Here is a 57,671-nt window from a genome sequence, read left to right as displayed (position 1 = left end):
GTCTATCACGCAGTTATAGACGCTGCAGATGCCTGGGCAGAGCGCCTCAACGCCAAGGAAGAAGATGCCGGTCCGCTCGCGCCCGTCCACGACGAATATATCGCCCACCTCAATTGGATTGGGGAGCACGTTATCGCCCGTTCCCCTGCCGGCGACGAGCTGGCACGCGGCATCTTTAAAACCGTCGATGGCTTTGGTCGCGCGTGTATCGAAACGGAAGGCGGTTTGCGATCCTTCCATTTTGAGGAGGCATCGCTGCGTCCCGCGAGCGAATAGGGCGCCACAGCCAGCCGCTCGGCAGCCTTATCCGGCGGTCCAATCCCATCATGCTAAACAAAAGGGCCCCGCTACCGTAACGGCAGCGGGGCCCTTTAAGCTATGAGCGATATCGCTTAGAGCTTGATGTCGATGTCGACGCCAGCGGGGAGGTCGAGACGCATGAGCGAATCAACGGTGCCCGAGGTGGGGTCGAGGATGTCGATGAGGCGCTTGTGAGTGCGCATCTCGAACTGCTCACGGGAGTCCTTGTTCACGTGCGGCGAGCGGATAACCGTGTACAGGTTGCGCTCGGTGGGCAGGGGGACAGGACCGGAAACGCGAGCGCCGGTCTTCTGAGCGGTCTCGACGATGAGCTTCGCGGACTGATCGACGACCTCGTGATCATAGCCCTTGAGGCGAATGCGGATCTTCTGGGTAGCCAACTTAAACCTCCAAAGAGTGCGAGAGATGTTCTCGCGGATTACGTAACAGGGAGCTCGAACTTAGGCGTTCTTGCTCATGACCTCGTCCACGATGGACTTGGGCGCGGGCTCATAAGAGTCGAACTGCATCGTGTAGGATGCACGGCCCTGGGTCTGGGAGCGAAGGTCGGTAGCGTAACCGAACATCTCGCCCAGCGGCACCTTGGCACGGATGAGCTTGGTGTTCTTGCGATCCTCCATGCCCTCGATCTTGCCGCGGCGACCGGAGAGGTTGCCCATAACGTCGCCCATGTACTGCTCGGGGGTCTCGACCTCGACAGCCATGATCGGCTCGAGCAGCTGCGGATCGGACTTCTTGAGGGCGTCCTTGATAGCCATGGAACCGGCGATCTTGAAGGCGGCCTCGGAGGAGTCGACCTCGTGGTAAGAACCGTCGAACAGGGTGACCTTAACGTCGAGGACCGGGAAGCCGGCGATAACACCGGTGTTCAGGGCCTCCTGGATGCCCTTGTCGATGGACGGGATGTACTCCTTGGGCACGACGCCGCCGACGATAGCGTTGACGAACTCGTAGCCGAAGCCCTCCTCCATCTTCTCGAGCTTGATGACGGCATGGCCGTACTGACCGCGACCGCCGGACTGACGGACGAACTTGCCCTCAGCCTTCTCGACGTCGTGACCAGCGGTCTCGCGGTAGGCAACCTGGGGCTTACCAACGTTAGCGTCAACCTTGAACTCACGGAGCAGACGGTCGACGATGATCTCGAGGTGCAGCTCGCCCATGCCGGCGATGATGGTCTGGCCGGTCTCGTGGTTGGTGGACACCTGGAAGGTCGGGTCCTCCTCGGCGAGCTTGGTCAGAGCCAGGGACATCTTGTCCTGCTCGGCCTTGGTCTTGGGCTCGATGGCAACGTCGATAACGGGCTTAGCGAACTCGATCTTCTCGAGGACGATCTCCTTGCCCTCGGCGCACAGGGTGTCGCCGGTGGTGGAGTTCTTGAAGCCGACGCAAGCGACGATGTCGCCGGCGGCAGCGTCGTCACGGTCGATACGCTCGGCGGCGTTCATCTCGAGGATGCGGCCGAGGCGCTCGCGCTGACCGTTGGAAGCGTTGACAACGTAGGAGCCGGACTCGGCGCGGCCGGAGTAAACGCGGACGTAGGTGAGCTTACCGACGAACGGGTCGGTCATGATCTTGAAGACCAGGCCGGAGAAGGGCTCGTCGAAGGAAGGATGACGCTGGATCTCCTCGCCGGTGTCCGGATCGGTACCGGTGACGGCCTCAACGTCGAGCGGGCTGGGCAGGTAGTCGACGACAGCGTCGAGCAGCTCCTGAACGCCCTTGTTCTTGTAGGCGGAGCCCACGAAGACGAGGTTGAGCTCGTTGGCCAGAACGCCCTTGCGCAGAGCGGCCTTAAGCTCCTCGACGGTGAAGTCCTCCTCCATGAGGATCTTCTCCATGAGCTCGTCGTCAAAGCTGGCAGCAGCGTCAAGGAGCTCCTCGCGCTTGGTGGCAGCGATGTCGGCGAACTCAGCCGGGATCTCGTCCATCGGCTCGGGGTAGGTCATACCCTTCTCGTCGGCCTTGAAGTCCCATGCATTCATGGTGACCAGGTCGATGACGCCCCAGAAGTTGTCCTCGGCGCCCATCGGGACCTGAGCGGCCACGGCGTTAGCGTCGAGACGATCCTTCATGGTCTCGATAGCGTTGAAGAAGTCAGCGCCCACGCGGTCATACTTATTGATGAAGGCGATGCGAGGGACGTTGAAGGTAGAAGCCTGACGCCAAACGGTCTCAGACTGGGGCTGAACGCCGGCAACGGCGTCGAAGACGGCGACAGCGCCATCGAGGACGCGCAGGCAGCGCTCGACCTCGGCGGTGAAGTCAACGTGGCCCGGGGTGTCGATGATCTGGATGCGGTAGTCCTTACCGTCCTTGTTCCAGAAGCACGTGGTAGCAGCGGAGGTAATGGTTACGCCGCGCTCCTGCTCCTGAACCATCCAGTCCATGGTGGCAGCGCCCTCATGGACCTCACCGATCTTGTGGGTCTTACCGGTGTAGTAAAGAATACGCTCGGTCGTGGTGGTCTTACCGGCATCGATGTGGGCCATGATGCCGATGTTACGGGTATCGGAAAGCTTGTACTTAGGCTTAGCCATGTTAGTTCCTTACCTTAACTTACCAACGATAGTGAGAGAACGCGCGGTTGGCCTCGGCCATCTTGAAGACGTCCTCACGCTTCTTGACGGAAGCGCCCAGGCCGTTGGAAGCGTCGAGGATCTCGTTGGCGAGACGCTCGGCCATGGTCTTCTCCTTGCGAGCGCGGGAGAAGTTGACGATCCAGCGGATACCCAGAGCGGTGGAACGACGGGAGTTGACCTCCATCGGGACCTGATAGGTAGCGCCACCGACACGCTTGGGCTTAACCTCGAGCGTGGGCTTGACGTTGTCCATAGCCTTCTTGAAGGTAGCGAGAGCGTCGCCACCCTCAGACTTCTCGGCAACGATCTCGAAAGCGGTGTAAACGATGCGCTCAGCGGTGGCCTTCTTGCCGTCAAGAAGGACCTTGTTGATGAGCTGAGTCACCAGGCGGTTGTTGTAAACGGCGTCAGGCTGAACCTCACGACGATTAGCTGCTGCACGACGCGGCATGTGAAATCTCCTTAAGTGTCTACCGTGCGGCGCTTAGGCGGCACACGGCGAAAGTATCAAAACGTTATCTGGCTTATTTGGCCTTGGGGCGCTTAGCACCGTACTTGGAACGGGCCTGCATACGGTTCTGGACCGGAGCAGCGTCGTAGGCGCCACGGATGACGTGATAACGGACACCAGGGAGGTCACGGACACGACCGCCGCGGACGAGCACGATGGAGTGCTCCTGCAGGTTGTGGCCCTCACCCGGGATGTAAGCAGTAACTTCGATGCCGTTGACAAGGCGAACACGGGCAACCTTACGAAGAGCCGAGTTCGGCTTCTTGGGGCTCGTGGTGAAGACGCGGGTGCACACGCCGCGCTTCTGGGAGTTGTGCTGCAGAGCAGCGTTCTTGGACTTCTTGGGCACGGAACGACGGCCCTGGCGAACCAGCTGGTTAATAGTAGGCAAAGCGTACTCCTTCTCGAATGATTCCAGCTTTCTGTAAAGTGCAACGGCTTGAATCGAGGGGTCAGCATCCCCCTACGAAACACGCAGTTCGATAGGATACGTGGCGTTAGCTGTGCCGTCAACAGACCACGCCGCCGGGCGTATCCCAAAATTGGCACATTTCCGCAAAGCCTACACAAAAGGAATCCCTTTCTGTGCGCGGGGGTGGATTCCCGGACCGGGCGGCGCGGGGGTTAAGTTTGCTGCTCTACAGTCCTGACTCGCACGGAGAGCACATTAAGTGCTCTCCGGCTCGTGCGGAACTCGCGACAAACTTAAGCCGCCGGCCGCCCGGGCCGGGAATCCGACGTGCTCGGCGGGGCAACGCTACCCGCCAAAAAGGGACAGGTTTATTTTGTTCGGTTTTATCTGGTGAAACGTCGCGCTCCAGCGGTAATCTGCTCTCATCTGACGCATGGAAATCGGCGGCGTTTCCATTTAACGCAAAAGAGGCCGCTTCCCCTAGTAGGAAGCGGCCTCAGACCTTACGAATAGACGATGGTAAAGGGTACTTTTGTTTCGGTCTCCCCTGTTGACGTGCACCTCGTGCCCTCAAGCGTTACTGAGACCACTTGTTCGACATCAATCAACTTCGTTGGCACCCAGATGTTCTCTCCGCTATTGCGCCCATAAGAAAAATATAAGTTGAACACCCCTGCGTCGTCATCTTCGATAATCTGCTCCGATCCATCCTTGTAGCTGACGGTCAGCTTATTATCAACTGCTTCATAGCCCAAATCATCGATGTGCGTCTGGATGGAAAACGGGCTAATCTCAAGAGGCGAGTCACCGGAGCGGAGTTCCTTTGTATCGACGTACGCTCCAATATTGAACTCGGGTGTCGACGCCTCAAACCGCCTCGCACTCTCACCTTCACCCTCGGTCCAGTGGATATTCCAGGTGACCGCATGTTGCAAATCTCGCTCGCGATCCATAGCGGCAAAGTACATCGTGCCATTAATGACAGTATCGCTTGATGTGTCCTTATCAATTGTGCTGCGTGTGTCAGGCCATTCCTCGCCGAACTTCATATCGGGCGTGCCGATGCCCTGTTCTTCTTCACCATAGAGAACAAGTTCGCCAATCTCTGCTGCTGGCTTGTAGTAGTTAACTCCATTTGGATTGGACAACGTAAACGTCACGGCTCCGCAGCCGTTTTGGTCGATTGCCATCTCATGGATATCAAGCGTATAGCCGTTACCCTCGACGGACAGATTAACCTTCTGGACTGTGCCCTCCAGGCTTTGGGGCGCGATGCCATCGCCAAACTCTCTGGTGTAGGTATATTTAGTTCCCGATGAGCCGCCGTTGGTCCAGGTAATGGAATCCCCGTTGCCGTGGTTTCCCCAGGCTGAGGCAAAATAGCTGGAATTGACAACGGCGTAGGCGACCCCTCCGGTCGCCAACACTCCGGCAAGACATCCGATAACCGCAACATAGAGGGGCTTAGCATGACCCCTTTTGCGAAGCGGCTCGCCTTCAGCTGCATTAAGAACGCGATCTGCAAGATTGCTATCGGCTTGGATGGACTCGAAGGCCTGCTTGATTTGATTGGATTTCACGGTCGCCCTCCTCTAGGATGAATTTGAGCTTCGATCGACCGCGAGCTAAACGCGTTCGAACGGTCGCGGCTGGTACATGCAACAACTCGGCAATCTCTGAGGTCGAAAAGCCTAGATAGTAATAGAGCACGATGGGAACACGGAATCGTTCCGGAAGTCGCATAACGTCTGACAGGACCACCTTGGTCTCATCCTGCGCTGCCGAGAGTGAATCGGCCAAGTTCTCAATATCCTCTATGCGCCTCCATGGCTTTCGAAAGAGCGATTTGCATTCATTGATCGTGACCCGAATAAGCCAGCGACGAAGATGCTCCCAACTTTCAAAGTGTCCATCGCTTTTGAGCAACTTAAGAAAGACATCTTGGGCAACATCGTCGGCATCGGCACGATCGCGTAGGTACGTCAATGCGATCCGAAACACGACATCCCGGTAATCTTCGACCGCCTGTCTAAATGCTTGTTCTTCCATAATCACCTCCCGGTGATGCTGATGTTTCTTGCTGAGGCCCTCACCATAGATACGCTTTGACCGAACGAAATGTTTCAAATTCAAGCAGGAATAACCTACCAAAATAAACCTGTCCCTTTTTGGTAGGTTTTCTTCAACAAAAAAGACCCGCTCCCCTGTTGGGAAGCGGGTCTTTGGAAGGACGGTTAACGTACTAGGAAATTACTCCTCGTCGTTGTCCTTGGCCTCTTCGGCGTCGTCGGTGTCCACGAGCTGGTTGAGCAGCTCGTCGAGGGAAGCCATGTCCTCGTTGATCGCGCCGTTGGCGGGAGCCTTCTTGTCGTCGATCGGGGCGCCCAGGAGCTCCTCGTCGGCGTCGGCGTGATGCGTCGGAGCGGAGGTACCCAGCAGGATATCGTCCGGACCGTCGGGGCTAAAGACCATCTGCAACAGCTGCGAGAGGTCTTCCTCGTCGGCAACGTCGTCGTTGTTCTCGAGGATGTAGAGCAGGTCGTGGGCCTCCAGGCCGTCACGGAGCTCCTCGATCGCCTTGGCACCGATGCCATCGATGCGCAGCAGATCCTCCTCGGACTTGCCGACCAGGTCGCCGACCGTCTCGATGCCGACCTCGCTGAACTTGTTGGTCCAGCGCTGCGACACGCCCAGGTCGTCGAACAGGTACAGGCGAGCCTTCTCGGCGGAGATGGTGTGGCCGTTGCGGGTGAACGAACCGTCAGCACCACCGAACTCATCGTAGCCGGCCCAGTCGAGCTGCTGCGGGAGCTGCTCGTCCAGGTCCTTGAGCTCCACAGGAGCCCACTCAGGCAGCGACTTGGCGTTGGGCGAAGCCGGACCGTCGATGTCGACATAGCCGTCGGCCGTGCGATACGTCAGCTTGGCGTTGGCGTACGGCTTGAGGCCGGTACCAGCCGGGATCTTCTTACCGACGATGACGTTGGACTTAAGGTCGAGCAGGTGGTCGACCTTGCCCTCAATGGCAGCCTCGGTAAGGACGCCGGCAGTACGGATGAACGAAGCGCTCGACAGCCAGGAGTCGATGTTGGACGCGACCTTGAGCGTACCCAGGATGACGGGCTCGGCCACGGGAGCCTGACCGCCCAGACGGGCAACGCGCTCGACCTCGTCGGCGAACTCGTAGCGGTCGACGTACTGACCAAGCAGGTACTTGGAGTCGCCGGGGTTGGTGATCTGAACGCGACGCAGCATCTGACGTGCGAGCACCTCGATGTGCTTGTCGTTCAGGTCGACGCCCTGGCTGGTGTAGACGTCCTTGACGCTCTCGACGAAGGTGTGCATCGTCGACTCGATGTCGGTCAGCTTGCGCAGGTTGCGGAAGTTGACGAAGCCCTTGGTGATCTGGTCGCCGGCGCGAACCTCGCAGCCGTCCTCGATCTCGGGCATGAAGCGCACCGAAGCGGGAACGCGACGCTCGTCGAGGACACGGGTGTGATCCTCGGAGTCGGTGAGCGTCAGCACGTACTCGGACTTCTCGGGCTTAATCGAGAGGTGGCCGGAGTACGGGGCCAGCTCGGCCTCGCGACCCAGAATCTTCTCGTTGACGTTGCCGACGATATCGAACATACGGCTGACCGTAGGCAGACCCTGCGTAATATCGTCGACGCCAGCGACGCCGCCGGAGTGAATGGTACGCATCGTAAGCTGCGTACCGGGCTCGCCGATGGACTGGGCGGCAATAATGCCGACCGCGGTACCGATGGCGACCGGACGACGGGTGGAAAGATCCCAGCCGTAGCACTTCTGGCACACGCCGTACTTGGAGCGGCAGGTGAGCAGCGCGCGAAGCTTGACCTTCTTAAGGCCCGCATCGACCATCTTCTGGATGTCGGCGACCTTCTCGATGTAGCCGTCCTGCTCAAAGAGCACGGTGCCATCGGGAGCCACGACGTCCTCAATGAAGCAACGGCCGACGAGGTCGGTGTTGAGGTCGGTGGTGCCGGGGATGATGAGGTTGTAGGTGACGCCCTCGTGCGTACCGCAGTCCTCCTCGCGGACGATGACGTCCTGGGCCACGTCGACCAGACGACGGGTCAGGTAACCAGAGTCCGAGGTGTGGGATGCGGTATCGACCAGGCCCTTACGGGCGCCGTAGGTCGAAATGAAGTACTCGAGCGGCAGCAGGCCCTCGCGGAAGTTCGCCTTAATGGGAAGGTCGATCGTCTCGCCGGACATGTCTGCCATCAGGCCACGCATACCGCCGAGCTGACGCAGCTGGGTCTTAGAACCACGGGCGCCGGAGTCGGCCATCATGTACAGCGGGTTCTCCTCGTCGAACATGTCGAGCATGAGCGCTGCAACCTTATCGGTACAAGCGGTCCACTCGTTAACGACTTCGATGTGGCGCTCCGTCTCGTTGATGAAGCCCTCCTCGAAGTACTCGTTGATCTGGTCGACGTTGGCCTGGGCGCGGTCGAGCAGCTCCTGCTTCTCGGCAGGGATGAGAGCGTCCCACACCGAGATGGTGAGGCCGGCGCGGGTAGCGTAGTGGAAGCCGGAGTACTTGATGGCGTCGAGGATCGGGCCGACCTTGGCCTCGGGATAGCGATCGCAGCAGTCCGCAACCAGCTTGGCCACGTCGCCCTTGACCATCTTGTAGTTCATGAACTCGTAATCTTCGGGCAGGCACTGGCGGTTGAAGATGATGCGGCCGATAGAGGTCTCGAAGCGCGCGGTCTTGTTGCCGGTGACGTCGTAGTCGACAAACTCGTTCTTGCCGTTCTTGACGCGGAAGATACGGGTGCCGTCCTCGTTGATGACGTTGGCATCGGCAGCGGACACGCGGACCTGGATCTTGGCCTGCATGTCGACCTCGGAGCGGCAGTCATAGGCGTGCAGCGCGTCGTCGAAGCTCGAGAACACGTGGTTCTCGCCCGGCAGACCCTCGCGAACCTGGGTGAGGTAGTACACACCGATGATCATGTCCTGCGAAGGGATGTTGACCGGCTTGCCGGATGCCGGCGAGCGCAGGTTGTTCGCAGAGAGCATGAGCACGCGGGCCTCGGCCTGAGCCTGGCTGGACAGCGGCACGTGGACAGACATCTGGTCGCCGTCGAAGTCGGCGTTGAAGGGCGAGCAGACCAGCGGGTGCAGGTGGATAGCCTTGCCCTCGACCAGCACCGGCTCAAAGGCCTGGATGGACAGACGGTGCAGGGTCGGTGCACGGTTGAGCAGCACGACGCGGCCGTCGATGACCTCTTCGAGGATATCCCACACAAAGGTGGCACCGCGGTCGATAGCGCGCTTGGCGCCCTTGATGTTCTCGACCTTGCCAAGCTCGACCAGGCGCTTCATGACGAAGGGCTTGAAGAGCTCCAGCGCCATGGTCTTGGGCAGACCGCACTGGTGCAGCAGCAGCTTGGGGTCGGTAACGATTACCGAACGGCCGGAGTAGTCGACACGCTTGCCCAGCAGGTTCTGACGGAAACGACCCTGCTTGCCCTTGAGGGCCTCGGCGAGCGACTTGAGCGGGCGACCGCCACGGCCAGAGACCGGGCGACCACGACGGCCGTTGTCGAACAGGGCGTCCACGGACTCCTGGAGCATGCGCTTCTCGTTATTCACGATGATCGCAGGGGCGTCCAGGTCGAGCAGGCGCTTGAGTCGGTTGTTACGGTTGATCACGCGACGGTACAGGTCGTTGAGGTCGGACGCGGCGAAACGGCCACCGTCAAGCTGGACCATCGGGCGCAAATCGGGCGGAATGACCGGAATGACGTCCAGGATCATGTTCGCGGGGCTGTTGCCGCCCTTCAGGAAGGCGTCAACGACCTCGAGGCGCTTAACGGCCTTCTCGCGCTTCTGCTTCTGGGAGTCCTCGTCGGCGATGATGGCCTTGAGCTTCTCGGCCTCGGAGGGGAGGTCGATGGCAGCGAGCAGGTCGCGGACGGCCTCGGCACCCATGCCGCCCTTGAAGTACATCGAGTAGTAGCGGGTCATCTCGCGGAACAGCGGCTCATCGGAAATGAGGTCGCGCTCGCTGAGCTTCATGAAGGCGTTGAAGGCGTCCGTGCGGAGCTGCTTCTCGTCCTTGCACTCTTCCTCGATGTCGACGATGCCAGAGGCGATCTCCTCGGGGGTCAGCGGCTCCTCGTCGGAGAACTCGTCAAAGTTCTCGGGGTTGCCCTGCTCCTTGAGGGACTCGATCTGGCGGGCGCACTCGGCATCGATCTCTTCCAGATCGGCGGCGAGCTCCTCGCGCAGGTCGTCGGCGTCGGCCTCGCGGGCCTCATAGTCAACCTCGGTGATGATGTAGCTGGCGAAGTACAGAACCTTCTCGAGGTCCTTGGACTTGATGTCGAGCATACGGCTCATCGGGAAGCTCGTGGGGCTCTTGAAGTACCAGATGTGGGACACGGGAGCGGCGAGCTCGATGTGACCCATGCGGTCGCGACGCACCTTGGCCGAGGTGACCTCGACGCCGCAGCGCTCGCAGACGATGCCCTTAAAGCGGATGCCCTTGTACTTGCCGCAGGAGCACTCCCAGTCCTTGGCGGGACCGAAGATCTTCTCGCAGAACAGGCCGTCCTTCTCGGGCTTGAGGGTACGGTAATTGATGGTCTCCGGCTTCTTGACCTCACCGTGCGACCAGGAACGGATCTGGTCGGCGGAGGCAAGGGAGATCTTTACCGAGTCAAAATCAGTAGCTTCGAAATCTGCCACAGTCAACTACTCCTTATCAGTGGTCGTGGCGGCGACAGCCTCGGGTGCCTCGGCGGTCTCGGCATCCTCGGCCTCGACGTCGGCGTCAACGCCGGCGAGCGCAGCCAGGTCGTCGAGAGCAGAGGTCTCCTCGGCGGTCACAGGGGCGGAGGCGTCCTCGTCGGCATCGTGCATGGGCTCGATGTCCAGTGCGAGGGAGCGAATCTCCTTGACGAGAACCTTGAAGGACTCGGGGATACCCGGGACAGGAACGTTCTCGCCCTTGACGATGGACTCGTAGGTCTTGACACGGCCCACGGTATCGTCGGACTTGACGGTCAGGATCTCCTGCAGGACGTTGGAAGCACCGTAAGCGTACAGTGCCCAAACTTCCATCTCGCCGAAGCGCTGGCCGCCGAACTGAGCCTTGCCGCCCAGAGGCTGCTGGGTAACCAGGCTGTAAGGGCCGGTCGAACGGGCGTGGATCTTGTCGTCGACCATGTGGCCGAGCTTGAGGATGTAGGACGTACCCACGGTAATGGGCTCGCGGAACTCCTCGCCGGTGCGGCCGTCGAACAGGCGGGTCTTGCCGCGCTCGTCAAGCTGGGTGACGAACTCGGGGCGCATGTGATCGCCAAAGGCAGCGGTAGCCTTGTTGAGCATGTTCTTGTTGGCACGACGGATGACCTCGGCGATCTCGTCCTCCTTGGCGCCGTCGAAGACGGGCGTGGCGGTGAAGAACGGACCGGGGACGTACTTGTCGGAGTCGGCCTGCTCGGTATCCCAACCGCACGCAGCAGCCCAGCCAAGGTGGCACTCGAGCAGCTGGCCGACGTTCATACGCGAAGGAACGCCCAGCGGGTTGAGGATAACGTCGATCGGGGTACCGTCAGCCATGTAGGGCATGTCCTCGACCGGCAGAACGTTGCAGATAACACCCTTGTTGCCGTGGCGGCCGGCGATCTTATCGCCCTGCTGGATCTTACGACGCTGGGCGACGTAGACGCGCACCTGCTCGTTGACGCCGGGGGCTAGGTCGTCGCCGTTCTCGCGGCTAAAGCGGACGACGTCGATGACGCGGCCGTAAGCGCCGTGAGGCATCTTAAGGGAGGTGTCGCGGACGTCGTGGGCCTTGGCACCGAAGATGGCGCGCAGCAGGCGCTCCTCGGCGGTCAGAGCGCTCTCGCCCTTAGGCGTGACCTTGCCGACCAAGATGTCGCCAGGGCCGACCTCGGCGCCGATGCGGATGATGCCGTCCTCGTCGAGGTTGGCAAGCATGTCCTCGGAGAGGTTCGGGATCTCGCGGGTGATCTCCTCGGGGCCGAGCTTGGTGTCGCGGGCGTCGATCTCGTGACGGGTGATGTTGATGGTCGTCAGCAGGTCCTCGGCCACCAGGCGCTCGGACACGACGATACCGTCCTCGTAGTTAAAGCCTTCCCACGGCATGTAGGCCACGGTGAGGTTCTGACCCAGTGCGAGCTCGCCGTGATCGGTCGAAGGACCGTCGGCCAGAGGCTCGCCCTGCTCAACGGTGTCACCAACGCGAACGAGCGGACGGTGGTTGATGCAGGTGGACTGGTTGGAGCGCTGGTACTTGGCCAGGTGGTACTCGTCCATGCCGCCGGCATGCTTGACGATGATCTTGGCGGCGTCGGCAAAGATGACCTCGCCGGCGTTCTTGGCCAGGGTGACCTCGCCGGAGTCCAGAGCGGCGCGACGCTCCATGCCGGTACCGACATAGGGAGCGGCGGGGTGAACCAGCGGCACGGCCTGACGCTGCATGTTGGCGCCCATCAGCGTACGCTTGGCGTCATCGTGCTCAAGGAACGGGATCAGCGTGGCTGCGACGGAGAGCATCTGACGCGGCGAGACGTCCATGTAGTCGACGTCCTCGACGGGCACGTCGGCGGGAGCGCCGAAGGAGCCGTCGAAGTCGCGGGTACGGGCGATCACGGTGTGCGGACGGACGATCTTACCCTCGGCATCGGTCGTGATGAACTCGTTGGTCTTGGGATCGAGCGGCGTGTTGGCCGGCGCGATGACGTGCTTCTCTTCCTCGTCAGCGGTCATCCAGTCGATCTGATCGGTGGCAACGCCGTTCTCGACGCGACGGAACGGGGCCTCGATGAAGCCATACTCGTTGACGCGGGCGTAGAGGGCGAGCGAGCCGATCAGGCCGATGTTGGGGCCTTCGGGGGTCTCGATCGGGCACATGCGGCTGTAGTGCGAATTGTGAACGTCGCGGACGGCCGTCGGCACGTTGGTGCGGCGGCTGGAGCCGGACTTGTGGCCGGCAAGACCACCAGGGCCGAGTGCGGACAGACGGCGCTTGTGGGTCAGACCGGTCAGGGGGTTCGCCTGGTCCATGAACTGCGAGAGCTGCGAGGAACCGAAGAACTCCTTGATGGAAGCCACGATCGGACGGATGTTGATGAGCGACTGCGGGGTGATCTCGTCGATGTCCTGGGAGCTCATGCGCTCACGGACGACGCGCTCCATACGGCTCATGCCGATACGGAACTGGTTGGCGACGAGCTCGCCGACGGTGCGGATACGGCGGTTGCCGAAGTGGTCGATGTCGTCGACCTTGAAGCCCTGCTCGCCGGCAGCGAGGGACAGCAGGTAGCGCAGCGTCGCGACGATATCCTCGTCGGTGAGCACCGTGACCTCTTCCTCGGTGGTGAGGTTGAGCTTCTTGTTGACCTTGTAACGACCGACGCGGGCCAGATCGTAGCGCTGCGGGTTAAAGAGCAGGCCCTCGAGCAGACTGCGGGAAGCGTCCACGGTGGGAGGCTCGCCCGGGCGCAGGCGACGGTAGATCTCGATGAGGGCGTCCTCGCGAGTGAGGGCGGTGTCGCGCTCCAGGGTGCGCTTGATCACATCGGAGTTGCCGAGCAGCTCGATGATGTCGTCGTTGGTGACGGCGATGCCAAGGGCGCGCAGGAACATCGTGGCGCTCTGCTTGCGCTTACGGTCGATGGAGACCATGAGCTGGTCGCGCTTGTCGACCTCAAACTCGAGCCAGGCACCGCGGGACGGGATGATCTGGGCCTTGTAGATCTGCTTGCCCGAATCCATCTCGGAGCTGTAGTACACACCCGGGGAACGGACGAGCTGCGAGACGACGATACGCTCGGTACCGTTGATGATGAAGGTGCCCTGATCGGTCATCATGGGGAAGTCGCCCATAAAGACGAGCTGCTCCTTGATCTCGCCGGTCTCCTTGTTGGTGAGACGGACGTCGGTCAGAAGCGGGGCCTGATAGGTCATGTCCTTCTCGCGGCACTCCTCGACGGTGTGCGCGGGGTCGCCGAACTGATGCTCGCCGAAGGTAACCTCGAGAACATGGTTCTGGCTCTGGATGGGGCTGGATTCCTTGAACGCCTCACGAAGGCCCTCGTCCTTAAAACGCTCAAAGGATTCCCTTTGAACAGAGATAAGGTTGGGGAGCTCCATGGCCTCCGGGATTTTCCCGAAGCTGACGCGCTTGCGCTCAGTGGCAGTGTATGCGTAGGTCACCAGGTTTTTCCTCCTTCACGGAAATGCTCGGTGGGTTGGCGAGGCATAGCTTCGCCAGTTATCGCAACCTAATAGTTTATCAGGTACCGACCGTTGGGCAAGAAAAGCCTTGACGCGATTGAGTTTTTGGAGTAGCAAAGTTTTTCGACAGAAAACACGCAGGTAGATGTATGTGTATCGAACATCTGTTCATATATTTTCTGTGAACAGAGAGCCGGCAATCGCAGCTCTTATAAAAAACGGGCGCGAACCGAGGTCCGCGCCCGTAAATGTCGATGCCCGAAGGCTTACTTGCGCATCAATCCGCCGCGCTCGTCGATGGCATCCCAGAAGGCATCGGCAAAGCGGGGGTCGCTTGCGGCCATGAGGGCGTTGGTGGCCATCCAGCCAGAGGGAGTGCCGGTGTCGTAGCCCGACAGCGGGTCAATGACGACGGCATACATGGCCTCGCGGTCGAGCGAACGGGCCATGGCGTCGGTGAGCTGGATCTCGCCGCCCTTGCCGGCCTGCTGATCTGCCAGCAGGTCCATGACCAGCGGGCTCAGCAGGTAGCGACCGACGATGTACAGATTGGACGGAGCCGCCTCGGGAGCGGGCTTCTCGACCAGACCGCCGATGCGCCAGACAGCGCCCGGCTCTGCATCGGCAACGTCCTCGGCACCCTCGAGCGAACCGACGCGCTCACCGGCGATAACGCCGTAGCGGCTGACTTCCTCGGGCGAGCAAGCAGCGACGGCGATAACCGAAGCGCCACCGTGCTCCTTGGAAACGGCGAGCATCTTGTCGCAGATGTCGCGGTTAGGCACAACGTAGTCGCCCAGAAGAACCAGGAAGTTCTCCCCTGCCACGGCGTCGGCAGCAGAGCGAATAGCATGGCCGAGGCCCTTGGGCTCGTACTGATAGCGGAAGTCGACCGGCATACCGCCAGCGTGGGCGACGGCATCGGCATAGGCGTTCTTGCCGCGCTCGCGCAGCAGGTTCTCGAGCGAGCGATCGGGCTGGAAGTAGTTCAGTAGCTCGGGCTTACCGGGAGAAGTAACGATGATGGCGTCGTCGACTTCCTCGGGGTCGAGCGCCTCCTCGACGACGTACTGAATGACGGGCTTGTCGAGCACCGGCAGCATCTCTTTGGGCGTGCACTTGGTGCCAGGCAGAAAACGCGTGCCAAGACCGGCGGCGGGGATGATTGCCTTCATGTTATTCAAAGATCCTTTCGCAGGCGCAAAAGCGCCCCATGCGTGCGGCACACAGCCGCAGACCAAATTGCGATACCTAAGCATCTTACCGCTGGAACTATATGTCGCTACAAGGCAGAGACAATTCTTCAGCAGGTCAACGCAAATTATTGCTCGAATGGTGCAGTTTTATTGCCCAACGGCAGGGTGCCCGATACGACGCAAATCACAGAACATGGCAGTTTGAGCTACCGATGTCGAGGGACCGAAAAACAAAAAAGACGGGGCTCGCAATGCGAACCCCGTCTGCAAAGAAATCTGGCGAGAAAGCCTGATTACTTGAGGGTGACAGCAGCGCCAGCAGCCTCGAGCTTCTCCTTGGCAGCCTCGGCGTCCTCCTTCTTGGCACCCTCGAGAACAGCCTTGGGAGCGCCCTCGACGACCTCCTTGGCCTCCTTCAGGCCAAGGTTGGTGAGCTCACGGACGGCCTTGATGACCTGAATCTTGTTGTCGCCGAAGCCCTCGAGCACGACGTCAAACTCGGTCTTCTCCTCGGCCTCAGCAGCGCCAGCAGCGGGAGCGGCGACAACAGCGGCAGGAGCAGCGGCGGAAACGCCGAAGGTGTCCTCGATAGCCTTGACGAGCTCGGAAGCCTCGAGAAGGGTCATTTCCTTAAGAGCATCGATGATCTCATCGGTGGTAAGCTTAGCCATTTCTAAGTCCTTTCGGTTTCCGTGCGGATGCACGGAGATCAGTTAAAACACGACGCGAATGCGCCAGGGGTGCGGCGTTGCCGCCGCGGGTGAAAACAGCAACTAGGCTGCCTTCTGCTCGGAGACCTGCTGGATCGAACGAGCGAGACCAGAGGAAACGCCGTTGACGCAGACAGCGATGTCGCGAGCGAAACCGGAGATGAGACCGGCGATCTGGCCGAGAAGCTGATCCTTGGTGGGCAGCTCGGCGATAGCCTTAACATCATCAGCGGAAACGGCCTTGCCGTCGGAGATACCGCCCTTGATCTCAAGGACGCCCTTGGACTTAGCGGAGAAGTCCTTAAGGGCCTTAGCGGCCTCGACCGGCTCGGACTCGTAGAACACATAAGCGACGGGGCCGGCGAGGATCTCGTCGAGCTCGGGCTGCTCCTGGTTCTTGAGAGCGATCTTGACCAGGTTGTTCTTGTAGACCTTCATCTCGGCGCCGCACTCGCGAAGCTGATGACGCAGCTCCTGAGCCTGCTTAACCGTCAGACCGTTGTAGTTGACGACGAACAGACCGGCGTTCTCGGCGATACGGGACTCGATCTCTGCAACCTTGTCGATTTTGTACTGCTGGGGCATGAATTACACCTCCTCGAATTCTTTCCGGGCACGGTCCGCCACAAGGACGTGACGGGGGCATGTCCAAAAAGAAAGCCCCCGCGCTGCATGAGCGACGGGGGCGAGAAGACATATCTACTCGACCACCTCGGCTGGCGGGAAGTCCCATTAAGCTCGCGGGTAAGACCCGTTTGCGCCGGCTGTCTCTGGCAGCGGATTCGTGCGTGAACCGAAAGTATTATGGCGGGGACCCCGGCGTCGGTCAACGGGCGCGAGGATTCGTACACAAACCCTGCATACGCTCCGACCGGGAGGGGCAGGGCGAGTTTTCCGCTCGATCAAGTCCTGGGCTCGCACGAAGGCCACATTAAGTGGCCTTCGGCTCGTGCGGAATCTACGGAAAACTCGCCCTGCCCCTCCCGGCCGGAGCTACGTTGCCTTTGCTGCGAATCCTCGTGTCCGTTGGCCGGCGCGCCCCACGCATAACCCTTATGTCGGTGGGCTGATGTGTTGCGTCCCGTTGGGCTATAAGGTTGAAATGAAGGTGGACAGGCGATTTAGGCCTTCGTCCAGGTTTTCGTCGGAGACGCAGTAGCTGAGGCGGATGTGGCCTTCGGTTCCGAAACAGTCGCCCGGGACTAGGGCTACGTTTGCCTCTTTGATGGCTTTGATGCAGAAGTCTTCGCTGGTTAGGCCGAACTTTTTGATGCTCGGGAAAGTGTAGAAGGCTCCTGCGGGCTCTACCACGTCGAGGCCCATGGCGTCTAAGGCTGCGAGTACGCGTTCGCGACGGGCTCGGTAGACTTCGAGCATGGGAGTTGGGTCGACGGTGAGGGCTCGGGCTGCGGCGTCCATTTCGAAGGAGACGGCGCTCGATACTAAGTATTGGTGGGCCTTTGCGATCTCGGCGATGACGGGGGCTGCGGCTGCGAGCCAGCCCAAACGCCAGCCGGTCATGGCCCAGGGTTTGGAGAAGCTCTCGATGACTACCGTCTGCTCGCGTAGCTCCGGGTGGCGCTGGGCAAAGCGCTCGTAGCCGTCCACGTAGACCAGGCGGTTGTATACATCGTCGCAGACCACGTAGATGCCCGCCTCCTCCGCCACGCGCGCCACGGCGTCGAGCGACGCCGTGTTGAGGATGCAACCCGTAGGATTGTTGGGCGAGCAGATGACGATGGCCTTGGTCGCCGGCGTCACGTAAGCACGAAGTGCGTCCTCGTCAATCTGGAATTGCGCAGGCTCCGTATCCAAAAAGACCGCCTTGGCGTGATTGGCCACGACGATGCTCTCGTACAGGCCAAAGGCCGGCGTGGGAATAATGACCTCGTCGCCTGGGTTGAGCATAGCCATGAATGCTGCCGACAGGGCCTCGGTCGCACCGTCGGTCAGAATGACCTCGTCCGCCGAAAACGTAAGGCCCGCATCCCCCATGTAGGCAGATAACGCCTCACGCAGGGCGGGGCGACCGTTGTTGGGCGGATAGTGCGTGTCGCCGCGGTCCAGTGCGGCGGTCACCTCGGCGCTAATCACATCGGGCGTGGGAAAATCGGGCTCGCCGAGCGCGAGCGCGATGCACCCCGGATGCTGGGCGGCGAGCGCGTTAATCCGACGGATGCCGGAGGGCTTGAGCGTGGCAAGCGAGGTATTCATGGGCAGACGCATGGCGTTCCTTTCGTAAGGGTTGCACTAGGATAGCGCGGCGGGGCGCCACCAGACGGTGTAACCTAAACGGAAACCAACCGGAAAGGAGGCAGCATGGAGACGACCGCACGCGGCGATGTACCAAAAACACTGCAAACCATTGCGTATATCAGCATTCCCAATAGCGACGATCTTGAGTTTTTGCTCTGGGACCTGCAGGATGCCATCACCGCCTATGCACAGCTTTCCGGCACCGCACTCCCCCACCCGGTCGACTTGAAGGCAAATGACGCCGGCAGCGTTGCCGATGGCATCGTGCTGGCCATTGAAGATGTGGCTGACGATAAGACGTTGACAGCCATCGAGCAGGCGCTTGAGCGCTTTGGCGGTACGGGAACGCGTGTCTACGCCGCGATTCGAGCCGCACAACAGGGCACTGAGCAGGCGCGTGAGACCGCCGTTCGCCTGCACAAGGCATGTGAGCGCCATAACCAATTGTGGTGTGGCGGCGTTGCCATCTGCGCTGGCAGCGGCATTGCGGCGCTTCGTCGCTCCCCGCGCATGGGACTCTTGCGGCGACCGTTTTCGGAGGCCATGGACAAGCTCGTGGGCGCCGTTCGTATGGGGTGTTCCGTCGAACACGCGCAGAAGCTCAGTGGCGCCGCAACGGGCGGCGTCGACACCGACGGCATGGTGCGCGCCACGCCTGCACTGCCCACACCGATCTGGCACGCCGTTATGAGGCATCTTGCCGAGCACTCAAACTGCTAAATCGAAAAAGCCTGCCAATCAGCGGCGCCGCTCCAACGCTCGACAAGGCGTTCCAGACGCCACGCCGCATTGGCGGGACTTGTCGACGGCAGAACGATGGCCGGCAGCCCGGTGCGCTCTTGTAGATAGCGCTTGTAGAGCCGGCCAGCTGTACCACCGTTGCATATCACCTGCTCAATGGGAGCTGCGCCGGTAATGCGCTCGATATGTGCCGGCACAACGTTGCGGATGCTCGCGTCGCTCGAGCCCTTAATGTCGCAGCTCTCGATTGCATCCCACAGGGCCACGCCGCCGTTCAGCAGCATGGCCCGCTTGGCGGCAATGGAGGCATCGAGCGTCGCGGGCTCACCGCTTGCCAAAGGATCGCCCTCGTTGGGCGGCACAGGCATACCGAGGCACGTGGCCATCACACGCCAAAAGCGATTCTGAGGGTTGCCGTAATAAAAGGCATTGGCGCGCGAAAGCACCGAGGGAAACGACCCGAGCACCAAAACGCGCGAGTGCTCGTCAAACACGGGCTCAAACCCATGCTCAATATGTTGATAGCCCTCGTCAGACACGGCCATGGGCTAGGCCCTCAGCAGATAACGCACCTCGTAGGGTGCAAGCTCAAGGGTGCCCGTCAGCTCGACCGTGGGCGCATCGTCGGCAAGCAGATCGACGAAGGAGCCGTTGAGCTCGCCGGTGCCAAAGGTGTAAGGCTCGTCCACGGCGTTCACCGCCACGAGCACCGTCGCACCGTCACAAGCGCGTTCGAACAGCAGCTGCTTATTCTGGATCACCACGTTGCGATAGGCACCGTAGTTGAGAGCACGGGCAGCCGCGTCGTCGGCCGAGCGAAGGTGCGCAAGCTGCGTGATGAACGCCGTCAGCTCGTTGGGCGCAGGCTCATTGAGCGCAGGTCGCAGCGCCCAGTCGCCATCGGGGCCACCCTTTTCGCCGGCAATTCCCCACTCGCTGCCATAGTAGACGCACGGGATGCCCGGCATGCCAAAGAGCATGCCGTAGGCGGGACGCAGACACGACTTGTCGGTGAGGATACTTGCCAGGCGCGGCACATCGTGGTTGTCGACAAACGACAGCAGATGTTTGCCGCGGTAGATGCACCACGGATCGCCGCCAAACTGGCGGTGCAGCGAATGGGCGATCTCGAACATGTTGGCCGAGTTAAAGCTGGAGTACAGGCCCTTGTAGCACTCGTAGTTGGTGCAGGAGTCGAGCATCTCGTCGTTGACGATTTGGTTGTAGTCGCCGTGGAGCGTCTCGCCGATCAGCACAAAGTCGGGCTTGAGCTCACGGGTAAAGGCGTGCAGGCGGCGCATAAAGTCGCGGTCGAGCATATAGGCAACGTCCAGGCGCAGGCCGTCGACGCCAAAGACCTCGGCCCAGCGGCGCACGGACTCGAGCAGGTAATCGACCACAGCGGGATTTTGCAGGTTGAGCTTCACAAGCTCAAAATGGCCTTCCCAGCCCTCGTACCAAAAGCCATCGCCATAGCAGGAATCGCCGTCAAAGCTAATGTGGAACCAGTCCTTGTACGGCGAGTCCCACTTGCGCTCCTGCACATCGCGGAAGGCCCAAAAACCGCGGCCGACGTGGTTGAAGACGGCATCGAGCACCACGCGGATGCCATGGGCATGCAGCGTGTCGCATACGGCGGCAAAGTCGGCGTCCCCACCCAGGCGACGGTCGATATGGCGCAGGCTGCGTGTATCGTAGCTGTGGCTATCAGATTCGAGCGGTGGGTTGATGAGCACAGCGCCAACGCCGAGTTCCTGCATGTAGTCGGCCCACTTGGCGATTTTCATAATGGGAGCATCGGGGTTAGGAGCAACGTTGACGGCCTGGGCAAGCTCGTCCTCGGCAACGGGTGCGGCGTTTTCGCGCGGAGCCCCGCAAAAGCCCAGCGGATAGATCTGATAGAACGTCGTCTCGTATGCCCACATAGCAACCTCCCGGTAAGCTCAACACAACGACATCCATTGTATGCCCAGCTTGTATCCTCTCCCCCAAAATAAGTTGCGGTGGAATAGTTCCTGTCTGGGCCTTCAGAAGCCTTAAACAGGAACTATTCCACCGCAACTGATGAGGGGACGTGATTAGGCGACGGGCTTGGCGCGGCGGATGGCCGGAAACAGCACGGTGATGGCGAGGATGACGCCCACGACGGCAATCGCCCCGCCCGCGAAGCCGATCCAAGCGATACCGGGACCCGAAACCACGGCGCCGCCGATTGCGGTGCCCGTGCCGATACCGAGGTTAAACAGGCCCGAGAAGATCGACATGGCGACGGCTGACGAATCTGCCGGCGTGTGCTTGATGAGCTCGGCCTGGAACGCCACATTGAAGGCCGTGGCGCAGCAGCCCCACAGTGCGCAGACGGCAAGCACTGTCACGAGCGACGATGCGGCCGGCCCCATGAGCAGCAGGGCCGCCGGCACGCCGGAGAGCGTGATAGCCAAGAACGGGAAGCGATGCCCATCGAACAGGCGGCCAAACAGCCAGCTTCCGAGCAAACCAGAGCAGCCAAACGCCGTCAGCGTCATGGTGATGGCGCCCGCATCGACGTGCGCGACCTGCGCCAGGAAGGGCTCGATATAGCTGTAGCTTGCGTAATAGCCGGTCGCCATGAAGACCGTGACTGCGTAGAGCGCGATGAGGAGCGGGTTCTTGAGCAGCTCGGGCAGCTGTTTGACGGTAAAGCGCTCACCCGCCGGCATGGCCGGGAACACCGCTGCCTGGTAGACGACCGCGATGGCTGAGAGGCCCCCGACCACGGCAAACGTCATGCGCCAGCCCACGGCCAAGCCAATGGCGCGACCGAGAGGCAGGCCAAAGATCTGCGCGATGGACGAGCCCGTGGCGATCATGCTGATGGCGAGCGCGCCGTGGCGAGTGTCGACCAGGCGCGAGGCCATAATCGAGGCGACTGACCAGAACACGGCATGTGCGCAAGCGACCACCAGGCGCGCGCAGACCAGGATGGGATAGGTCGGCGCCACAGCGGACAGGAACTGACCGAGCGAGAACACGGCCAGCACGCCCAGCAGCATCCGCTTGAACTCGAAGCGCGAGGCAAACACCATGAGCGGCAACGACAGCAGCATGACGCCCCAGGCATAGACCGAGATCATGATGCCCGCCTGGGCCTCGGTGAGCGAGAACGACGCGGCGATATCAGTCAAAAGGCCGATGGGCATAAACTCCGACGTGTTGAACACGAACGCACAGCAGGTGAGCCCGACGAGTGGGAGCCACTGCTTGAGCGTGATGCCGTCTTGCCTTGTCTGAGTCATATATAACGTCTCCAATCGTTTTGAGCGGAGGCGATTATATAGCAACGGCCCCGCATCCGTCAGTACAGATGCGGGGCCGAAAACAATTCGATACACAGAGGTTGCGCCGTCAATTCATAACTAAGCCAACCCCAGCAATATGCCCGCCGAATGCACGACAAACGCCACGATCCAGGCAACGGCGACCTGAAACGCGAATACGGCCACGGCATAGCGCGCGCCCAACTCGCTCTTGACGGCGCCGATTGCCGCCACACAAGGCGGGTACAGCAACGTAAAGACCAAGAACACGTAGGCGGTAAACGGCGAAAACATGGTCGACAGCGCCGCGGGCGACGTTGCGCCCAAAAGCACCGTGAGCGTCGAGATGACGCTCTCCTTGGCAATGAGCCCCGTGACGAGCGCCGTCGAGGCGCGCCAGTCGCCAAAACCGAGCGGGGCCAACACCGGCGCGATGATGCTACCCAGACCGGCAAGCAGGCTTTGCGACTGGTCGGCGACCACATTAAAGCGGATATCGAACGTCTGAAGGAACCAGATGACCACGGTCGCGGCAAAGATAATGGTAAAAGCCTTGGTGATAAAGTCCTTGGCCTTATCCCACGCTAGCATCACCGTCGTCTTAATACTCGGCAGGCGGTAATTGGGAAGCTCCATGATAAACGGCACCGGGTCGCCCTTAAATGCCGTGCGGTTGAGCACCAAAGCCGCGATGCAGCCGACCATGATACCGATCAGATAGAGCGAGACCATGGCGGGAACCGTCGCCTGCGGGAAAAACGCCCCGCACAGCAAGCCGTAAACCGGCAACTTGGCTGAGCAGCTCATAAACGGCGTGAGCATGACCGTCATCTTGCGGTCGTGCTCGGATGGGAGCGTACGGGTCGACATGATAGCCGGCACGGTGCAGCCAAAACCGACGAGCATGGGCACAAAGCTGCGGCCCGACAGGCCGAAGCGACGCAGGACTTTGTCCATGACAAAGGCTACGCGTGCCATGTAGCCGGAGTCTTCCAGAATGGAGAGGAACAAGAAGAGCACGACGATAATCGGCAGAAAGGTCAGCACGCTGCCCACGCCCGTAAGCACGCCGTCGACAGCCAGCGAGCGCACTACGTCGTTGGTACCGAACGCCTTGAGGCCCGCATCGGCCGAGGCGATGATGGCAGCGATACCGTCCTCCATAAGTCCCTGCAACGCCGCGCCGATCACGCCAAACGTCAGCCAAAAGACGAGGCCCATAATCACCAGGAACGCCGGAATGGCTGTGTAACGACCTGTCAGGATGCGGTCAATCTTGACGGAGCGCACGTGCTCGCGGCTCTCGTGCGGCTTGACGACGCAACGCCCACACACGTCGCCGATAAAGCTAAAGCGCATATCGGCCAGCGCGGACAGGCGGTCGGTGCCAGCCTCGCCCTCCATCTGGGTAATGATGTGCTCGATGGCGTCGAGCTCGTTGCGGTCCAGGTGAAGCGCCTCGGTTACCAGCTCATCGCCCTCGACCAGCTTGGTCGCCGCAAAACGCACGGGGATGTGCGCCGTCGCGGCATGGTCCTCGATAAGGTTGGCAATGCCGTGGATGCAGCGATGCAGCGCACCGCCGTCCGGACCGTCGGGCGCACAAAAGTCCAGGCGACCAGGGCGCTCGCGAAAGCGCGCCACATGCAGGGCATGATCCACCAGCTCGCCGATGCCCTCGTTGCGGGCAGCGCTAATGGGGACAACGGGCACGCCCAGCAGGCTCTCGAGCAGGTTGACGTCCACGGCGCCGCCGTTGGCCGTCACCTCATCCATCATGTTGAGCGCGATGACCATGGGGCGGTCGAGCTCCATGAGCTGCAGTGTCAGGTACAGGTTGCGCTCGATGTTGGTGGCGTCAATGATGTCGATGATGGCGTCCGGGCGCTCGTCAAGGATGAACTGACGGCTCACGACCTCTTCGCCTGTGTACGGCGACAGGGAGTAAATGCCAGGCAGGTCGGTAACGCTCGCCTCGGGATGGTTACGGATGGTGCCATCTTTGCGGTCGACCGTCACGCCGGGAAAGTTACCGACGTGCTGGTTGGAGCCCGTCAGCTGGTTGAATAACGTGGTCTTGCCGCAGTTTTGGTTGCCGGCGAGGGCAAAGTGCAGCGGCGCGCCCTCGGGCACGGCCGTCTTTGCCGCACGGGGCGAATACGTCCCCTCGCCCAGAGCCGGATGCTCCGTCGTGCCGATTGCGGCGTTAGCGCGCGGACCCGTATCGGTGTCGTGAATACCCACGAGCTCGATGCGAGCGGCATCGTCCTTGCGCAGCGTCAACTCGTAGCCACGTAGGCGGATCTCGAGCGGGTCACCCATGGGGGCGTACTTCATCATGGTGACTTCGGTGCCCGGCGTTAGACCCATGTCCAAAATATGCTGTCGGAGTGCCTGATCGTCCGATGCCACCGATGCGACAACGGCGTCCTTTCCAATCTCGAGTGTATCGAGCTTCACGTCCGTGTTCCTCCCCCGGCGCCCACAGGGCGTTGTATTTATGTTCACCATGGCTAACCGTTTGCCATGGCTAACCAATTGTAACCATGCATGATAGCGTGAACACACAACGACGTTCAATCAGCAGATTGGCGCAATGGGGACAGGCAGGAGAGTTCAGGGCCATAGTTTCCCGATGAGGCCTCTCGGGGAAACTACATCCCAGAATTCTGGCTCGAAACGGGATATGGTTTCCCAAACAGGCCTCTTACGGAAAATGCATCCCGGAATCCCCACTCGAAACGGGACGCACTTTCCCAGTCGAGGCCCTATGGGAAACTGCGTCCCACCTTGAAAGGCAAAACTGGGACGCAGTTTCCGGGCGGGGCATCAAAAACGAAGTTGCGGTGGAATAGTTCCTGGATGGACTGGTTGATGCCCCAGATAGGAACTATTTCACCGCAAGTTATTGAAGGGCTGGGATGCCGAGACTCTTACAGATGGCGCTCCAGGAAGCGGAAGGCTAGGCGAATCCAAGGGCGGACCGCCACCTGTTTGTCCTCGTTGTCGACCGCGGTGTTGGCGTTGCCGAGTGAAAGGCCGTGACCTCCCTGGTCAAAGACGTGCATCTCGCAAGCGACGCCCTCCTCCGCCATGCGTTGGGCAAACGGGTAGACCTGCGCAATCGGCGCCGTCTTGTCGTCGGACACGCCCCACACAAAGGTCGGTGGCATCTGACGCGAAACATGCGTGGTGGGGCAGATGTCGGCCAGATGCTCGTCAGTTGCCTCGCCGCCCGTCACCATCGACAGGTAGTCGTTGAGCAAATCGCGCCCCGTCTTGCCGCCCGTCTTTGGCACACGCAAGTCAATGCGCGGATCGCGCGTCTGTATGTCGCGCACATAGGCAAAGTCGAGCAGCGGATAGCCCAGCACCACGGCGTCGGGGCGAACATCCTCCGGACGAGCCCCGGCAAGACCCGCGAAGGGGCCGGTCTTCCATTGCGTCGCCAGCGAGGCGCAGATCATACCGCCCGCCGAGAAACCGACGACGCACACGCGCTTGGGGTCGACATGCCATTCGTCGGCATTCGCACGCACCGTGGCAACCATCTTGGCGAGGTCTGCCTGCGGGTGCGGAAAGCTCACGTCGCCCGTGGCGCTCGTCACATAATTGAGCACAAAGGCCTGGTAGCCGTGGTCCAAAAATGCAAACGCCACCGGGTCCTGCTCATGCGGAGCGATATGCGTAAACCCGCCTCCACCGCAGATAATCACGGCAGGACGACGGCCATTGGGCTTATCGGGCAGCGGCTCGGCCCCCAAAAACGTAAACGTTGCCGGATATTCCTCGGTCGGCTCCTCGCCCCACAGTGCATGGTTCTCGACAATCATTGGTGCTCCCTTCGCGCAAAACGTGCGCACTTTTTATCGCCCTCAAGCGTACCCCAGTTGGGCTCGCGGCGCAGAAACACCCCCGCAATAAGTTGCCCTTCAACTGATATATCACAAAATCGCAGCTCAGAGCCGTCGTTGAGCAGCGTAAAATAAGGGCGCTGACCGTGCCGGGAAACACGTACGAAACGTTTCCGGCAAACTACACGCGCGCGATATGCGCACTTGATACGTTGGAGGCATCTATGGGTCTGCTCGATTCGCTCAAGTCCACGTTCACCTCGACGGGCGAGGCGTCCGTTCCGCCCGCAGCAAGCTTCGCCACCCGCGAAGGCGTCATCTACGCCCCCGTCAACGGCGTGCTCGTCAATCTGGATGAGATTCCCGACGAGACCATCGCCTCGGGCATGCTCGGCCAGGGCTACGGCATCGAGCCCATTACCGACACCATCTACGCCCCCGCCAACGGCCGCATCGGCGCCACCACTGTCACCAACCACTCCATCGGCATGATTACCGAGGACGGCCTGCGCGTGTTCATCCACGTTGGCCTGGGCACCGTGCAAATGAACGGCAAGGGCTTTGCTCGCTTTGTCGAGATGGGCGACACGGTCAAGGCCGGCCAGCCGCTCATCAGCTTCGACCGTGACGCCATCAAGGCCGCCGGCCACGAGGACATCGTGACCGTCATCATCTCTGAGCTCGACCGCCTCAAGAGCATCGACCACGTCGGCGAGTCCGGTACGCTCATCGGCGGCAACCCGCTCGTCAAGCTCGGCGATCCGCTGCTGGTGGCCAAGACCAAGTAGTCAAGCCCCGCGCTGCACAGTCAAAAGGCAACACGTCCAAGCGCCCGCGACCATCTGGCCGTGGGCGCTTTTCGTTTGAAAACCGTCCAGACGACGAGCTATCTGCATAGCCCAAATGAACCAAGCTGCTAGAATATCGAACTGTATGGATAACTGTCATTCAACCATCATGGGAGGATACGTGAACCGCACCAAAATCGCGCAGCTCTATGCCGATGCCGAGTCGCTCGGTGGCCAAACCGTCACCGTTGCCGGCTGGGTCAAGTCCGTCCGCGACATGAAGAACTTTGGCTTCGTTACGCTCAACGACGGCAGCTGCTTCCGCGACCTGCAGGTCGTCATGAACCGCGAGGCGCTCGACAACTACGACGAGATCGCCCACCAAAACGTCTCGGCTGCCCTCATCTGCACCGGCACCGTCAAGCTGACCCCCGATGCTCCCCAGCCCTTCGAACTCACCGCGACCGAAATCGTGGTCGAGGGCGTAAGCGCCCCGGACTACCCGCTGCAGAAGAAGCGCGCCACCGTCGAGTTCCTGCGCACCCAGCAGCACCTGCGCCCGCGCACCAACCTGTTCCGTGCCGTGTTCCGCATCCGCTCTGTCGCGGCTGCCGCCATCCACCGCTTCTTCCAGGAGCAGGGCTTTGTCTACGTCAACACCCCCATCATCACCACGAGTGACTGCGAGGGCGCCGGCGAGATGTTCCGCGTAACCACGCTCGACCCCAAAAACCCGCCCCTCACCGAGTCCGGCGAGGTCGACTGGAGCCAGGACTTCTTTGGCAAGCACGCAAGCCTTACCGTATCCGGCCAGCTCAACGCCGAGAACTTCGCCATGGCCTTTGGCGACGTGTACACCTTTGGCCCCACCTTCCGCGCCGAGAACTCCAACACCACGCGCCACGCCGCCGAGTTTTGGATGATCGAGCCCGAGATGGCCTTCGCCGACCTCAACGACTACATGGATAACGCCGAGGCCATGCTCAAGTACGTCCTTAAGGACGTTATGGCAACCTGCCCCGACGAGCTCAACATGCTCAACAAGTTTGTGGACAAGGGTCTCATCGAGCGCCTGAACCACGTGGCGAACTCCGACTTTGCCCGCATCACCTACACCGAGGCCGTTGAGATCTTGGAGCAGGCCGTCGCCGCCGGCCACAAGTTTGACTATCCCGTCAGCTGGGGTATCGACCTGCAGACCGAGCACGAGCGCTTCCTGACCGAGGAGCACTTTAAGCGCCCGACCTTCGTGACCGACTACCCGGCCGAGATCAAGGCCTTCTACATGCGCATGAACGACGACGGCAAGACCGTCGCCGCCGCCGACTGCTTGGTGCCGGGCATTGGCGAGATCATCGGCGGCTCCCAGCGCGAGGAGCGCCTGGACCTGCTCGAGGCCCGCATTAAGGACCTGGGCATGGCCCCCGAGCAGTACAAGTACTATCTGGACCTGCGCCGCTACGGCTCCTGCAAGCATGCCGGCTACGGCCTGGGCTTCGAGCGTCTGGTCATGTATCTGACGGGCGTGGGCAACATCCGCGACGTCCTGCCGCACCCGCGCACCGTGGGCAACGCCGACTTCTAATCGTCGAACGCTAGCTCGCGTCGCCACACGCCAACGCTCATCGCACAAGCGTCTCTCGACATCGGTCGAGAGACGCTTTTTTCAACAGCATCCGTCAAGCTTTTGGCAAGTTTTTGGTCAGTTGAGCAGGGCTGTTGAAAACTCGACCCGCCGTTTGCCGACGACTACCGACCGCCCAGAGCGCCCTGCGCCCCTGGGAAAGCCCCGCGTCCTAGGCTCCATACCGTCGCCACCCAAAACGGAAAGGACGTGGGCACCATGACCGAAGCCGCTGTTGAAACCTACGACACCACGACGAGGGGCGCCGCCTCGATGGCAGCCTATCGCGCCGTTCGTATCCTGCAGCTCTTGAGCGAAAACACCGGCGAAGACAAGGCCATGCTTTCCGATGAGCTGATCCGGCGCCTCGCCCATCCCGACGACCCCGCCCGCATGCCCATCTCGGCGGCGCGGCGCAGCATCTACACCGCCATCTCCGCGCTTCGCCATGCCGGATACGAAATTGAATACAAACGCGGCGTGGGCTACAAACTTCTTACCCGCCCGCTCACCGATGAAGAGATCATCCGGCTCCACGGTATGGTCATGCGCAACCGCTCCACGCCTATCGCTATCCGCAAGAGCATGGCGCAGCACTTAGTTGCCATGGCGAGCGCCGACGTTCGCGGCTACCTCGATACACCCGAACCCGCTCCAAGCGCAGGCAGCAAGGCTACCAAGGCAACACGCACGCCCATCAAACGAATCGATACCTGCGAACTCGTCGAACAAGCCATCGACCACGGGACCACGGTGAGCTTTGACATCTCGAACGTCACGACTCGTGGCGAAACCGAAGCGGTGCGGATGACGGTCCGGCCCTTTGCCATCAGACAGCGCGATGGGATCTCGTATCTACTGGGAACGGTCTACGACGCCCGAGGCACGGACGACACCCTGCGCACTGTCGAGATAGCCCGCATGAGAAACGTCAGCACACGCCTGCTCGACGGCAAAAAACTCTTTGCCGCCCTGGACGAAGAAGACAGCCCCGCTCCTGCGGCATAAGTCTTGCCGCTGCCCGCCGAATCCCTCTCCGTCCGTCCGGTTCAGTATTAAAAAACTCGCCAGGCTGTTGTAAAAATGGACATCGGCGCTACTATAGACCCACTTGCACTTTTTCTCAGTGCAGTGTTTCCAGCCATTTTATACTGGGGGTAATGATATGAAGGACATCACCATCAGCCGCAGGAGCCTTCTGGTCTCCGCTGGCCTGCTCGCGCTCGCTCCGCTCGCCGGATGCGGCGGCAATTCTGGCTCCGGCTCCGCTGCCGCCGGTTCCGACTACACCATCGGCGTTCTGCAGCTCACCGAACACTCCGCACTCGATGCCGCCAACGACGGCTTTGTCAAGGCCATCAAGGAGAGCGGCCTTAAGGTCAAGATCGACCAGAAGAACGCCCAGAACGACCAGTCCACGTGTAAGTCCATTGCCGACAAGTTTGTGGGCGACAACGTCAACCTGATTTATGCCATCGCCACGCCCGCCGCGCAGGCTGCCGCCGGTGCCACGGCCGATATCCCCATCGTGGGCTGTGCCATCACCGACTACGCCGCCTCCGGCCTGGTACAGGACAACGACAAGCCGGGCACCAACGTCACGGGCGCTTCCGACCTCACCCCGGTCGCCGAGCAGCTCGAGATGATGCAGAAGGTCCTGCCCGACGTTAAAAAGGTCGGCCTGCTCTACTGCACCGCCGAGTCCAACTCCGACGTCCAGATCAAGGCCGCCAAGAAGGAGCTCGACAAGCTGGGCCTCGAGTACACCGACTTCACCGTCTCGAGCTCCAACGAGATTCAGTCCGTCGTCGAGTCTGCCGTGGGCAAGGTCGACGCGCTGTACTCCCCCACCGACAACACCATCGCCGCGGGTGCCTCGCAGGTCGGCCAGATCTGCAAGGAAAACAAGCTTCCCTTCGTGACCGGCGAGGAAGGTATGTGCATGGCCGGCGGCCTGTTCACCCTCTCCATCAACTATGAGGACCTGGGCTACGCCGCGGGCGAGATGGCCGTTAAGATCCTGAAGGGCGAGGCCAAGCCCGAAGACATGCCGATCAAGCACCTTTCGAGCAAGGACCTGGTCGTCGTCAAGAACGACGAAATGGCCGAGGCCCTGGGCATCGACCTTTCCGCTCTGGACGAGTAGCGCCATGCGCGGTAACGCGTCTAGGGCCTGCACGCGCGCCACAGCCGCGTTATTCAATATCTGAGTCCTTGGGGCGAACGCTAAAGACCGGCGTTCGCCCTGCTTGTTTCGGATGAGACAAAACATCCGTCCGCAGCTCTTTTATACATTGTTACCGCTATCATGGTGACTCACGTGTCCACCCTATCCTAGGAGGTATAAAGCATGCTCATTGCATTGCAGGGCGCCGTTTCGCAGGGCGTCCTCTGGGGCATTATGGTGCTTGGCGTGTTTATCACGTTCCGCCTGCTCGACATTCCCGATATGACCTGCGACGGCAGCTTTGCCCTCGGCGGCTGCGTCTGCGCTGTGCTCATCGTCAATAACAACGTCGACCCGCTGCTCGCCGTGCTGGCCGGTATGTGCGCCGGCGCCATCGCGGGCGCCGTCACGGGCATTCTGACCACCGTCTTTGAGATTCCCGCGATCCTCGCCGGAATCCTCACCCAGATCAGCCTGTGGTCCATCAACCTGCGCATCATGGGCAAGTCCAATACGCCCATTCTTGCCAAGGGCACCGTGTTCTCGGCCGTCAGCAATATGACCGGTCTGCCGCAGTCCACCGTTGCCATCATCTTGGGCATCCTGCTCGCCGTGGCTATCGTTGCCATCTTGTATTGGTTCTTTGGCACCGAGATCGGCTCGGCGCTGCGCGCCACCGGCAACAACGAGTACATGATCCGCGCTCTGGGCGTCAACACCAACTCCACCAAGATGATCGCTCTCGTGCTCTCCAACGCCCTCATCGGCCTTTCGGGTGCGCTTATCTGCCAGAGCCAAAAGTATGCCGACATTGGCATGGGCACAGGCGCCATCGTTATCGGTCTTGCCGCCATCGTCATCGGCGAGGTGCTCGGCCGCCTGCTGCCCGGCGGTCTCACGCAGTTTAGCGTCCGTCTTGCCTCCGCCGTCTTTGGCTCCGTGGTGTACTTCCTTATCCGCGCCATCGTACTGCAGTTGGGCATGGACGCCAACGACATGAAGTTGCTCTCCGCCGTGATCGTCGCCGTGGCCCTGTGCGTGCCCGTGGTTTGGGAGCGCTATAAGCTCCGCAGCTCCTACACGAAGGGGGATGAGGCAGATGCTTAAGCTCTCGCACGTCAAGAAGACCTTTAACAAGGGCACCGTCACCGAGAAGCGCGCGCTCACCGGCGTCGACCTCACCCTGAATGACGGCGACTTTGTAACCGTGATCGGCGGCAACGGCGCCGGCAAGTCCACGCTGCTCAACATGATCGCCGGCGTGTACCCGCTCGATTCGGGCGTTATTGAGCTCGACGGCACCGACATCTCGCGCCTGAGCGAGTCGCAGCGCGCCAAGTACCTGGGCCGCGTGTTTCAGGACCCCATGCGCGGTACCGCTGCCGACATGCAGATCGCCGAGAACCTGGCCCTCGCCAAGCGTCGCGGCCAGCGTCGCGGCCTTTCGTGGGGCGTCACCAAGGCCGAGAAAGATGAGTACGTTGAGCTGCTCAAGCGCCTGGACCTTGGTCTGGACACGCGTCTCAACGCCAAGGTCGGCCTGCTCTCGGGCGGCCAGCGCCAGGCACTCACCCTGCTGATGGCCACGCTCACCAGGCCGCGCCTGCTGCTGCTCGACGAGCACACCGCGGCCCTCGACCCCAAGACGGCCTCTAAGGTGCTCAACCTGACCGAGGAGATCGTCGACGAGAACCACCTGACCACGCTCATGGTCACGCACAACATGAACGACGCCATCCGTCTGGGCAACCGTCTGATCATGATGCACGAGGGCCATGTGATCTACGACGTGGCCGGCGACGAGAAGAAGTCGCTCACCGTGGCCGACCTGCTGCAGAAGTTCGAGGAGGTCTCGGGCGGCGAGCTCGCCAACGACCGCATGCTGCTAAGCTAAAACCTGCCAAAAAGGGACAGGTTTATTTTGGTAGGTTTTATCTGCGCAAACGCCAAAACCGCCGCAAAGGGACAGAGGCCCTTGCGGCGGTTTTCGCATATTATGTCGATAATCCAGCGTCAGCAGGAACTACTGGTTAAGGACTAAGGAAACTGCCACGAGAAGCTCTCTTCCCCGTCTCGCCTTGACCGCCGCACTCCTTGCCGGCGTGCTCGCCGGCGCCCCAGCTTACGCCACCGCGGCCACCCCATCTCAAGTTATCGGCCCGTCCGATGTGATCGGACGGGCTTCTTGGTGGGTATCATGGTTGGACGATTATTAGGAGGTTTTCCCTACATGGAATTGTTTGAGCCGATTCTTCATTTCTTTGAGCAACGGTGGGTCCACAACATCATCTGGGCCGTCATCTTGGCGATAGGCACCGCCGTCGCCGCCAAGGTCGTATCCAAGACCCTGAACCATCTGCTCAACCGAGACGATAACCCGCTTCCGGCATCGAGTATCTTCATCAACATCGCGCGTGCCGTCATCTGGATGATCGGCGGCAGCTTTATCCTCGACAACTGCTTTGGCATTAACGCAAACGCCCTCGTCGCCGCTCTTGGCGTCGGCGGCATCGCCATCTCGCTGGGCTTTCAGGACACGCTGTCAAACCTTATCGGCGGCATGCAGGTGACGTTTATGGGCATCATCAAGCCCGGCGACAATATCGAGGTCGGCGGCGTATCCGGCGTTGTCCAAGACATCACTTGGCGCCATACGACGATTGAGGATGCCTGTGGACAGACCATCATTGTGCCCAATTCCAACATCTCCAAGAACACGCTCGTGCATTTGATGCCCTTTGGGCGCGTGGCCGTGCCCGTTGCCGTAAAGGACACGTCTAAGTGGGCCTCCCTTGACGTGCTGGCAGACGAGCTCACGAGCGCAACCAAAACGGCCGTCTCGCCCATCTCGGGCTTTGACAAGGAGCCCTACGTACTCTTTAGCGAAATCGGCGACTTTGGCATCAAAGGAAAGATCATCTTTATCGTCAGCGACGACAGCACTACTTTCACGGCAGCCGACGCCTGCATCCGCGCCATCGCCCCCATCATCGCCTAAACCACCGCAAAGGGGACAGGCATCTTTGTAGTGGTTTTCATTCGTGGTACCATGGTTTATATCGTTGTTTAAACGACTAAGGGAGTAGACACCATGGAAGAGGTCTATCGTCAAGCACGCAAGCGCGGCGAGCAGGGACGCCGTCGCGCCATCAGCCAAAGCGAGCACCCGTACCTTACGGACCTCGATAGCCTCGTTGCCCAGCTCCCCTTAGGTCAGCGAGAGAGCGTCGGCCTGAGGGATATTCCGCTCGAAATGGTCGTCGGCACGGTTACCAAGGGCCGTCAGTCTGCCTTTTCGTGCAACTTTATGCCCCTGTTGCCATTTAGCACCGAGTTCGCCCGCAAGTGGTCCAACCTCTACGACATTCAGGTGACCGAGGGCTATCGCGACCCCATCACCGTCACCGAGTTCATGCATCGGTTCTACGTCCAGGAGGGCAACAAGCGCGTCAGCGTCCTCAAATTCCTGGACGCCCCGACGGTTTCGGCCAAGGTCACCCGTCTCTACCCCGGCAAATGGGATTCCGTCGAAAGCCGCCTGTACGGCGAGTTCTGCGCGTTTTGGCGCGTATGCCCCCTATACGAGATCGAGTTCTCGCGCGAGGGAAGCTACGAGACGCTCGCCAAGATGCTCGGCCAGAACCTTATCGAAAAATGGCCGCAGAAAAAGGTCGATTACCTGCGTCACACCTTCCTGCTCTTTAAGCGCGCCTACCTTCGCGCGGGCGGCGGCCACCTGGACATTACGCCCGCCGACGCCATGCTCGTCTACCTCAATGTGTACAACCAGGACCGCCTGCTGGATACGCCGACGGATATCGTCGTAAACCGCCTGTGCAAGATTTGGCGCGAGCTGGTCATTGCCGGCAAAAGTGATGAGGACAAGGTCGATCTTGTCGAAGCACCGAGCGTCGATGAGGAGGAGACGCCCGCCAAGTCCACTTCCGGTGTGCTCAACTTCTTTATGGGCAAGACCGTCTATTCGGCGGCCAACCCCCTGCGCATCGCCTTTATCCATGAGTTCCCCTGTGCGACGTCGAGCTGGGACAGCCTGCACGACCAAGGGCGTCAGTATCTCGATGAGCACTTTGGCGGTATCGTGCGCACCGAGGCGTTCGAGGACTGCCACGATCCGGACGTGTTCTACGCCGCTGTGGAAACGGCTGTCAAGCACGGGGCGAAGGCCATCTTCTCGACTTCACACCGCCTGATGGAATACACGCTCAGGGCTGCCGTTGAGTATCCCCGGGTTCGGTTCCTCAACTGCTCTATCGGCCTTCCCCATCAAAGCGTCCGTTCGTACTTTGGCAAGATGTACGAGGCCAAGTTTCTGCTGGGCGCCCTTGCGGCCAGCATGGCGGACAACCACCGCATCGGTTACCACGCGTCGGTCTTCGCCTCGGGCGCACTCAGCGAGATCAACGCCTTTGCGATTGGCGCCTCGCTGCTCGACCCGCGCGCGCAGGTCATCCTCACCTGGGGCGATGTTCCCGCCGGTGGTCTTGCCGAAGCCATGTGCCGCGAAGGCGTAAGCGTCATGACCGGCGCTGACATGTCAAAGTCGCTCGAAGACCCAACGGCCTACGGGCTTCACCGCTTGGTCGACGGCAAAGTCACCGGCATCGCCATGCCCGTATGGAACTGGGGCCGTTACTACGAGCTCATCGTTCGCAGCCTTCTTCACGGCACGTGGGACGAGACCAGCGACGACAACCAAGTGCGCGCTGTCAACTACTGGTATGGCATGAGCTCCGGAGTTATCGACATCCGTTACGCTCCGGGCCTACCCTACCAAACGCGCAAACTCGTGCAGTTGCTCCGCAACGGCATTGTTGAGGGATCCATCAATCCCTTTGGCGGCGAGCTCCACAGCCAGAACGGCGTGGTACAGATCGAAGGCTTCCCTCCGCTGCCGAGCACGCAGATTGTCGAGATGAATTGGCTGGCGGACAACGTGGTAGGCACCATTCCGCAGCTCGACGATGAGCCGAAAGTCCCTGCCCTATGAAAATCCTTGCAATAGCCGATACCGAAGAACGATGCCTTTGGGAGTGCTTTCGCAAGGAACGCTTTGAGGGAGTCGACCTGATTTTGTCCGCCGGCGATCTGGACCCGGACTATCTTGAGTTTTTGGTTACGGTCATCAACAAACCGCTCATCTACGTGCGCGGCAATCACGATGACCGCTACGCACGTCATGCACCGGGCGGATGTATCTGCGTGGAAGACAGCGTGTACACGTACCGAGGGATTCGCATTGCGGGCCTTGGCGGGTCCATGCGTTATCGCGACGGCGCCAACATGTACACCGAACGCGAGATGTCCAAGCGCATGCGTAAGCTGTCGCGTAAGGTTAGGATGGTCGGCGGGTGCGACATTCTGCTTACCCATGCACCCGCCGCCGGTATGGGTGATCTGGACGATCTGCCGCATCGAGGATTCGAATGCTTTAACACAGCACTCGAATCCTGGAATCCCGACTACATGGTGCACGGACATGTGCACCAAAGCTACGGTTGCGATTTTCAGCGCGAGCGTCAGCATGTGTGTGGAACGACGATCATCAACGCCTGCGGCTATACGCAGTTTGAGCTCGACCAGACGCACTACCCCATCCGCGGCTGGCAAGCAGCCTGGCTCAACTCACAAACCATGCGCCGCGAGCTCAAACGCCACGAAGCCATCGAGTCCTCAACGGCCAGAACACCCTGGTAACCACCTTTAAGGCTTGACGCTGCGCCGGCCCCAAGCACCCCATCTCGCCCCTCAAGCCGTCGCTCGCGTACCAAAGTACGCGTCGCTCCTCTTTCGGGGCGACCTGGGGCACTTGGAACCGGCTCGCTGCGATGCCATAACATTGACGCCAAAGTGCCAAAACCACCACAAAGGTGCCTGTCCCCTTTGTGGTGGTTTTGGCCCGAGATAGCAAGAAACCCGGTCCCACACGAGGCGGAACCGGGTTTCTTTAGCAATGCTTGCTTTGCTCAGGCAGTAACTAGCAGTTACTCAGCCAGGAAGTCACGCTGGACAGCAGGATCGACCTTGACGCCAGGGCCCATGGTGGAAGACACGGAGATGGACTTGACGTACTTGCCCTTAGCAGAAGAGGGCTTGACGCGCAGGATCTCGGTGTACAGGGCAGCGTAGTTCTCGACGAGCTGCTGCTCAGAGAAGGACTTCTTGCCCAGGGGCACGTGGCAGATGCCGTAGCGGTCGGCGCGGTACTCAACGCGGCCAGCCTTGAGCTCGGAGACCATCTTGGCGACGTCCATGGTCACGGTGCCGAGCTTGGGGTTCGGCATGAGGCCACGGGGGCCAAGGATCTTACCGATGCGGCCAACCTTGGCCATCATGTTCGGCGTAGCGATAGCGGCATCGAAGTTGATCTCGCCCTTCTGGATCTGGGCGACGAGCTCGTCGGAACCGATGATGTCGGCGCCGGCAGCCTCAGCCTCGCGGGCCTTCTCGCCCTCGGCGAAGACGGCAACACGAACGGTCTTGCCGGTGCCGTGGGGCAGGGAGATGGAACCACGGATGTTCTGGTCAGCCTTACGAGTATCGATGCCCAGACGGAAGTGAGCCTCGACGGTCTCGTCGAACTTGGCGGTGTCGAGCTCCTTGATGAGCTTGGCAGCCTGAAGGGGGGTGTAGAGCGTGGCGCGGTCGATCTTCTCGGCAGCGGCGTTATAGCTCTTACCATGCTTAGCCATGTGCATTACCTCCTGTGGTTAAACGGGCGTGAGCCCTCCCACATCGTATCGTGTGCCCTATTGCACACATTTAACGGGCGCCCCGGTCGGAGCACCCGCCGTTACCATAAGAAATCGCTACTCAACGATGGTGACGCCCATGGAACGGGCGGTACCGGCGATGATCTTCTTGGCGGCGTCAATGTCGTTGGCATTGAGGTCCGGCATCTTGATCTCGGCGATCTTGGTGAGCTGCTCCTGGGAGAGCTGACCAACCTTGTCAGCCTGGGGCTTAGCGGAACCAGACTTGAGGTTCAACTCCTTCTTGATAAGGTGAGCCGCCGGCGGGGTCTTGGTGATGAAGGAGAAGGACTTGTCCTCGTAGACAGAGATCTCAACGGGGATGATGTCACCCTTCTTGTCCTGCGTCTCGGCGTTAAAGGCCTGGCAGAACTGCATGATGTTCACGCCAGCAGCGCCCAGGGCGGGACCGACGGGAGGAGCGGGGTTTGCTGCACCAGCAGGAATCTGGAGCTTAATGACGTTGGCAACCTTCTTCTCAGCCATGGTCATTCCTTTCGAATCACGAGTGTGAAGTACTTGCTATATCGTAAGCACGCACGTGTTAGAAGCACTCCTGAGATGAGCAGTCACAGAAGAAGCACGCTCGCGCGAACGGACAAAAACTTAAGCGATGACAGCGACCTGGTTAAAGTCGAGCTCGACCGGCGTCTCACGGCCAAAGATCATCAGCGTGACCTTGAGCTTGCCAGCCTCAGTGTTAACCTCGGAGACCTTGCCATCAAAGTCGGTAAGCGGGCCATCGGTGACGCGGACGGACGTGCCGACCTGAATATCAACCGAGGTGCGCTTGGGCGAATCGCCCTTACCGGGACGACGAGTCATCTTGTTGTACTCGTCGCGGGAAAGCGGAGCGGGCTTGCCGTTGCCGCCTAGGAAACCGGTGACGCCGGGCGTGTTACGAACGCACGTCCAAGCATCGTCATCCATCTCCATGCGGACCAGAACATAACCCGGGAAGATCTTGGAATCCTTGGTCTCGCGCTTGCCACCCTCTTTAATCTCGGTGACGCGCTCCATAGGAATCTCGATATCAAAGATACGGTCCTGCATGCCCATGGTCTCGATACGATGCTCGAGATCGGACTTTACGCGGTTCTCGTATCCGGAGTAAGTGTGAACGACGTACCAACGCTTAGACATGGTTTAGCCCCTCAATCCAGAGAACAGAGCAAGAGCCTCGCCAAAGCCAGCATCGAGCAGAGCGATGACGACGCCGACGACGACCAGAGAAGCGCAAACGACTACCGAGTAGTTCACGAGCTCCTTCTTATCGGGCCACGTGACACGCTTCATCTCGGACTTGACCGAAGCGAAATACTTCTTGGTGCGGGCGAAGAAACCAGGCTTCTCGTTCTTCTTGGACTTCGCAGCCTTCTCGTTCTTCTTGGCAACGGCCTTCTTGGCCTCAACCTTGGAGTTGGCGGCAGCTTTGTTGGCAGGTGCCGGCTGCTGAGCCTTCTTCTTGTTCTTCTTGTTGGCCATTTGGGTTACCTCCGCGCAATGCGCTTATACATGAGTAAACCGTAAGCCCCCAAGTGGGAGCTTACGGAATAATGACTGGCACGCCAGGAAGGACTCGAACCCTCAACACTCGGTTTTGGAGACCGATGCTCTACCAATTGAACTACTGGCGTATGTGACTAGAGACTAGCGAGTCTCTTTGTGCAGCGTGTGGTGATGGCACCAGGGGCAATACTTCTTGATCTCCATACGATCAGGCATGGTCGACTTGTTCTTGGTGGTCGTATAGTTGCGGCGCTTGCACTCAGTGCACGCAAGAGTAACTAGAGTACGCATGTATCCTGAACCTTTCATTTCCGCCCCGTACGGGCACGAGTTGTTACTTTATCAGCTCCACGTAAGTGCTGTCAATGAAAACCTCGAGTCAATTGGTTCTCGGTGGATCCATTCATATTTGGAACACATCAATGAAGCCATCGAGAGCTAATCGACGGTGCATCCAGGACCATTATCGATCCTCTCGACACCAGCAACGGCTCAATATCCATTGCAGAAAAGAACCCGGCACCCATATAAGTGCCGGGTTCTCTAAGTCAGCTATATCAAAGAGCTAATTTTACTCAATGATCGTGGAGACGATGCCCGAACCGACGGTGTGGCCACCCTCGCGGATAGCGAAGCGCAGGCCCTCCTCCATGGCGATCGGGTGGATGAGGTCGCCCTCGATGGTGATGTGGTCACCAGGCATAGCCATCTCGGTGCCCTCGGGGAGCTTGACCGTACCGGTAACGTCGGTGGTACGGAAGTAGAACTGAGGACGATAACCATCGAAGAACGGGGTGTGACGGCCGCCCTCCTCCTTGGTCAGAACGTAGATCTCGCCGGTGAACTTGGTGTGCGGGGTAACCGAACCGGGCTTGCAGAGAACCTGGCCGCGCTCGATGTCCTCACGCTTGATGCCGCGGAGCAGCAGACCGACGTTGTCGCCAGCCTCGCAGAAGTCCATGGACTTACGGAACATCTCGATACCGGTAACGACGGTGTTCTGGGTATCCTTGATGCCGACGATCTCGACGGGCTCGTTGAGCTTGAGCTCACCGCGCTCGACACGGCCAGTAGCAACGGTACCACGGCCGGAGATGGTCATAACGTCCTCAACGGCCATCAGGAACGGGAGGTCGTTGTTACGAGCAGGCGTCGGGATGTACTCGTCGACGGCCTTCATGAGCTCGCGAATGGCGTCCATCCACTTGGCGTCGCCCTCGAGAGCGCCCAGAGCGGAGCCACGGATGACGGGGATGTCGTCGCCGGGGAAATCGTACTCGGAGAGGAGCTCACGGGTCTCCATCTCGACGAGGTCGATGAGCTCGTCATCGTCGACCATGTCGCACTTGTTCAGGAAGACGACGATGTAGGGAACGCCGACCTGACGGGCGAGCAGGATGTGCTCGCGGGTCTGAGCCATGGGGCCGTCGGTAGCGGCGATGACCAGGATAGCGCCGTCCATCTGAGCAGCACCGGAGATCATGTTCTTGACGTAGTCAGCGTGGCCCGGGCAGTCAACGTGAGCGTAGTGACGGGCAGCAGTCTCGTACTCGACGTGGGAGACGGAAATCGTAATGCCGCGCTCGCGCTCCTCGGGAGCCTTGTCGATGTTCTCGAACGCAGTGAAGTCAGCCTTGCAGCCCTCGGTCTCGGAGAGAACCTTGGTGATGGCAGCGGTCAGCGTGGTCTTGCCGTGGTCGACGTGACCAATGGTGCCGATGTTAACATGCGGCTTAGTGCGCTCAAACTTCTCTTTGGCCATAAAGCCCTCCTCTTAACAGGTCGTCCCCGGACGGGACTTTGCCTTTATACCATAGTGGCCTCTCAACATACTATTGAGAAGCCACCGTGTTACCTATGGTAGCGGTGACTGGATTCGAACCAGTGACGCCACGGGTATGAACCGTGTGCTCTAACCAACTGAGCTACACCGCCGGATGGAGCCTGCAACCAGACTTGAACTGGTGACCTCTTCGTTACCAACGAAGTGCTCTACCGACTGAGCTATACAGGCACTTGACGGGTGGGAGCTATAGGATTCGAACCTATGTAGGCAGAGCCAACGGGTTTACAGCCCGTCCCCATTAACCACTCGGGCAAACTCCCAATCGTTCAAGTATCCGCAGGTCCTTTGGTCTTTTGGACCGCCGCCCCCGCGAACGAAGAAGATAATACGATGCCACCTTGGGGGCTGTCAACGAAAACCTCTAGATACACGGTGCCGGGCGTATCTACATACCTTTGACCTGCGTTTTTGCTGAGTTTGGATATGAAGGACGGTGGATTTGGCTGCGCTGGTGACATTTCCCGAGGGAATACTTTGGCACGGTGGAGTACATCTGCACCATCGACCTTCGATACCGACCCTCTTGCACTATTACATAGGTCACGATCGGGCTTCCACGACACGATCGAGCGTGGATAATCTCCCACTTTTAGCGCGGCCCTAAGGCCAAAGCGGCAGATTATCCACGCTCATTCTCCAGGCGGGAGAACTAAAGAGCCGCAACTACTCGGGCCAGGCCAAAGTAGACCCATAGAGCGGCTCCCCCTTGGTGCAGGGGTAGCGACTCAAGTAACACGACGATAGCAAGTCGAATAAATAAGTTATGGCGTATTTCGAATAAACGCCGAGTCGGTCAATTCCGTTTCCCGCATTACCAAGACGATATACACGGTCAAAAGACCTCGATTTGTCATCGTTGCTAAACGCAGTAATTAGAATCTTCCTGCCCGAACGGCAATCAAGATACTCACGCGCCTGTGACGCAAATAGCCCGGAGACCGATACGAGAATTATCAATGACTGCGAAGCGTCTCCCATGTTTTTCAATTCCGCGACGTTAGCCCCAGCAACTATGCGAACTATCTTGCCCGCATAAAACATTTCCTGCTGAAATCGTACGAGATTGGCGCTCACATTATTGGTGCACCAGATTTCAACGTTTTTATGGCCATCAATTTCGTCGGCAAGGTGCTTGATAGCGATATCGGACACGCCGCTTTCAACCTCAGCGAACATCTCGATCATGCGAACGTCGAGCTCTGCCCTGTACTCCTCGTAGCCATATTCCTCCTCTCGATGGCTTAAGTCGCTTGGAAAAACTGATTGAGTAAATGATTCTTTCAAATCGCTAAGAGACTGGTAGCCCAATCGATTGCAGAAACGACGAACAGCGGAACGGGTCACGAATGCATCGCGGGTTATTGCGGCAACATTGATTTCGCTCGAACGCCTAATGTGAGCGATGAGATATCGAGCGATGGCGGCATCGTTTGACCCAAACTCGCTGTTGATGATGGAGCTAATGCGATTGAGCACATCGAAGTCATTGATATTCACGTGATCCCTCTTTCCGCCCTCCTCGATATTATGGTTCATTTATTGAATCAAACAGCTTTGGTCGTTCTCCTATGATTCAAATCAGTTGACGTCATCTTAATCGTAATTCCGTCACACGTATCCACCGTGTTGAATGATGGAAAGGGGATTCATGGGCAACGTGAACAACATGCCGTTTCTCTGGGGTTCCGCCACGGCGTCTTATCAGTGCGAGGGTGCCTGGAACGAAGACGGCAAAGGCCTCGGCGAGTGGGATTTCTTTAACCACACAAGCAATAAGAACATCAACCATGTTGACGGTGATGTATCTTGCGACTTCTACCATCGCTATGAAGAAGATATCCGCATGATGAAAGAAGGCGGACAAAACACCTATCGCTTCTCTCTTTCATGGAGTCGAATCATCCCCACGGGTATCGGCGAAGTGAATGAAGAGGGTATCGATTTTTATAATCGAGTCATTGATTGCTGCCTCGAAAATGGCATAGAGCCCAACGTTACGCTGTTCCATTACGATCTGCCATTCACGCTTGCTTGCAAAGGCGGATGGCTGAACAACGACATGGCAGAGTGGTTCTGCAAATACGCCGAGATTTGCTTTGAGCGCTTTGGAGACCGCGTCAAAATCTGGGCTACCGTTAACGAGCCGCATTTCTACAGCTACTGCGTAAACATGTTGGGCAACTATCCCCCCAATCGATCGCTCGACGTTCAGTCGTACATGCAGTTTCAATACAACCTGATGCGCGCAAGCGCACTCGCAGTCCGAGCATATCGTCAAATGGGCTACGACGGCATCATCGGCGCCGTCCACGATGGCGGCGTTGTCGAACTCGACCCGGCAACCGAGCACCCCGATGACGTATTTCGATACGCAGACTTTTTCGCCAATCGCATGATTCTGGCACCAGCGCTTCAGGGTCAACTGCCGCCAGAAATGGACGAAATCCTTGAAAAACTTGGCGTCTCGCTCTATCGATCCCCAAATGACGTAGAAGAATTCAGAGACGGTAAAGTCGATTTTATTGGACTCAACGTGTATTGCCGAGAGTATGTAACCGACTGGCACGGTGGAGAGCTTGCCGTTTCGGCGAACAATAAGGGCGGTTCGAGCAAAAAGGTCGAAGGAAAATGCATTGCGCCCTTGTTTGAAAGCGCCCGCGACAGCAATGTTCCCCGCAATAAATGGGGCCGCGAAATACTCCCAAGTTGCATGTATTCAACCATCATGGATGTCCACGAGCGCTATGACGCGCCCCGCATCTTTATTACGGAAAACGGACATGGCGCCTATGAGCAACCAGACGCAGACGGAATGATCCACGATGATGACCGCATCGAGCTTCTGGGCCAGTTCATCGAGCACATGATGAGGGCTAAGCGCGACGGCGCGCGCGTTGAGGGCTACTACCTCTGGTCGACGATGGATCTGTATAGCTGGATCAACGGCTACGAAAAACGATACGGACTTGTCCATATCGACTTCGAGAACAATCTGGAGCGCACCCCCAAAAAGAGCTGGTATTGGTACCGAGACCTTATCTCGAAGTATCAGGAGCAGGAAGGTTAGGAGAAAGAGATGAAATATCAGGCAATGTCCGAAACAGTCCTAAAGGCTGTTGGCGGCAAAGAAAACATTACATCGGTAACTCATTGTGCGACGCGCCTTCGCATCGACGCACGAGACACCTCGATCATCGATCTCCAGCTCGCCAAATCGGCCGACCAGGCGCTCGGGGCAGTAGTCAGCGGTGGCCAGCTTCAGGTGATCATCGGCCCCAACGTCACCGAGGCTTACAACGACTTCCTCGACTTCGCGGGAATCGAAGTCGGCGGTGGCACGGTTGCCGACGATGCCCAAACCGCCAAAGACCTTGCAGAAGGCATTAAAAGCGGTAACACCGCCATGGGCTTGATTGAGAAATTCGGGAACGTCTCTGCACAGGTATTCATGCCCATCGTCCCGGCGCTCATCGTTGGCGGACTCATTCTTTCGATCAAGAATCTCCTGGTCAATTATTGTGGATTGAGCACCGATAGCGGAACCGCCCAGGTTCTGCTGGCGATCTTCAGCGCCTCATTTAGCTTCCTGCCCGTTTACCTCGGCTATCAGCTCGCCGCCGTCATGAAGATGCAGCCTATCATGGGCGCACTGCTGGGCGCAATCATGATTAGCTCGTCTATTAGCGGTGCTGAGGGTCTCGACTTTCTTGGCATCCCCATCCCGACGAATGACTACTCGAGCACGGTGGTGCCAATCGTACTGGGCGTTGTGTTCATGTACTTTGTTGATCGCGGTCTTCAGAAAATCATCCCCGACATTACCAAACTGTTCTTGAAACCGCTGCTCACCATGTTCATCGTCGTGCCTGTTGAGCTGATTATCCTCGGCCCCGCCGGCAGCATGATGGGCTACGCGCTGAGTGATGCCGCCACGTGGCTCATGGATAACGTGGCATTTATCGCTACTCCAATCCTTGCAGCCCTTAACCCCTATTTTGTCATGCTCGGTCTTGATAAGGCCTACATCGCGATCGAAGTTACGAGCTTGGCGCAGCTCGGCTGGGCGCCCATCATCTTTGGCTTCATCTCAAACCTCTGCATTGGCGGCACGAGTCTCGCCTTGGCAACTGCAATGAAAGGCAACAAGGAGAAGAGAGGTATGGTCACCACGGTTGCCGTCACCGCACTTTGCGGCGTAACTGAGCCCGCATTTTACGGCTGCCTCATCGAGCGTCCCCGCCTGCTTGTCGGCACGGCAATCGGCGCCCTCTGCGCGGGACTCCCTGCAGGTATCTTCGTCCTGAAGGAGTATGTTGCGGGAGCATGCCCCGGTCTTCTTTCTGCGCTGATCTTTATCGCTCCCGATGGATCCATGAGCAACTTCGTACTGGCGTGCGTTGTCGCCGTCATCGCCATCGTCGTCTCGTTCATCGCTGCACGCGTGATTATCAAGAAGAATCCCAACTATATTGAGTAAATGCCCGCTGTTTGCATTGGGGACATCCTCGGCAGACCGTTAGCAAGAACCCAAGAAGTCCCTTAGGGGCTCGATTAATCCATTCGGATTCCTGAGGCACAAACGACCCCGATTCCACAATGAAATCGGGGTCGTTGTTTCTAAAGCCTTCGATAGACAATCGGTGTTTACCTTAGCTCCCCATCCAAGTTAATTATCCACGCTCGTTCTCCGGTCGAAAGTTTTTCTTCTCTCGCGTGTCCAGAAATCCACGCTCGAGCAGGACATCCAGGTCCGCACCCGCCCTTGTCTCGATCTGTAACAGCAAGAGGCCTATTCCGCTTCTACATGTTACAGATCAAGATATTCCTAAAACACCCTAAGTTTCATCTCAATCTGTAACAGTTAGATGCCAAATATCGGTCTTGGTGTTACAGATTTAGACAAACTGGAGGACGAGACAAACCGAAAACGGAATGGGCGCTGACCCGATGGCGCACCACCTAAATAGAAACGGGCCCTGTCCCACAAGGGAACAGAGCCCGAAACTCTCATGGAGCCAGTGACAGGAATCGAACCTGCAACCCACTGATTACAAATCAGTTGCGCTACCGTTGCGCCACACTGGCACACTTGGCGCTTTCGCGCGAAGCCTGTTAAGGATAAAGGAATTGCGGACGGGGCGCAACAGGCCACACGGCGTTATACAAATATGCAAAATCCAGCAACAACAGGTACCAGCCCCGTTCATTTCTGTCGGTTCGCCCTCAATTTCAAAACTATTCGCTAGAACGAATAGTTTTAATTACAATTGGCTATATAAAACTATTCGTTCTAGCGAAGGGTTTCTCGATGTTGACTACAAAGGAAGCAGCCGAGCTGCTCGGCATCACTCCGCGCAGGGTGCAGGAGCTCATAAAAAACGGAGCACTTGAGGCCCGCAAGGCTTCTGGTGTATGGCTCATCGACAAAGGCAGCGTCGACACGCGACTCCGTTCCGCGACCAAAACGGGGGGACGTCCCCGCCGCGGCCACGGTAAGAGCGAGATCGCATTCACCCTCATGAACCGCACGCACGAAGTGGCCCAGCTGGTCTACAGCAGATCACGGAAAGACTTCACCCACATCGGCGCCGACGTCGATCGTGCCCACGCCCCTATTGGAGTTTTTGCTCCCAGCAAACCTGCATCGCTCGACTCCTTCCGCATCTGGTGGCGCGGCCGCGGTATCCCGCTCGCACGCATTGGGCTAGCCTCCCTGCTTGCAGAAGCCGCAGTCGATGTTCCCGATGAACTCGTACAGCGAAATCTTGGCCTCTCCTTATCCGACCAGTATTGGATTAGGCCCCAAGACTCCGGTCTCGCGTGGGAAGATATCAATTTCTTCAATAATGCTTTTGACGACGTCTCGCTAACCATTGCACCCTTCGCCCCGGAGGGTAAGGCAGCTGCCGCAAAGCCTGACAACACCTCGGACGGCAATCTTCAAAAGTACTGGACATGCGAGGGTGACCGTCGAATCCTCCACAAGGCAGGTGCACATCTAAACCAGGAACCTTATAACGAGCTGGTGGCGACTGCACTTCACCGTCGCATCCTAAACGGTTGCGATTATGTACCCTATTCGCTCGAAGGCGCGGGTACTTCCGCCTTGAGCACATGCAATGTCTTCTTAACTGACGAAGAAGAATATGTCCCTGCGTTCTATGTAAACCAGCATGCAAATGCAGACGAGCGACTAACCGATTACGAACGGTATGTAGCAAACAGCGAGGAGCTTGGAGCGACAGATATAAAAGACGCCCTTGACCGCATGATCGTATGCGATGACATCATTGCCAACTACGACCGTCATTGGCGCAACTTCGGCCTCGTGCGAAACGTCAACTCACTGGCCTGCAGACCAGCCCCCATCTTCGATTCGGGCTCATCACTCTGGTGCAACATATCACTAGAGGAGCTTAGGGCGGGAGAGCACAGTTTTACCAGCGCACAATTTCATTCAAGCCCCGCCAAACAGATGTTGCTCGTCGAGGACATGGGCTGGTTTGACGGCGACAAACTCGAAGGCTTCGTTGACGAGGCAATCGAGATTCTGTCTAAAAACGATGCTCTAACAGCGAGACTGCCTTATCTAAAAGAGGCGCTAACGTGGCGCCTCAAAAGAATGATCGACATCGCTGAATGGAGTTAGCGAGACAGCATCGCCCCGCCAACTCCCCTACCTCCCGCGGAGGGCCTTGAGCTTTGCCAGCGCCTCGGGGCTCAGGCGACTGCCCAGAGTCATCTTGATCTGCGGGGCCTCTTCGGCCTCGTGAACGTCGTTATCGATCTGTTTGATCTCGTCCACCAGCATACGGCTCGAGATGCGCGTAACGCCCTTGCCCATGACGACGGCCTGGATCGTGCCGTCGCTCGATACCACGGAGCACGCGCGACCTTCCTCGCGTGCCTCGATGCAGAGCTTCTGCACCACGGTATCGGCAGAGACGCCCGTCGGCGAAAACTCGATGCGCACGCCGCGGGCCGGCAGGTTGGGGCGCTCGCTGGAGATATTGCCCGCGCCGTCGAACACGATCACGGCCTCGTAGCGGCCCTGGGCAAACGCGGCGACGTCGTTGATGAGTGCAGTTCGCGCCATATCGTGGACGTCGCTGGAATACGGATCGTCGGAATGGTCGTAGACGAGCTTTTCGTAGCGCGGCGTGCAGTGGATCACGTTGTAACCGTCGACCACCAGCAGCTCGGGCTTGTTGGAGTGCACCGTCGAGACTGGGTCGGCGATAGCCTGCGCAAACACATTGCCGCCCACGCCATAGGTCGCGGCCGAAACAATCGGCTTGGCCGAGCCCTCGCCAAAGCGCTTGGCCTTGGACTTGGCACGGTTCTTTTTGGACATGCGCTACTCCTCCCCCATCAGCTCGCCGGCGTTGCGGCGCAGCCACTCAAAGCACAGCGCCGTGGTCGCCTGGGCAACATTGAGGCTCTCGGTCATACCGCGCTGGGGAAGCTTGGTCAAAAAGTCGCATTTCTCGAGCACCAGACGCGAGATGCCGTCGCCCTCGGAGCCCATGACGAGCGCCACGCGGCCCTCGAAAGGAGCATCCCAGCAACTGCCTTCGGCGTGCTCGGAAGCACCGCCCACCCAAAAACCAGCGGCCTTAAAATCGTCGAGCGCACGGGCGATATTGGGAACCTGCGCGATAGGCAGATGCATGACGGCACCGGCTGAGGTCTTATAGCTGCCCACGGTCACGCCGGCGGCACGCTTATTGGCAATGACGACGCCCGCCGCGCCCACAACCTCGGCGGAGCGCACGATGGCGCCAAAGTTGCCGTCGTCAGTCACGTGGTCGAGCACCACGACAAGTGCCGGGCCCTCGCCTGCGCGGTCGAGAATATCGGCGACATCAGCATAGGGGAAGTTGCCAACCTCGAGTGCGATGCCCTGATGAGCGCCATGGCTCGACAGTGCGTCGAGCTGCGCACGCGGCACATACTTAATGCGGACGCCCGCGGCGTTGAGGTCGTCGACCAGGCGCGACAAGGCGGCATCGCGCTCTCCACCCTCGACAATGAGCGCGCACTTGATGGGAAAACCAGTGCGTAGCGCCTCGGCGGCAGCACGACGACCTTCGATAAACTCGCCCTTGGGAGCCTGGACAGCGTCGCGGTTGCGATCGCGCTGCGGACGTGCGGCCCGGGCGCGATCGCGCTGGCCCTTGGGAGCGGCAGCGCGGTCATTGCGGCGAATCGGACGCGAGCCAGAAGCAGCCTGCTTGCCGCCACGAGGCGCACGCTTGCGATTGTCGGCCATAAAGCGACCTCCTAAATACAACTATCAAACGAAACAAATAGACCGACCGCCCGAGGTGCGGCAGATTGCCTTGAAAGAGGAGGGCATAGACCTTGAGGTCATGCCCGACGATTGAAAGGCAAGGTGCCGTGGCTCGGGCGGTCGGGTGCTTGGGAAACCCGCGGGGATTAGAGAGATTTGATACGAGTGCCGGCGGCGGTATCTTCAATCGTCAGGCCCAGGTCCTTGAGCTGGTCGCGGATGGCGTCGGCCAGATCCCAGTTCTTGGCGGCACGGGCCTCGGCGCGGGCCTCGAGAATCTTGGCAGCAGCCTCGTCCACGTCGTCGCCCGTGTAGGCGACCAGGCCGGCGGCAACGCCCAGCAGGCCCAGCGGCAGCTCGACCTTGGGCTCGGGAAGCTCGACGCCAAACGTATCGAGCAGCTCGACCAGCGTATCGGCGGCGGCCAGGGCAGCGGCCTTGTCGGCAGCATCGCCCGCCTGCTCCAGGTACTGGTTGCACTCGGTCACAAAGCCAAAGACAGCACCCATGGCACCGGCGGTGTTAAAGTCGTCATCCATGCACTCCTTAAAGGTGGTGCGGGTCTCGGCGGCCTTGGCGGCAAACGCCTCGGCAGCCGCTTCGTCGGCATCGGCCGTCGCGTGGTTCGCGGCCCAACGCAGGTTCTCGACCGTACCGGCGATACGCGTGAGCGAGTTCTCGGCACCCTCCAGGCGCTCCCAAGAAAAGTCGAGCGGCGAGCGATAGCTCGTCTGCAGCATCAGCAGGCGCAGGGCGGCAGCGGAGTGCTGCTCGAGGACCTCGGCCAGCGTAAAGAAGTTGCCGAGCGACTTGGACATCTTCTCGCCGTCTACCAGCAGCATGCCCGTGTGCATCCAGGTGTTGGAGAAGCCCTGGTGCCAGGCGCAGGTGGCCTGGGCGCACTCGTTCTCGTGATGCGGGAAGGCAAGGTCGGAGCCGCCGCCGTGGATGTCGATCGGAGTGCCCAGGTAGCGATGCACCATGGCGGCGCACTCGGTGTGCCAACCGGGACGGCCCTCGCCCCAGGGGCTCGGCCAGCTGGGCTCGCCGGGCTTGGCGGCCTTCCACAGGGCAAAGTCGAGCGGGTCGTTCTTGTCCTCGTTCTCCTCGATGCGCGCGCCAACCATAAGGTCGTCGATATTGCGGCCCGAGACCTGACCGTAGTTAGGATCGCTGCGCACGGCAAAGTACACGTCGCCGTTATCGGCGGCGTAAGCGTGGCCCTGCTCGATAAGCGTCTTGATCATGGCGATCATGGGGCCGATCTCTTTGGTGGCGCGGGGGCGCACATCGGGATCGAGCACGTTGGCGGCGCGCATGACGCCGATGAACTTGTCGGAGAACTCCGTCGCGACCTCGGCGGCAGTGCGGCCCTGCTCGTTGGCGCGCTTGATGATCTTGTCATCGACATCGGTGAGGTTCTGGGCGAACGTGACCTCGTAGCCGCTCGCGATGAGCCAGCGGCGAATCACGTCAAAGCTGATGAACGTGCGGGCGTTGCCGATGTGGATGTTGTCGTAGACCGTGGGGCCGCACACGTACATGCGGACCTTGCCGGACTCGATGGGCTGGAACTCTTCCTTTTTATGGGTAGCGCTGTTGTAGATACGCATTCGTTACTCCTTAACGGTTTTCTGTAGCAGGCAGACGGCCCAGGCGCCGATTCCCTCGCCCTGGCCTTCCCAACCGAGCTTTTCGGTCGTAGTGGCGGCGACGCCCACGTTTTCGACGTCAACGCCCAGGGCATGGGCAAGGTTGGCGCGCATGGCATCGCGATGCGGGGTGATCTTAGGCTGCTGGCAGGCAATGGTGCAATCGGCATCGACAAACTCAAAGCCCAGCTCACGCGCATAGTCCATCACGCGGGCAAGCAGCACCATCGAATCGGCACCCTCGTAGGCGGGATCGGTGTCGGGGAATAGCTTGCCGATGTCTCCCCCACGGCAGGCGCCCAGAATGGCGTCGGCCAAGGCGTGCGCGAGCACATCGGCATCCGAGTGGCCCAGCAGGCCGCGCTCGTAGGGAATGTCGACACCGCCGATGATACATCGACGCCCCTCCACCAGACGGTGAACGTCGTAGCCATGGCCAATGCGCAGGTTACTGAACATGGGGAAGGTCCTCTCCCTCGGCCATGCGGCCAAGCAGAATCGCGGTTACGGGACGCAGGTCCTCGGGCACCGTCACCTTAAGGTTATCGCGTGGGCTCTGGACGCAGCGGACGCGCCCACCCATGCGCTCGACCAGCGACGAATCATCGGTACCGATAAAGCCCTCGGCAATGGCTGCAGCGTGGGCGCGCTTCATAGCATCGACGCTAAAGATCTGCGGCGTCTGCGCTGCCCAGTAGAGCTCACGCGGCGGCGTCTCGACGATATTATCGCCGTCAACGATCTTGAGCGTGTCGATCGCGGGCTGACCGCACACGACACCGTCGAGGGCACGGTCGCTCACGAGCACGTCGATAGCGTGGTCGATGGCCTCGGTCGTAATGAGCGGACGAGCGCCGTCGTGGATGGCGACATATTCGAAACCCGCCGGAACCGCATGCACGCCGGCACGGGTGGAATCCTGACGGGTATCGCCGGCATCGGCAAAGCTGATGGGCGTGTCATAGTCAAACGGGTCAATGGCCAGGCGGCGCATCTCGGCACGGCGCTCGGCAGGGCAAACCACGACGATGTGGCCGACCTTATCGCTACGGTCAAACGCGCGGATGGACCAGCTCATAAGCGGACGGCCCGCTACATTGACGAGCTGCTTGCCGCCGGGGTTACCAAAGCGCTGGCCGCTGCCACCGGCAACGACCACGGCGCATACGGGCGCCATTATGCGTTCCCCTGTTTGGTGCCCTTCATGCGGTACAGGGAGTCCGCAAGAATGGCAGGGTTGTTAACGCCAAAGTCGCCCAGGCGCTCCGGATCCTCGCTGATGTCATCCATGAGCTCCTGCAGCGAGCCGTACTCGTCGACGATCTTCTCGGCCACGCCGTCGCGCACGACGGACACGCGCGAAAGCGTGCGCAGGCCCAGCGGCGTCATGACGGAGTCCTCGTCCAGGTCGTCATAGCCCAGAACCGCCGCCACATGCTGCGGGTCGGACAGGTCCTTAGGCGTCATGCGGCTCAGCTCGGCGCGAATCTTCTCGGCGTTTGCCTCGGAGGAATCGCTTGCGTAGTCGCGGATCATCAAGTCGTATTCGGTATCCATGCTGGAGCCCGCGAGCTGCTCGAGCTGCATCTGCACGAGCTTGCCCTGGTTACCCAGCTTGACGATGCAATCCTTAAGCTCGGTCTTTGCCTGTTGCATGATCTCGAAACTCGAGAAGATGCCGGTGATGTCGGCGAGCGTGACGTAGTCGTCGAGCTCAAGGGCCGTCAGGCGCAGCAGGGAGCGATCGAGCGACTGACGGGTAGTCTGGAGCGTGGCGACGAGCTGGTTGACCGAGCTCATGATGGTGGTGACGGGCTGGATCTCGTAGCTCTTGCCGTGAACGTACACGTTAACGACGGCGCGACGGGCCGAGACCGAGATCACGATGGCATCGGTGAGCACCGACATGCGAGCGGCAGTACGGTGACGCATGCCCGTCTCACTCGTGGCGAGCGAGGGATCGGGATTGAGGTGGAAGTTGGCGCGCAGGATCTGGGTGAGGTCGCCATCGATAACGATGGCGCCGTCCATCTTGGAAAGCTCGAACAGGCGGTTCGAGGTAAACGAAATGTTGAGCGGGAAGCCGTCGTTACCGGCAGCGAGCACGTTTTCGGTGTCGCCGACGCAGATAAGGGCGCCCAGGTGACCGGCGATGATCATGTCGAGGGCGGTGCGGATCGGCTGACCAGGTGCCGTCAGGCGGATGGCCTGTTCCATACGCTTTTGCAGCTCGTTCTTATCCAAGGCATCGCTCCCATCGTATACGCTCCATAAACGCTAAATAGTTTCTCACGGTTTGTCCCTGCGGCGCTTGCGAAATCCGATGCTTACAGAATGAGCGAACACAGCTGAGAGCCCAACCCAAATCAGCTGTTCATGTGGTAGCATCGGGATTCGCATAAATGAGGGAGTAGTCGCGTGACCGGATTCGCCTCCGGTGGCGCGGTAAGTCAACACACTGGCCGATGCGGCCTGGCTTGCCTTAATGAACGAGACTCGTGGCTGTGCGCGCAACGCGTACGCCACGGGTCTTTTTTATTACTCCCTCAAGAGGTACACGCGGGCCCGCCCGCAGAGAGGGAGCCAGACTATGGGACTCGCAGAGCTCGTGTTGCTCGCCGTTGGCCTTTCGATGGACGCCTTTGCCGTTTCCATCTGCAAAGGTCTCGGCATGAAAAAGATCAACCTTAAAGTCGCCGTGGTGCTCGGCCTGTTCTTTGGCGGCTTTCAGGCCGGCATGCCCGTAATCGGATGGGCGCTTGGCAGCCAGTTTATGGGCATCATCGGCCCCATCGACCACTGGATCGCCTTTATCCTGCTCGCCTTCATCGGCGGCAAAATGCTGTGGGAAGCCTTTACCGAAGACGAGGATGAAGACGACGGCAAGGATGCCGAGAAGATTGAACTGGGCGAGTACCTGATCCTCGCCATCGCCACCTCAATCGACGCCCTGGCCGTGGGCATCTCGTTTGCCGCGCTCTCGGTTGACATCGTGCCCGCTGTATCGCTTATCGGCGTCACAACGTTTATCTTCTCCGTCGCCGGCGTAGCGATCGGCCACACCTTTGGCGCGCGCTACGAAAAACCCGCCACCATCGTGGGTGGCGTCGTGCTCATCCTTATCGGCCTCAAGATCCTGCTGGAACACTTGGGTTTTTTGGTGCTGTAAAACACCCTTCAAAACTAAACGTCCGTATGAGGTCTCATGCAGAGTTTTGCATGGGCCTTTTCGTGCAGACTTTTGCATGTCATACTAATATGCAAAAGTCTGCACGTTAGGAGATCGCCGTGGATACCCTTCCCATCACCACACCGCGCCAAGCTGGCATCTACGTGCGCCAGGCACGCGAGGCACAGGGAATCACCCGTGCGGCGCTCGCTAAAAAAGCCGGTGTTTCGGAGCGCCTGCTCGCATCGCTCGAGCTAGGAGATGCCACCGGCATTCGACTCGACAAGCTATTGGCAATCTTCAATGCTCTCGGACTGGCGCTCGCCGCTCAAGGGGATATAGGCGAAACGAAAAATGAGCAATCAGCCAACGTTCCGCGTGCCGATTTGCAACCTCACAGTACCCCCAGACGCCATCGCGCTCAACGTCCCTCTCATAGCTACCGTTGCTGCGCCGCCATTCCGGTTCTTGCAGACGCCCCCTTTACGTCTGAACTCTACGACAAAGCCTTCGCAGATTTCGCCATGTCCAATCTCGGAGTCTCGATTGCCGCAAACGCATCTGTCCAACCAAAGCCTGACGGGAAATAGCCAATGGCCAGAACATCACTTCGGACCATTATTTGCGGCGTACCTGCGGGAACGCTCACGCAAGATGAGAACGGTCTTATCAGCTTTACCTACGATCATGACTATGACGGGCCAGCCCTATCGACCAACATACCCGTATCGAATCGCACATACGGACAACAGGTCATGAATCCGTACCTGTTTGGCCTTCTACCCGACAGCGAGGATCAGCGAAAAGCGATTGCTGCCGAATTCGACGTTAGACCCAACAATGCCGTTGCGCTACTCAGCCATATCGGACTTGACTGTCCGGGTGGAGTGCAGTTTTGTGCCGAAGAAGACGTCAACGCCGTCCTGCATCGCACCAGCGAATACCGCCCTATAGGCGATCACGAGATTGCGCTGCGTCTCAAGTCGATCAGAGATGACCGCGATGCATCGTGGATGGGTCTAGATGAAAGTTGGTCACTTGGAGGCAACCAGGGCAAGTTCGCACTCGCACTCATAGACGGTCGCTGGTGCGAATGTGTGGGCTCCTCGCCCACGACGCATATTTTCAAAAATGGCGTTATCGGATTTAAACTCGAGGCTCTCAATGAGTTTGTCTGCATGAAAAGCGCCCAGCGCGCCGGTATCGCAACGGCAAACGTCGAATATCGTATGTTTGAGGACGAACCTGCCCTCATTGTTGAGCGCTATGACCGCATGAAAGTCGAAGACGGAACGATCAGGCGCCTACATCAAGAAGACCTCTGCCAGGCACTTGGGGTGATGCCCGCCCAAAAGTACACGGCAGACGGCGGCCCGACCACCCGCGACATTCAAGAGCTCCTCATAAATACGAGCCACCATCAACTTAACCTGTATCTGTTTACGCAAATACTGTTCTTCAACGCCATTATCGGCGCACCGGATGCGCATGCGAAAAACTATTCCCTGCTCCTTGGAAACGACGGCGCAGCCATGATGGCTCGAATGTACGATGTCGCATCGGGTTTGGCATATGAGCGCATGCGCCGCCGAGCGCGCCTTGCCATGAGCGTTGGCGGCGAAAACCGTGTGGGACGCATCGGTCCAGGCGCTATCCGCCGATACCACGGTATGGGCGACCCCGCGCTGGAGGCGGCGCTTACCGATGCCGGGCTATCCGAGAAGTTTTGCTTTGCGGCCATGATGGACCTCGCCTACGAGGTACCCATTTGCATGGAAGAGGTCATGGACGAATATGCCGACCTGCCCGGCATGGCGGACCTGCGCGAGCATATGCTCGGCCCCGTCCGCGAAAACTGCCAGCGCACCATCGGCCTCATCAAGGCGGATATGGGCTAGACGCCAATCAATTTCCCATTTCTTAAAAGAAGAGAGGGGGCACCCGTCGCAAAAGCTCAGATGCCCCCTCTCATAATGTCATTTGCAATCCGCTAGCACGTGGCTCGGACTGCTGCTAGCGCAACCTTTACGCAGCGAGGCGCTTGAGGACGTCGATGAGCAGCTCGTAGAAGCGCTCGGCAGAAGCGAGCTCCATGCTCTCGTCCGGGGTGTGGACATCGGAGAGCGTCGGGCCCACGGCGATGGCGTCCAGGCCGTGCAGGGCCTCGGCAAACAGGCCGCACTCAAGGCCGGCGTGAATGGACTCGATGCGCAGCTCGGAGCCAAAGAGCTCGCGATAGCTCTCGACAAAGATGTCGCGGACCGGCGAATGCTCGGCATAGCTCCAGCCGGGATACTCGAACTCGAACTTGGCGTCGAAGCCCAGGACATCGGCCAGCGTCTGCAGGCGGTCCTTGAACTCGTTCTGCAGCGAGGTAATCGAGGAGCGCGGGGACAGCATGATCTTGACCTCGTCGTCAGAAGTGGCAACCACACCGATGTTGGAGGAAACCTCGACGGAGCCGTCGGTGGCGACGTTGCGGCGAATCACGCCGTTAGGGGCAAGACGCAGGGCGCGGATGAGGGCAAGCGCGGACTTCTGATCCATGGCCTCGACCTCGGCGTCGTCGGCAATCTCGACGGTGCAGGTAAAGCCGGGGTCAAAGACCTCGAGCTCGGCAGTGACGTCGGCAATGATGCCCTTTGCGATCTGGGCCGCGGCCTCGGCGGCAGCGTGATCAGTGTAGACCAGCTCGGCCTTGCACTCACGGTTGATGGCGTTGTCCTTAGTGCCGCCGTTAAAGCTGACGATGGCGGGCTCGCCGGCAACCATCAGGCGGTCGATGATGCGGGCCATGATGAGGTTGCCGTTGCCGCGCTCCAGGTGGATGTCGGCGCCGGAGTGACCACCCAGCAGGCCGGAGATCTCGAGCGTAAGGGTGCTGCCGGTCTTGTGCTCGCGCACGATCGGGCAGGTGTAGGTAACGACGACACCGCCGGCGCAGCTGACGGTGGCCACGCCCTCCTCCTCGGAATCGAGGTTGATCATGGTGCGGGCGCTAATCTGGGACTTGTCGAGCGTCTCGGCGCCAACCAGGCCAGTCTCCTCGTCGGTGGTGAACACGCACTCGAGGGCCGGATGAGCAATCGAATCGTCGTTGAGCACGGTGAGCATCAGAGCGGCAGCAATGCCGTTGTCGGCGCCCAGGGTGGTGCCGTTAGCGGTGAGGACGCCGTCCTTGACGACCAGGTCGATACCATCGGTCGTAAAGTCGTGCTCAACGGAGCCAAGCTTGTCGCACACCATGTCGATGTGGCCCTGCAGCATCACGGTCGGGGCATTCTCGGCGCCGGCAGATGCGGGCTTACGAATGATGACGTTGTAGACCTCGTCCTGATACACGTCGAGGCCGCGCTCCTTGGCAAACGCAACCAAGAAATCGCTGATGCCCTTCTCGTTGCCAGACCCACGGGGGATCGCGCTGATCTCCTCAAAGAAATGGAACAGCTGGGCGGGCTCGTAGCCAGTAATCTTGTAGTCCATGGTGCCTCCTTGGCGCAACTGGTTAGACAATAAGACATGCGCCTTGTATATTCCCAGACTTCGTTTGCATAAACCAGTCGAAAACGCCGAGCGCTCTCGCATCATCGGCTAACGGTGGACCGTATAGCGTAACGGTCACAACTTCCGCAGCTCTACAAATCGAGGCGCCCTTTCCGGAGCGCCTCGATTGCGCATATCAAATTGTCGCCACGCCCTACAGCGCGCCGGAACCGGCTTGCATCATGC

At 59.6% G+C, this 57,671-nt stretch carries 48 protein-coding genes and 5 tRNA genes (1 of these 53 only partly in view); 17 read left to right on the top strand and 36 right to left on the bottom strand.

What is annotated here, in order from left to right:
* Positions 1-276: the 3' end of a biotin--[acetyl-CoA-carboxylase] ligase gene (locus ABHR75_RS02035; protein ID WP_138113097.1), read on the top strand. Its footprint begins 501 nt before the window's first position; only the last 276 of its 777 coding nucleotides appear in the window; the start codon falls outside the window, past its left edge; its stop codon occupies positions 274-276.
* 116 nt (positions 277-392) lie between these two features.
* Here ABHR75_RS02035 and rpsJ read toward each other — a convergent pair whose 3' ends face one another.
* The 12 genes from rpsJ to ABHR75_RS01975 form a co-directional block, all read right to left on the bottom strand.
* Complete coding sequence (rpsJ, locus tag ABHR75_RS02030) at positions 393-701, bottom strand: 30S ribosomal protein S10 (protein ID WP_022094184.1); 309 nt, start codon at positions 699-701, stop codon at positions 393-395.
* A 60-nt stretch (positions 702-761) separates the two neighbouring features.
* Positions 762-2,861, bottom strand: coding sequence for an elongation factor G (gene fusA / locus ABHR75_RS02025; RefSeq protein WP_346963511.1), 2,100 nt, complete (start codon positions 2,859-2,861; stop codon positions 762-764).
* A gap of 19 nt (positions 2,862-2,880) precedes the next feature.
* The gene (gene rpsG / locus ABHR75_RS02020; RefSeq protein ID WP_006235013.1) at positions 2,881-3,354 is read right to left on the bottom strand and encodes a 30S ribosomal protein S7; all 474 of its coding nucleotides are present in this window, start codon (positions 3,352-3,354) and stop codon (positions 2,881-2,883) included.
* Between the two features lie 73 nt (positions 3,355-3,427).
* Positions 3,428-3,805 (bottom strand): 30S ribosomal protein S12, encoded by a 378-nt coding sequence (gene rpsL / locus ABHR75_RS02015; RefSeq protein WP_006235012.1) that lies wholly within the window; start codon positions 3,803-3,805, stop codon positions 3,428-3,430.
* A gap of 524 nt (positions 3,806-4,329) precedes the next feature.
* Positions 4,330-5,406, bottom strand: coding sequence for a DUF4179 domain-containing protein (locus tag ABHR75_RS02010; RefSeq protein ID WP_138113101.1), 1,077 nt, complete (start codon positions 5,404-5,406; stop codon positions 4,330-4,332).
* A complete protein-coding gene (locus ABHR75_RS02005) occupies positions 5,357-5,875 on the bottom strand; it encodes an RNA polymerase sigma factor (protein ID WP_138113103.1) in 519 nt (172 codons plus the stop codon). The genes ABHR75_RS02010 and ABHR75_RS02005 overlap by 50 nt, the downstream gene beginning before the upstream one ends.
* Before the next feature lie 201 nt (positions 5,876-6,076).
* Positions 6,077-10,552 carry a DNA-directed RNA polymerase subunit beta' gene (locus ABHR75_RS02000; protein WP_172677957.1) on the bottom strand — a complete coding sequence of 1,492 codons (4,476 nt, stop codon included), beginning with the start codon at positions 10,550-10,552 and terminating at the stop codon, positions 6,077-6,079.
* A gap of 6 nt (positions 10,553-10,558) precedes the next feature.
* Positions 10,559-14,050 carry a DNA-directed RNA polymerase subunit beta gene (gene rpoB, locus ABHR75_RS01995; RefSeq protein ID WP_199408987.1) on the bottom strand — a complete coding sequence of 1,164 codons (3,492 nt, stop codon included), beginning with the start codon at positions 14,048-14,050 and terminating at the stop codon, positions 10,559-10,561.
* Between the two features lie 287 nt (positions 14,051-14,337).
* On the bottom strand, positions 14,338-15,246 hold the full coding sequence (locus ABHR75_RS01990) for a UTP--glucose-1-phosphate uridylyltransferase (RefSeq protein WP_055250255.1): 909 nt from the start codon (positions 15,244-15,246) through the stop codon (positions 14,338-14,340).
* 314 nt (positions 15,247-15,560) lie between these two features.
* Positions 15,561-15,938 carry a 50S ribosomal protein L7/L12 gene (rplL, locus tag ABHR75_RS01985; protein ID WP_006235005.1) on the bottom strand — a complete coding sequence of 126 codons (378 nt, stop codon included), beginning with the start codon at positions 15,936-15,938 and terminating at the stop codon, positions 15,561-15,563.
* Positions 15,939-16,040: 102 nt separating this feature from the next.
* Positions 16,041-16,562: a 50S ribosomal protein L10 gene (rplJ, locus tag ABHR75_RS01980; protein ID WP_006235004.1), complete on the bottom strand. Its 522-nt coding sequence runs from the start codon at positions 16,560-16,562 to the stop codon at positions 16,041-16,043.
* A 504-nt stretch (positions 16,563-17,066) separates the two neighbouring features.
* A complete protein-coding gene (locus ABHR75_RS01975) occupies positions 17,067-18,203 on the bottom strand; it encodes a pyridoxal phosphate-dependent aminotransferase (RefSeq protein WP_346963510.1) in 1,137 nt (378 codons plus the stop codon).
* Between the two features lie 93 nt (positions 18,204-18,296).
* Between ABHR75_RS01975 and ABHR75_RS01970 the strand changes: the two genes are divergently transcribed.
* The gene (locus ABHR75_RS01970) at positions 18,297-18,953 is read left to right on the top strand and encodes a hypothetical protein (RefSeq protein WP_117745805.1); all 657 of its coding nucleotides are present in this window, start codon (positions 18,297-18,299) and stop codon (positions 18,951-18,953) included.
* Here ABHR75_RS01970 and ABHR75_RS01965 read toward each other — a convergent pair.
* From ABHR75_RS01965 to ABHR75_RS01945, 5 genes are all read right to left on the bottom strand, one after another.
* Positions 18,950-19,519, bottom strand: a complete 570-nt coding sequence (locus ABHR75_RS01965; RefSeq protein WP_346963509.1) for a uracil-DNA glycosylase family protein — start codon at positions 19,517-19,519, stop codon at positions 18,950-18,952. The two genes, ABHR75_RS01970 and ABHR75_RS01965, sit on opposite strands and share 4 nt — an antisense overlap.
* Positions 19,520-19,522: 3 nt before the next feature.
* On the bottom strand, positions 19,523-20,899 hold the full coding sequence (locus ABHR75_RS01960) for an alpha-amylase family glycosyl hydrolase (RefSeq protein ID WP_346963508.1): 1,377 nt from the start codon (positions 20,897-20,899) through the stop codon (positions 19,523-19,525).
* A 153-nt stretch (positions 20,900-21,052) separates the two neighbouring features.
* Positions 21,053-22,249 (bottom strand): MFS transporter, encoded by a 1,197-nt coding sequence (locus tag ABHR75_RS01955; protein ID WP_238022748.1) that lies wholly within the window; start codon positions 22,247-22,249, stop codon positions 21,053-21,055.
* A gap of 120 nt (positions 22,250-22,369) precedes the next feature.
* Entirely contained in the window at positions 22,370-24,781 is a 2,412-nt protein-coding gene (feoB, locus tag ABHR75_RS01950) for a ferrous iron transport protein B (RefSeq protein ID WP_238022749.1), read from the bottom strand.
* A 422-nt stretch (positions 24,782-25,203) separates the two neighbouring features.
* A complete protein-coding gene (locus tag ABHR75_RS01945) occupies positions 25,204-26,103 on the bottom strand; it encodes an alpha/beta hydrolase (RefSeq protein ID WP_346963507.1) in 900 nt (299 codons plus the stop codon).
* Positions 26,104-26,270: 167 nt separating this feature from the next.
* On the opposite strand from ABHR75_RS01945, the gene ABHR75_RS01940 reads away from it, so the two are divergent.
* From ABHR75_RS01940 to ABHR75_RS01900, 9 genes are all read left to right on the top strand, one after another.
* Complete coding sequence (locus tag ABHR75_RS01940; RefSeq protein WP_346963506.1) at positions 26,271-26,912, top strand: PTS sugar transporter subunit IIA; 642 nt, start codon at positions 26,271-26,273, stop codon at positions 26,910-26,912.
* 181 nt (positions 26,913-27,093) lie between these two features.
* Positions 27,094-28,497, top strand: coding sequence for an asparagine--tRNA ligase (gene asnS / locus ABHR75_RS01935; protein ID WP_346963505.1), 1,404 nt, complete (start codon positions 27,094-27,096; stop codon positions 28,495-28,497).
* A gap of 258 nt (positions 28,498-28,755) precedes the next feature.
* Entirely contained in the window at positions 28,756-29,544 is a 789-nt protein-coding gene (locus ABHR75_RS01930) for a hypothetical protein (RefSeq protein WP_346963504.1), read from the top strand.
* A 157-nt stretch (positions 29,545-29,701) separates the two neighbouring features.
* The gene (locus tag ABHR75_RS01925) at positions 29,702-30,682 is read left to right on the top strand and encodes an ABC transporter substrate-binding protein (RefSeq protein ID WP_346963503.1); all 981 of its coding nucleotides are present in this window, start codon (positions 29,702-29,704) and stop codon (positions 30,680-30,682) included.
* Positions 30,683-30,886: 204 nt separating this feature from the next.
* The gene (locus tag ABHR75_RS01920) at positions 30,887-31,810 is read left to right on the top strand and encodes an ABC transporter permease (RefSeq protein ID WP_006234992.1); all 924 of its coding nucleotides are present in this window, start codon (positions 30,887-30,889) and stop codon (positions 31,808-31,810) included.
* The gene (locus ABHR75_RS01915) at positions 31,803-32,597 is read left to right on the top strand and encodes an ABC transporter ATP-binding protein (RefSeq protein WP_055250279.1); all 795 of its coding nucleotides are present in this window, start codon (positions 31,803-31,805) and stop codon (positions 32,595-32,597) included. The genes ABHR75_RS01920 and ABHR75_RS01915 overlap by 8 nt, the downstream gene beginning before the upstream one ends.
* A 336-nt stretch (positions 32,598-32,933) precedes the next feature.
* Entirely contained in the window at positions 32,934-33,701 is a 768-nt protein-coding gene (locus ABHR75_RS01910) for a mechanosensitive ion channel family protein (protein WP_195239368.1), read from the top strand.
* A 93-nt stretch (positions 33,702-33,794) separates the two neighbouring features.
* Entirely contained in the window at positions 33,795-35,711 is a 1,917-nt protein-coding gene (locus tag ABHR75_RS01905) for a BMP family ABC transporter substrate-binding protein (RefSeq protein WP_346963502.1), read from the top strand.
* Positions 35,708-36,418: a metallophosphoesterase family protein gene (locus ABHR75_RS01900; RefSeq protein ID WP_117799696.1), complete on the top strand. Its 711-nt coding sequence runs from the start codon at positions 35,708-35,710 to the stop codon at positions 36,416-36,418. The genes ABHR75_RS01905 and ABHR75_RS01900 overlap by 4 nt, the downstream gene beginning before the upstream one ends.
* A 287-nt stretch (positions 36,419-36,705) precedes the next feature.
* Here ABHR75_RS01900 and rplA read toward each other — a convergent pair whose 3' ends face one another.
* The 11 genes from rplA to ABHR75_RS01845 form a co-directional block, all read right to left on the bottom strand.
* Positions 36,706-37,413, bottom strand: coding sequence for a 50S ribosomal protein L1 (gene rplA / locus ABHR75_RS01895; protein WP_022093892.1), 708 nt, complete (start codon positions 37,411-37,413; stop codon positions 36,706-36,708).
* Positions 37,414-37,530: 117 nt separating this feature from the next.
* Positions 37,531-37,959 carry a 50S ribosomal protein L11 gene (gene rplK, locus ABHR75_RS01890; RefSeq protein WP_346963501.1) on the bottom strand — a complete coding sequence of 143 codons (429 nt, stop codon included), beginning with the start codon at positions 37,957-37,959 and terminating at the stop codon, positions 37,531-37,533.
* A 120-nt stretch (positions 37,960-38,079) separates the two neighbouring features.
* Positions 38,080-38,616, bottom strand: coding sequence for a transcription termination/antitermination protein NusG (gene nusG / locus ABHR75_RS01885; RefSeq protein WP_006234984.1), 537 nt, complete (start codon positions 38,614-38,616; stop codon positions 38,080-38,082).
* 3 nt (positions 38,617-38,619) lie between these two features.
* Positions 38,620-38,958, bottom strand: a complete 339-nt coding sequence (gene secE, locus ABHR75_RS01880) for a preprotein translocase subunit SecE (RefSeq protein WP_055285218.1) — start codon at positions 38,956-38,958, stop codon at positions 38,620-38,622.
* Positions 38,959-39,034: 76 nt separating this feature from the next.
* A tRNA-Trp gene (locus ABHR75_RS01875) sits at positions 39,035-39,110 on the bottom strand.
* Positions 39,111-39,123: 13 nt separating this feature from the next.
* On the bottom strand, positions 39,124-39,273 hold the full coding sequence (gene rpmG / locus ABHR75_RS01870) for a 50S ribosomal protein L33 (protein ID WP_346963500.1): 150 nt from the start codon (positions 39,271-39,273) through the stop codon (positions 39,124-39,126).
* 280 nt (positions 39,274-39,553) lie between these two features.
* Complete coding sequence (tuf, locus tag ABHR75_RS01865) at positions 39,554-40,744, bottom strand: elongation factor Tu (RefSeq protein WP_035137538.1); 1,191 nt, start codon at positions 40,742-40,744, stop codon at positions 39,554-39,556.
* A gap of 96 nt (positions 40,745-40,840) precedes the next feature.
* Positions 40,841-40,917: transfer RNA gene (locus ABHR75_RS01860), tRNA-Met, on the bottom strand.
* A gap of 3 nt (positions 40,918-40,920) precedes the next feature.
* Positions 40,921-40,996: transfer RNA gene (locus tag ABHR75_RS01855), tRNA-Thr, on the bottom strand.
* Between the two features lie 10 nt (positions 40,997-41,006).
* A tRNA-Tyr gene (locus tag ABHR75_RS01850) sits at positions 41,007-41,088 on the bottom strand.
* Positions 41,089-41,491: 403 nt separating this feature from the next.
* On the bottom strand, positions 41,492-42,325 hold the full coding sequence (locus ABHR75_RS01845) for a MurR/RpiR family transcriptional regulator (RefSeq protein WP_158567231.1): 834 nt from the start codon (positions 42,323-42,325) through the stop codon (positions 41,492-41,494).
* 151 nt (positions 42,326-42,476) lie between these two features.
* Here ABHR75_RS01845 and ABHR75_RS01840 point away from each other — a divergent pair, with 151 nt between their 5' ends.
* The gene (locus ABHR75_RS01840) at positions 42,477-43,895 is read left to right on the top strand and encodes a glycoside hydrolase family 1 protein (RefSeq protein ID WP_118079329.1); all 1,419 of its coding nucleotides are present in this window, start codon (positions 42,477-42,479) and stop codon (positions 43,893-43,895) included.
* 9 nt (positions 43,896-43,904) lie between these two features.
* Positions 43,905-45,305 carry a PTS transporter subunit EIIC gene (locus ABHR75_RS01835; RefSeq protein ID WP_346963499.1) on the top strand — a complete coding sequence of 467 codons (1,401 nt, stop codon included), beginning with the start codon at positions 43,905-43,907 and terminating at the stop codon, positions 45,303-45,305.
* A 533-nt stretch (positions 45,306-45,838) separates the two neighbouring features.
* On the opposite strand, the gene ABHR75_RS01830 is transcribed toward ABHR75_RS01835, so the two are convergent.
* Positions 45,839-45,913 (bottom strand) — tRNA-Thr (locus tag ABHR75_RS01830).
* Between the two features lie 223 nt (positions 45,914-46,136).
* On the opposite strand from ABHR75_RS01830, the gene ABHR75_RS01825 reads away from it, so the two are divergent.
* Entirely contained in the window at positions 46,137-47,477 is a 1,341-nt protein-coding gene (locus ABHR75_RS01825) for a DNA-binding protein (RefSeq protein ID WP_346963498.1), read from the top strand.
* 27 nt (positions 47,478-47,504) lie between these two features.
* On the opposite strand, the gene ABHR75_RS01820 is transcribed toward ABHR75_RS01825, so the two are convergent.
* The 6 genes from ABHR75_RS01820 to disA all read right to left on the bottom strand — a co-directional run bounded on the left by ABHR75_RS01820 (position 47,505) and on the right by disA (position 52,990).
* Positions 47,505-48,182: an NYN domain-containing protein gene (locus ABHR75_RS01820; RefSeq protein WP_346963497.1), complete on the bottom strand. Its 678-nt coding sequence runs from the start codon at positions 48,180-48,182 to the stop codon at positions 47,505-47,507.
* Between the two features lie 3 nt (positions 48,183-48,185).
* Positions 48,186-49,100: a 23S rRNA (guanosine(2251)-2'-O)-methyltransferase RlmB gene (gene rlmB, locus ABHR75_RS01815; RefSeq protein ID WP_346963496.1), complete on the bottom strand. Its 915-nt coding sequence runs from the start codon at positions 49,098-49,100 to the stop codon at positions 48,186-48,188.
* 167 nt (positions 49,101-49,267) lie between these two features.
* Positions 49,268-50,734 (bottom strand): cysteine--tRNA ligase, encoded by a 1,467-nt coding sequence (gene cysS / locus ABHR75_RS01810; protein WP_227790774.1) that lies wholly within the window; start codon positions 50,732-50,734, stop codon positions 49,268-49,270.
* Between the two features lie 3 nt (positions 50,735-50,737).
* Positions 50,738-51,232: a 2-C-methyl-D-erythritol 2,4-cyclodiphosphate synthase gene (ispF, locus tag ABHR75_RS01805; protein ID WP_006234975.1), complete on the bottom strand. Its 495-nt coding sequence runs from the start codon at positions 51,230-51,232 to the stop codon at positions 50,738-50,740.
* Positions 51,222-51,950, bottom strand: coding sequence for a 2-C-methyl-D-erythritol 4-phosphate cytidylyltransferase (ispD, locus tag ABHR75_RS01800; protein ID WP_035137545.1), 729 nt, complete (start codon positions 51,948-51,950; stop codon positions 51,222-51,224). The genes ispF and ispD overlap by 11 nt, the downstream gene beginning before the upstream one ends.
* Positions 51,950-52,990, bottom strand: coding sequence for a DNA integrity scanning diadenylate cyclase DisA (disA, locus tag ABHR75_RS01795; RefSeq protein WP_369796797.1), 1,041 nt, complete (start codon positions 52,988-52,990; stop codon positions 51,950-51,952). Before disA ends, ispD begins: the two co-directional genes overlap by 1 nt.
* 373 nt (positions 52,991-53,363) lie before the next feature.
* Here disA and ABHR75_RS01790 point away from each other — a divergent pair, with 373 nt between their 5' ends.
* The 3 genes from ABHR75_RS01790 (at position 53,364) to ABHR75_RS01780 (ending at position 55,840) form a co-directional block, all read left to right on the top strand.
* Entirely contained in the window at positions 53,364-53,942 is a 579-nt protein-coding gene (locus tag ABHR75_RS01790) for a manganese efflux pump MntP (RefSeq protein WP_346963495.1), read from the top strand.
* A gap of 119 nt (positions 53,943-54,061) precedes the next feature.
* Complete coding sequence (locus ABHR75_RS01785; RefSeq protein WP_199574364.1) at positions 54,062-54,532, top strand: helix-turn-helix domain-containing protein; 471 nt, start codon at positions 54,062-54,064, stop codon at positions 54,530-54,532.
* Positions 54,533-54,535: 3 nt separating this feature from the next.
* The gene (locus tag ABHR75_RS01780) at positions 54,536-55,840 is read left to right on the top strand and encodes a type II toxin-antitoxin system HipA family toxin (protein ID WP_346963494.1); all 1,305 of its coding nucleotides are present in this window, start codon (positions 54,536-54,538) and stop codon (positions 55,838-55,840) included.
* Between the two features lie 127 nt (positions 55,841-55,967).
* Here ABHR75_RS01780 and ABHR75_RS01775 read toward each other — a convergent pair whose 3' ends face one another.
* Complete coding sequence (locus ABHR75_RS01775) at positions 55,968-57,425, bottom strand: aminoacyl-histidine dipeptidase (protein ID WP_346963493.1); 1,458 nt, start codon at positions 57,423-57,425, stop codon at positions 55,968-55,970.
* Positions 57,426-57,671: the final 246 nt, after the last annotated feature.

The organism is Collinsella aerofaciens, from assembly GCF_039752955.1.
GTDB lineage: Bacteria > Actinomycetota > Coriobacteriia > Coriobacteriales > Coriobacteriaceae > Collinsella > Collinsella aerofaciens_BI.
The sequence above is the reverse complement of the archived record's forward strand: the minus strand, read 5'-3'. Positions and strand labels throughout refer to the sequence as shown.

Bases quoted from the DNA above. Each gene is read 5' to 3' on its own strand.
- ABHR75_RS01970 (WP_117745805.1), top strand. From the start codon at position 18,297: ATGGAGACGACCGCACGCGGCGATGTACCAAAAACACTGCAAACCATT.
- ABHR75_RS02005 (WP_138113103.1), bottom strand. From the start codon at position 5,875: ATGGAAGAACAAGCATTTAGACAGGCGGTCGAAGATTACCGGGATGTC.
- disA (WP_369796797.1), bottom strand. From the start codon at position 52,990: ATGGAACAGGCCATCCGCCTGACGGCACCTGGTCAGCCGATCCGCACC.
- ABHR75_RS01955 (WP_238022748.1), bottom strand. From the start codon at position 22,249: ATGACTCAGACAAGGCAAGACGGCATCACGCTCAAGCAGTGGCTCCCA.
- ABHR75_RS01915 (WP_055250279.1), top strand. From the start codon at position 31,803: ATGCTTAAGCTCTCGCACGTCAAGAAGACCTTTAACAAGGGCACCGTC.
- nusG (WP_006234984.1), bottom strand. From the start codon at position 38,616: ATGTCTAAGCGTTGGTACGTCGTTCACACTTACTCCGGATACGAGAAC.
- ABHR75_RS01775 (WP_346963493.1), bottom strand. From the start codon at position 57,425: ATGGACTACAAGATTACTGGCTACGAGCCCGCCCAGCTGTTCCATTTC.
- ABHR75_RS01780 (WP_346963494.1), top strand. From the start codon at position 54,536: ATGGCCAGAACATCACTTCGGACCATTATTTGCGGCGTACCTGCGGGA.
- rlmB (WP_346963496.1), bottom strand. From the start codon at position 49,100: ATGGCCGACAATCGCAAGCGTGCGCCTCGTGGCGGCAAGCAGGCTGCT.
- rplA (WP_022093892.1), bottom strand. From the start codon at position 37,413: ATGGCTAAGCATGGTAAGAGCTATAACGCCGCTGCCGAGAAGATCGAC.
- ABHR75_RS01990 (WP_055250255.1), bottom strand. From the start codon at position 15,246: ATGAAGGCAATCATCCCCGCCGCCGGTCTTGGCACGCGTTTTCTGCCT.
- ABHR75_RS01920 (WP_006234992.1), top strand. From the start codon at position 30,887: ATGCTCATTGCATTGCAGGGCGCCGTTTCGCAGGGCGTCCTCTGGGGC.
- ABHR75_RS01840 (WP_118079329.1), top strand. From the start codon at position 42,477: ATGGGCAACGTGAACAACATGCCGTTTCTCTGGGGTTCCGCCACGGCG.
- ABHR75_RS01975 (WP_346963510.1), bottom strand. From the start codon at position 18,203: ATGCGTCTGCCCATGAATACCTCGCTTGCCACGCTCAAGCCCTCCGGC.
- rplL (WP_006235005.1), bottom strand. From the start codon at position 15,938: ATGGCTAAGCTTACCACCGATGAGATCATCGATGCTCTTAAGGAAATG.
- ABHR75_RS01925 (WP_346963503.1), top strand. From the start codon at position 29,702: ATGAAGGACATCACCATCAGCCGCAGGAGCCTTCTGGTCTCCGCTGGC.
- fusA (WP_346963511.1), bottom strand. From the start codon at position 2,861: ATGGCTAAGCCTAAGTACAAGCTTTCCGATACCCGTAACATCGGCATC.
- ABHR75_RS01960 (WP_346963508.1), bottom strand. From the start codon at position 20,899: ATGTGGGCATACGAGACGACGTTCTATCAGATCTATCCGCTGGGCTTT.
- ABHR75_RS01910 (WP_195239368.1), top strand. From the start codon at position 32,934: ATGGAATTGTTTGAGCCGATTCTTCATTTCTTTGAGCAACGGTGGGTC.
- ispF (WP_006234975.1), bottom strand. From the start codon at position 51,232: ATGTTCAGTAACCTGCGCATTGGCCATGGCTACGACGTTCACCGTCTG.
- ABHR75_RS01945 (WP_346963507.1), bottom strand. From the start codon at position 26,103: ATGATTGTCGAGAACCATGCACTGTGGGGCGAGGAGCCGACCGAGGAA.
- ABHR75_RS01790 (WP_346963495.1), top strand. From the start codon at position 53,364: ATGGGACTCGCAGAGCTCGTGTTGCTCGCCGTTGGCCTTTCGATGGAC.
- ABHR75_RS01820 (WP_346963497.1), bottom strand. From the start codon at position 48,182: ATGTCCAAAAAGAACCGTGCCAAGTCCAAGGCCAAGCGCTTTGGCGAG.
- rpmG (WP_346963500.1), bottom strand. From the start codon at position 39,273: ATGCGTACTCTAGTTACTCTTGCGTGCACTGAGTGCAAGCGCCGCAAC.
- cysS (WP_227790774.1), bottom strand. From the start codon at position 50,734: ATGCGTATCTACAACAGCGCTACCCATAAAAAGGAAGAGTTCCAGCCC.
- ABHR75_RS01900 (WP_117799696.1), top strand. From the start codon at position 35,708: ATGAAAATCCTTGCAATAGCCGATACCGAAGAACGATGCCTTTGGGAG.
- feoB (WP_238022749.1), bottom strand. From the start codon at position 24,781: ATGGTGAACATAAATACAACGCCCTGTGGGCGCCGGGGGAGGAACACG.
- rplK (WP_346963501.1), bottom strand. From the start codon at position 37,959: ATGGCTGAGAAGAAGGTTGCCAACGTCATTAAGCTCCAGATTCCTGCT.
- ABHR75_RS01965 (WP_346963509.1), bottom strand. From the start codon at position 19,519: ATGGCCGTGTCTGACGAGGGCTATCAACATATTGAGCATGGGTTTGAG.
- rpsG (WP_006235013.1), bottom strand. From the start codon at position 3,354: ATGCCGCGTCGTGCAGCAGCTAATCGTCGTGAGGTTCAGCCTGACGCC.
- ABHR75_RS01905 (WP_346963502.1), top strand. From the start codon at position 33,795: ATGGAAGAGGTCTATCGTCAAGCACGCAAGCGCGGCGAGCAGGGACGC.
- tuf (WP_035137538.1), bottom strand. From the start codon at position 40,744: ATGGCCAAAGAGAAGTTTGAGCGCACTAAGCCGCATGTTAACATCGGC.
- ABHR75_RS01835 (WP_346963499.1), top strand. From the start codon at position 43,905: ATGAAATATCAGGCAATGTCCGAAACAGTCCTAAAGGCTGTTGGCGGC.
- ispD (WP_035137545.1), bottom strand. From the start codon at position 51,950: ATGGCGCCCGTATGCGCCGTGGTCGTTGCCGGTGGCAGCGGCCAGCGC.
- ABHR75_RS01825 (WP_346963498.1), top strand. From the start codon at position 46,137: ATGTTGACTACAAAGGAAGCAGCCGAGCTGCTCGGCATCACTCCGCGC.
- secE (WP_055285218.1), bottom strand. From the start codon at position 38,958: ATGGCCAACAAGAAGAACAAGAAGAAGGCTCAGCAGCCGGCACCTGCC.
- ABHR75_RS01930 (WP_346963504.1), top strand. From the start codon at position 28,756: ATGACCGAAGCCGCTGTTGAAACCTACGACACCACGACGAGGGGCGCC.
- rplJ (WP_006235004.1), bottom strand. From the start codon at position 16,562: ATGCCCCAGCAGTACAAAATCGACAAGGTTGCAGAGATCGAGTCCCGT.